We start from the raw sequence: 57,671 nt of genomic DNA on the forward strand, positions 1-57,671 counted from the left end.
TCCAACGCGACGCCACTCGACCCTGGGTTATCTCAGCCCCATGGACTTCGAGCGGCAGGCGCAGGTAGCTCCAACGCGACGCCACTCGACCCTGGGTTATCTCAGCCCCATGGACTTCGAGCGGCAGGCGCAGGTAGCTTAACCTCGTGTCTACCAGACCGGCAGCAGCTCAATAACGAGAGTTTCAACGGGTCGTTTCGCGACGAACTGCTCAATGGTGAGATCTTCTACAGCCTCACCGAAGCCAGAGTGCTGATCGAGGCGTGGCGCCGTCACTACAACACCATCCGGCCACACAGCAGCCTGGGCTACCGTCCACCGGCCCCGGAAGCGGTGACACCGCCATTGCCGGCCTCCGGTTCCGCTTCGCTCCACCTACGCCCGGCAATGGCGGCGGAGACAACAATGCACTAACTAACAACCAGGACCACTCGGTGGGGGCTGCTCACTACGTCGAACGCCGGTCAATGCGTCGCATTGGTCTCGAATTAAGATTGCAGGTTTCACAACTTGGTTCTGACACCGACCCGTCGGTCTTGTGAGCGGAGAAGCCGTGCTCGGCATGATTGAATGGTCACTCCTCAGGGTCGACACCGTCACCTGTAGCTCCCTCCAGCTTGGCGAGAGGCGGCTCGATCGCGCTCTCCGCAACGCGCGCCATTTCCCCTTCGATCGCCTCGGCCTTGAGCCCTTTAGTTCCCGCCATCGACTGCATGGTCGTCTACTTCCGACGGACGACGGAAGTTTGCGCGTAGAGGTGCGGGCCGATCTAGAAGCCGATCGAACGGGCCTCTAAGTGCGGCAGCGGTACGCAGAACTTTAGCGGCTTCTCCAGATGTCTGATGAGGTTCTCGGGGCGACCTGCTGGACAACACCATTAGTGCCGTGTCTATCTAGCGGAGTGGTGTCGTTTGTATCTGGCGCCTACACTTTACCAGTTCGATAAGAGATATTATGTAAAACTTACCTCCGGCCTACGCACAACTCGCGTGGGAAACCCACCGTACCTGAAAGATCGCATCGTCGCCAACGCCAGCGTAAAATTCCGGCGCTTGCATCCGTGCTACTCCTAGGAAGTGGCTGTTCTAAGCAATGCACCCTTCACCGAAGAGGTACCGATGCAACCCTATGCCGTCCTGACCCGTACAGCGCATCGATGCCGGGAAGCACTACCTGAGCGACGGTGTTGGCCGGTACGGTGAGGTCAAGCAACGCTTGTCGGCCGTCGTGCCGCCACGCCACCACGATCCTGCCGGACGCGCTGTCGAGCGAGGTGGTGGCGGACCTGAAACGCGGGTCGAGGACGGGGGCGACGCGGAACCGCTGGAAACCGGGCTCGATCGGCTCGATCCCGCCGATCCTGCGGTAAAGGAACGAGCAGACCGCCCCGAACGCATAGTGATTGAACGAATTCATTGATACGTCGCCAACGTCGCTGTTCCAGCGTTCCCATGTCGTCGTCGCGCCGCGCGTCACCATATAGCCCCATGACGGATAGCCGGTGCGCAGCAGCAGATCGAACGCCAGCGGCGCGTGCCCCGCATCGACCAGCGCATCGAGCGCCAGCGGCGTGCCAAGGAAGCCGGTCGTCAGGAGCCGACCGCGCCGGATCACTTCGGCGGCAAGGCGTTCCCCCGCGCGAGCGCGTAACGCATCCGGCACGAGTCCAAGCCGCAGCGCGAGGATGTAGCCGGTGTGGCTGCCGTTGCCGACCGTGCTATCTGCGCCAACGAACGCGGCCATGAATGCCGCGCGCGTCCGTGCTGCCTTTTGGTGCCATTGTCGGGCATCGGCGCGTCCGGTCCACATTGCCATCTGCGCCATCTGGTCGAGCGACCGGGCCAGCATCGCGGTCGAGATCAGCGGCTTGGGTGTCGTCTCGTCGCCGGGCCACTTGGCGTCCAGCGCCAGCCAATCCCCCAGATCGGCACCACGCCCCTTGTTCCAGATGCCGTCGGGATTGGTCGCGAGGATACCGTCGCAATAGGCGGCCATCGCCGCCCAATTGTCGTCTACCACCGACCGGTCGCCGGTGTGCAGATAATCGACAAAGGGCAGCATGACGCCGGCATCGGCCCAGCCCGGCGTCGGCGTGTCGGTTCCCCAGCCCAGCCCCTTGGGAGACGGCGACCACATCGGGAACGCACCGTTCGCCGCCTGGTCGTCACGGAGCATCCGGGTGAACGACCGCGTGAAACCCGATACATCCATGTTGAATGCCGCCGTGTCCCAAAAGACCTGCGCATCCCCCGTCCAGCCGAGCCGTTCGTCGCGCTGCGGGCAGTCGGTAGGGTTGCCGCGGAAGTTCGACCGCTGGCTCCATAGCGTATTGAGCCACAGCTTCTGCACCACCGGCTGATCGGTGGCGAAGGTGCCGATCTCGGGCAGATCGCTGGAAACGACCAGCGCGGTGACCATGGCGGCGGTCAGGTCGTCGAGGCCGTCAATCCGGGCGTAGCGAAAGCCCTGGAAGGTGAAAGCGGGCTCCAGCACCTCCCCCGCTTCGCCCGCAAGGACGTAGCGATCCTGGGCACGGGCGACGCGCAGGTTGCGGCGGTCGAGAGCACCCTCCTTCGTCAGGATTTCGGCATGGGTGACGACCACCTCGCGACCGGCCTGCCCCGTCACGGACAGGCGCACGCGGCCAGCGAAATTCTGTCCGAAGTCGACGATGTGCGAGTCCGGACCGATCCGACGAATCGTCGCAGCCGGAACGGTGCGGGTGATGCGGATCGGCGGTCCGAGCGGGGCAGCCAGTGCGGCATCGGGGGTGGGCGCATCCCATACCGGGAGCCATGCGTCGTCATCGAAGCCGGGCGACGCCCAGCCCGCCGGCCAGCGCCGCCGGTCGTGGTCCTCGCCGGCGTAGATCTCCGACATCGTGATCGGCGCTTCGTGGTGCCGCCATTCGCCATCGGTGACGACATGCGCGCCCTCGCGGCTGCCCGCGGTCTCGATCATCAGCCGCAGCCGGCGGGGGGCCGGACCATAGGCGTAGCGGCCATCGGGTGCCTGATAGCTGGCATAGAAGCCGTCGCCGACCATCACGCCGACCACATTCTCGCCGGCCCGCAACAGGCGCGACACGTCATAGGTGCGATAGGGGATGTGCCGACGATACTCCGCCGGCTCGGACTGGAGCTCATCGTCGCCGACCCGGATGCCGTTGATCCAGATGCGGTAGCTGCCCAGCGCCGCGACGTGGAGACGCACGGCACGCGGCACGGTGGCCAGATCGAACTGCCGGCGCATCAGCCGCGCCGGTGTGGGCGGCCAAGCGAAATGCGGCTGTTGCGGGTCGATCGGCGCAGCCTGCCATCCTCCGGCAGCGTCCGCCACTTCCCAGCCATCGACGATGCGACGGACCTCACCGGCCGTCGCGGGCAGCCGCAACTGCGCCGCGATCGATGCGATCGCCCCGCCATCGCCCTTCCCCGCCGCCACCTCGGCGATCAGTTCGTGCCGACCGGCCGGCAGCGGCAGGACGAAGCGCGCCGCCGGCGGCCCGCCATAGGCGTCGGGATGCCAGCCCGGAACGGCGATGGGCACCCCGTCGAGCCGCAGGCCGGTCAGCCGGCTGCGCGTATCGACCACCAGCACGGCATCACCCGCCGTGCTGGCGAAGCCGAGACGGAACCGCGCCGGCCGCTTGTCGTCGGGCAGGCGCGCGCTCGTCCAGGGCGGCGGCGCGAGGCGATCGTCCCGCTCCTCCGCCCCCTCGGCGGCCAGCCATCGTCCCTGCCAGTCCGCCTCGGCCAACAGCCCGGTCTCCCAGGCGGCCGGCGCGCTCCAGGGAGAGGCGGCGCCGGCCTCGTTCCAGATTCGGACCTGCCAGAAGCAGCGCCTGCGGGCGGCGAGCGGCGCGCCGGCGTAGCGGATGCCCGTTGAGGTCGCATCCGCCACCCGTCCGCTGTCCCACAGATCGCCCCGGCCCGAGGCCAATATCGCGGGATCGCCGGCCACCCGGACGTGGAACGCCGTCTGGCGCGTACCGGCGGGGCCCTCGACACGCCATGACAGCATGGGCCGCACATCGCCCACGGCCAGCGGGTCCTGCAGACTCGCGGTCCGCAGTCCAACCGCCCGCAGGCGTCCGTTGCCCGCGCCGCCTGCCGGACCCGCCAGCATCGCAGCGCCAGCACTGGCACCCGTCGTCATCAGCATCCTGCGACGGTTCATCGACGCCATTGCGCCATCCTCCCTATGTTCGACCCGATTCTCGTTTCGACCGGATCGTCGATGCTACAGGCCGTTCTCGCACTATAGCAGGTCGGGTGGCATCGGCATTCTCGGAATCCCTCGCGCTGGTCGAGCAGGAACAGCCGTCCGTAGAGGATGCCGTTGGCCTTTATGCTGCGGCGGTGAGTACGTCCGCGGCGAAGGTTGCCGGGCTTTCCACCGAACTCGGCAGCACCGGACAAATGCTCTAACGTCACGTCAGGCGAGGTCAGGCCGAACGCTGAAAAAATATCGGCACGACGCAATCGAGGAGAGGAATATCCATGATGAAGGCCATCGGACGATCATTGTCGATTGCTGTTGCCATGGCGGCCGCCGGCCCGGCGCGGGCGCAGATGCCAGACACGATCCTGTACGGCGTCGCCTATTACGATGAATATACGCCGGTCGACCGTGTCGACGACGATGCGCGGATGATGAAGGCGGCCGGGATCAGCGTCGTCCGCATTGCGGAATCGACGTGGGGCACGCTGGAACCGCAGCCCGGGGTGTTCGACTTCCGTCATGTCGACCGGATGCTGGCCGCGATGCACCGGCAGAGCATCAAGGTAATCGTGGGAACGCCGACCTATGCCGTGCCGACCTGGCTCGCGCGCCAGCACCCGAACGTGCTGGTCGTTCGCCCCGATGGCATCCGTGCGCAGTACGGCCCGCGGCAGAACATGGACATCACCGATCCCGATTATCGTGCGGCGGCCGAGCGGGTGATCGTCGCGCTGGTCAATCACGTGAAAGACCATCCGGCGGTAATCGGCTACCAGCTCGACAACGAGACCAAGGCCTACAACACCAGCGGCCCTGCGGTGCAGGCCGCCTTTGCGCGCGCGATCCGGCTGAAGTGGCCGGACCTCAATGCTTTGAACAAGGCATGGGGCCTTGATTACTGGTCGAACCGGATCAACCGGTGGGAGGATTTCCCGTCGACCAACGGGTCGATCAACGCCAGCATGTCGGGTGCCTTCGCCGCCTATCAGCGCAGCCTCGTCACCGATTTCCTGACGTGGCAGGCCCAATTGGTGCGCGCCCATGCCCGCCCCGGGCAGTTCCTGACGCAGAATTTCGACTTGGGCTGGCGCGGTCATTCTTACGGAATCCAGCCAGAGGTCGATCACTGGAAGGCCGCACGACCGCTCGATATTGCAGGCATCGACATCTATCATCCGAGCCAGGACAAGCTGACCGGCGTCGAGATCGCCTTCGGCGGCGACGTGACTCGCTCGATGCGGAACGGGCAGAATTATCTGGTGCTGGAGACGCAGGCGCAGGGGTTTCCGCACTGGACACCGTATCCCGGCCAGCTGCGGTTGCAGGCGTTCAGCCATCTCGCCTCCGGCGCGCAGATGGTCGAATACTGGCATTGGGCGACTACTGCGAACGCGATCGAGACCTATTGGCGTGGGCTGCTGTCGCAGGACTACAAGCCCAACGCGGCATACGCCGAAGCGAAGGGAATCGGTGCCGATTTCGCCCGGCTCGGGCCGAAGCTTGCCGGGATGACCAAGCGCAACCGGGTGGCGGTCTATGTCAGCAACGCCGCCCAGACCGCCTTCGACGCGTTCAAACCCGACGGCGCGGACTATAATCAGGTCGTTCGCCCCTTCTACGACGCGCTCTACCGGATGAACGTCGAGGCCGACATCCTGTCGCCCGACAGCACCGCCAGCCTCGACGATTACAAGCTCATCCTCGTGCCCGCGCTCTACGCGGCCAGTGATGCCGAGATTGCCCGGCTCAACGACTACGCCCGGCGCGGCGGTCATCTGCTCTACACCTTCAAGAGCGGTTTTTCGGACGAGAACACCAAGGTCCGCTATGCCACGCAGCCAGGCGCGATCGCGGAGGCGGCCGGCGTCACCTACCAGGAATTCACCATCCCCGTCGGTGTCAAGCTGGCGGACAATCCGTTCGAGGTCGCAGACGTGGACAATGCGCCGCGATGGTGGATGGAAATGCTGAAACCCACGACCGCACAGGTGGTCGCACGGTATAAACATCCGTCATGGCCGGCGGCAGCGGCGATGACCCGCAACAACTGGGGCAAGGGCGAGGTCAGCTATGTCGGCTTCATGCCGAGCGATGCGCTGGCGGAAAAGATCGTGGCAGCCGAGGTCGCGCGGGCAGGTGTCATGCCGTCGGTTCCGGGGGCACGCTTTCCAGTGATCGTTCGTGGTGGTAGGCTTACGAACGGCCATATGGTCCGCTATGTCCTCAACTATTCGTCCAATCCGCAAACCATGACTGCTCCTCGCGCAGGCATTGAACTGCTGCACGGACAAAAGGTAGTGAGCGGCGCAAGCCTAAACTTGGCACCATGGGGTGTGGCCGTTATTGAGGAAGAGTAACGACTGGATTTAGACCGGGTTGCTTTACATAGAAGCCGAGTTGGCGTCGTTGGAGAAACGCTTACCGTTATCCGGTTCTTACGCATGCGAATTCGATAAGCATCGGCTACCGTCGCTTTGAAAGGCTTAATTCGTCCTTCGTGAGATATCGATCGGACGCGTAGTAGCTTCGAAGTTGTTCGACGGTATTCTGATCGGCGCCCTTCAGCCAGCGAGTATGCCAGGTCAGGAACCATAGCCAGTCCGCCGTAGGCCCCAGCAAGGTGGGATCGGGTATCGGACCGTTTTCGTGAAGGCAGATGGGTACGGTGTCGCGCACGATCTGCTTCACCTGCCCGAACATTGGAGCAAGTGCGCCATGGTCGTTGGCGTAGATGTCGGCACCAGCGATGTCGACATATGCTCGGCCAGGATAATAGGCCGCGTCGACGTTCTGCCCTGCCCAACCCAGCACCCAGATCAGATTGTCGAGCGCCATCGACCGCGTGTACGTGTCGTACATGAGCCGCCAAAGCGCCTTGAATGCGTCCGGGCCGTGCTTGCCCCACCAGAACCAGTCACCGCTGAATTCGTGGAACGGACGCCACAGCACGGGAATGCGCTGGTCCCGCAGCTTGGCCAGCAGCGCTCCGGTCTCCTTCATTTGAGCCATCATCTCCCGGTTCTGCGGCGTACCCGGGATCAGCGCACGAGCGACGTCAAAGTCCTTCTTGCTGTTCTCATACCCCGTGCCGACCTCTGGTGATCCCCAATGCCAGCAGATCGAGGCGATACCGCCGGAGCGATGCCACTCGGCTGCGCGTGCGTTGACACCGGCATTGTCCTGCGGGTGAATATAATCGAGCCCCAGCACGGCAGGCAGCTTGCCCGTCTGCTGCTCGATGTACGGTAACTCGTCACGCTCGCTACCGGGAGACTCCTGCTGCCCGGTGAGCGTCTTGCGACCGTAGATCGACCACAAATACCGGTAGAGCGCTTTTGCCTCGGCCGAGGCGGAAGGATTGCTCAAGGTGCGTTTGGGCACGGCCGCGCCAGCGTGTCCGGCGAACCCAAACGCCGCCACGCCGCCAACCATCAACGCGCGCCGGCTGAAGATCATCCCATTCTCTCCATCGTGATCGGCTATCATCGGCAGGCATCTTCCACAGTTCGCTTCGCGGTAGGTACGGAGCCGCTGGCTGAACCTCAAGAAACGGATGTCAAAAATCGGAAAGCGGGCAGGCGGCTTCAGATGACTGGAAATTGGCCATCATCACGCCGCTAGTGCCCGATCCTGCGTGATGCTAACATAAGCTATGGTTGCTTGCTGCCTTGTCGGGCTTGCCAGCGCGCTTGCGATCAGTGTGCAGGCCTTACCGGAACGTGGGCAATCCTCCTCGCCATATCCTCCGATTACGCTCGGCAACGCGGAGATCGATGATCGTTTGGAAGTTTCCGGCGACGCGATTGAGGGGCAACAGATCGATACACGCATGGTCGTTGGCGTAACGGTCGACGGCTCGGGTCCCTATCGGTTCGTCGTGGACAGTGGAGCCGATCGATCGGTCATCGGAGAAAGGTTGGCCCGCACGCTCGGCCTCCCTGCAGGGTGTTCCGTGACGTTGCATGATGTGGCCGGGGCAAGCAGACGCGAGACGGTACGCATCGCCCGGTTGGGCCTAGGCAGCGGCACGGTCGAGAACATCGTCGCACCGATACTGTCCGAAACGTCGCTTGGCGCGCGCGGTATTATTGGGATCGATGCCCTGCGCGGACAGCGGCTGATGCTCGATTTCGAAGCCGACACCGTCACGGTCGAGGATACGCGCCGCCCGGCAAAGGTGCAGGCCGACGAGATCGTCGTCACCGCCCGCAGTCGCGGCGGACAATTGATCCTGACTGAGGCCCGCGCGAATGGGGTCGACATACGTGCCGTCGTCGACACTGGATCACAGCTGACGATTGGTAATCTAGCGCTTCGTGACGTATTGGTGCGTCGCCGTCGCCCGCCATCTGAACCATCGTCGGCTACGCTGGTCAGCGTAACCGGAGAAACCCTGCTGGTGCCGTTGATGATCGTGCCCGAAATCAGGGTCGGCCGGGTCATCATGCGCGACGTTCTAATCGGGTTCGCCGACCTGCCTCCATTTCGGCTGTTCGGCCTTCGTGAAGCGCCGGCAATGCTGCTGGGAACCGATCTGATGGGAAATTTCCGCCGCGTCTCGCTCGATTTCCGCGCGAAGAAGGTGCGGTTCCAGTTGCGTAGTCATCGACCAGGATCGGCAGGGCGCAGGAGCGCTCGTACGTTGCGGGACGTTGGCGGATCGGATGTTACTGATCCGAGCGACCGGTAGTGGCACGGCGTTCCTTCGGCCATCAGCGAAATGGCGGCTACCGAGGGAGGATGCCCATCTCTACGGCAGGTAGGAAGAGAAGACCCCAAGGTTCACCGCTTGCGATCGTCACCCCGCTGTTTGCTCAACCGGCGCACGACCGATACCAGCTTCGCCATGGCCGGATCGGTGATCGGTTCCGCAACACAGATTTCGCGGCTTCGTTCGCCGATCGTCAGCCCAACCGTATAGGTGCGTGCGTCGGGTTGCGCACGATTCTCGGCCGGTGCGCAGTCGAAAAACCCGGCCTGGTCGGCAAGTTCGGCAAGTTCCGCACGCTGGGGGCTGGTGAGATCGCCGAAGCAGACCGTGTGCTCCTTCGCAAGTCCCGGAAAATGGGCAAGGCCGCCTTCGATCCGTAAGCGGGCCTCGCCCGTTACCGGTTCGCCATCGGCCTTGTCCGTCGTCATCCAATCACTCCAACTGCCTGCCACGCCCCGGCGACTGCGGCCACCTCAGGACTTCCCAACCCGTATAAACGACCTGCAACGTCGATGGTAACGCGGGCGAAGCCGGCAAAGTCCGTGTTGGCTCTCGTATTCGGGTCGAGCAGCGCATTGTACCAGATCCGCCCGGCATGGTCCCACGCGTTTCCGCCGATCGACGTCGCCGCCAGATAGAAGGCGCGGTTGGGAATGCCGGAATTGATATGGACCCCGCCATTATCCTGATTCGTGCGGACGAAATCGTCCATATGCGCGGGCTGCGGATCCTTGCCGAGGACCGGGTCGTCATAGGCACTGCCCGGTGCCGGCATCGAACGAAGCGCTATGCCGTTTACCCTGGCGGTCAACAGACCGGCACCGATCAGCCAGTCCGCCTGATCCGCGGTCTGCCCGAGCAAGCGCTGTTTCACGAGGCTGCCGAACACGTCGGAGATGCTTTCGTTCAGCGCCCCCGACTGGTTGAAATATGCGAGGCCCGCCTCCTTCTCGGTCACGCCGTGGGTCAGTTCGTGGCCGATGACGTCGAGCGAGATCGTGAAGCGATTGAACAATTCGCCGTCACCATCGCCGAACACCATCTGGGTTCCGTCCCAGAAGGCGTTGTCATAATCCTGGTCGTAATGGACCGTCGCGTCGAGCGGCATGCCGGCATCGTCGATCGAGTTGCGCTGATACGCCCCCCAATACAGGGCGAACGTGGCGCCGAGGCCGTCATAGGCTTCGTCGACCGCCACATCACCGGTCGGTCCGTCACCCTCGCGGCGCACCACGGTCGCGCCGGGCGCCTCGGGTTCGCCGGCCGCGTCGCGAATGGTCCGTAGCGGGCTCGGCGTCAGGATATTACCGGCGGCGGCCCGGCGGCGGGCGATATCGCCGACGACCGGGCCAGCAGTGCTGGCGCGTACCATGCGGATGGTTGGATCGATCAACAGACTGCGGATCGCCAACGCACGCATTTCCGGCGAGCCGTTCTCGGCGATCCGCGAAAGAATGTAGGGCGGAAGGATGCAGTGCAGCGAGTGTCGATGAACGGAGGTGCACATGATCGTATCTCCTGTGGATTTGGTCAGCGGCGGGCGCGGCGCACCGTAAAGGGTATCAGCGCGACCCACATGACCGTGATGAAGGCAAAAAACTGCCCCGTCTGTTCGGGGCCGCCCGGCAGATACCCGAAGCCGCCCAGGGAAGCCGCGTACAGGACGAACGAAACGACCGAGACGACGATGGCGAGAATATCGCCGCTGCCCCCTTCCTCGTCCTGTGTCGCGAACCAGCGAAGCGCCATGATGAAGAGTATGATGACGGCGATCAGGATCAGGCGGAGAACCGCGTGACCGGCGGCGATGCCGATCGCGAGCGGGTAGAGCGTCACCGCCTCGACCGGGAACAGCTTTACGAGGCTGGTATAATAGGGTTCGGCGACGGGAGAGGACCGTGTTCCCGCCAATGCCCCCCGCGTCGACGGGGCACGCAGCCGAAGCGCCCCGCGCAGCGCGGGCCTCGCGCTTGTCACGCCCGGTCCGTCCATTGCCGCGATCGCCCGTTGGACCGTCGTGGCATAGCGCGAAACCGCGGCGTCATCGGGGACGAGGACCACGCCCATTTTCGTCGCCTGACCACAGCGGTCGAAAACCGTGGCGAACAGCGGACGATCCCCGTCTTCCGTCCCGTGCGATCCGACGAACCGCTCGCGCGCGCTACCGAGCGCCGTGCGCAGGCCGAAGAAGGTGTCGAAGAAGCGCGGCAGATAGCGTGGATTGGCGGTGAACGCCTGCAATTGGTCGATCAGCGTGTCCGCTGCGTCCCGGGCCTGATGAAAGTTGGTCATGAGTCCTCCTCAGGCGGGGGTTGCGAGCGATGCGATCAGGCCCAGCGCTCGGGTGATACGCTCGATGTTCAGCTGCGCGGCGGCGCGGCGCTGTTGCCGTGTCAGGCGGCCGGCCAGCGCGTCGCGCAGTCCCGCCTGCGCCTTGGCGGCAAGGTCGATCGCGTCCGCGACCCGCGCGGCGCGTACCGGCCCGTCCTTCGCTGCCTCGCGCGCTGCGAAGATGCGGGCGGCCAACTGTTCGCGCTGGTCGGCTGGCAGGGTCGCGCGGTTGCGGATATAGGTTCGGAACAGGGCGTTGCCGTAGAGGTCGTCGGCATTGCGTGCCGCCCCTTTTCCCCATGCGGTGACCTGCACCGACAGCGATGCCAGTGCCCGATCGACGACGGCACCACGTTCGAGGACCAGCGCGCGAACATCGCGTACCTGCCGGGCTTCGCGCGCCAGATCGTCGGCGAAGGCGATCAGCGCGACGAGGCTCTGGCCCTGCTCGCTCGCCACCGCGGCGTTGATGTTCGGCAGGTCGGTGCTGGCGACGAAGTTCGTGAAGCGGGCAAGTCGGTCGGCCTGATCGGCAAAGGCGGTGAGTTCCGCTGATACATCGGTCTTCGGTGCCTCGACGATGGCGGCAAGGGCGTCGGCATAGTCGCTGATCGCAGCGATCAGGGCAATGCGCGGTTCCAGCACGGCGCGTGGGTTGCTGCCGATATCGATGTCGAAGGCGGCATAGCCTTGCATCGGAGCCTCGGCCGACAGGCATAACGGCGCGGGCGGTGCGTCGGGCACGATGGGCACCTGTATACGCAGTGGCGTCACCGGCAGGCAGCTAGAATCGCTCGCGACGAGTGCTGCTGCAGCTTCGCGTCGACGCTGCTCGATGGCATCGAAATAGCTGGCCGTTGCCGTCACCGCCTCGCGGCTTTGTGCCTGCACCGTTCCTGCTGCGTCCAGCCGAATGGCATTGGTGGCACAGCCGCAGACGAGCGACGCTAGGGTCAGTATCGGCAGAACGGCATTGATGCGGCGGCCCATGGCGATCTCCTTGCGATCAGCGGACATCATGCCTGTAAACCGCGATTTTGCCTTTCGTTTCTTCGTCGGGGCAAGCGGCGCGATCGCGGCCGATCCGGCGGTGGGTCGCGGCGCCGCAGGGCGGCGATGATATTGGCGATACTGGTGATAAGCGCCGCGATGCCGACCAGCATCGGACCGTCGATCATGTCGGGCATTTTTCCGACTCCATAGTTGATCCGCGAGCCAGTGTTCCAGCTATGTTCTTTGTAGGACAATGTTTTTTCGCGGATCAGGCCAAAATGTCTCCCGGGCCGGTGATAAGCCGTCGGACGCTCTCACCGGTCGCCGCTTCTTCGTTCGAAAAGCCGTCGAAGGTGTGCAGCATGCCGAAATCAAGATCGGTCAAACCCTCGATCGCGCGTACCGACCGCTGATATGTTTTGAAGGCGCCGAACAGCAGCGTGTGCTCGGTCAGGTCGACGTCATGATCGATCAGGTAGGCGGTTGACGATGGGCGCCCATCGTCATGGACGAAGGCGACGACTTTCCAATAGGCCAAGGGGATCGCAACGCCGCGGTAGAGGGGGTCGGTCGCACGGAACACCGGGCCGGTGAACACGCTCGCCCGCTCGCCGACGCGGCGGGTGTTATCGAGGATATAGTCCTCAAGGCTGAGCCAGGTCCGCTGGTTGAAGGCGGAGAGTTGCGGTGCGCAATTGGTGAAGTGGAAAGTATCCCGGTTGGCGATACCGGCGGTCGTTCCCCAGTTCGGGTCTTCCCGGCGAACCAGATGTCCCCGGTCGAAATCGTTATTGGCGTACAGCGCCTCGCCGACTTGCGCATCCTCGGGGATGCGGCCGTCAAATGCCCAGGGATCACCGCCGCGTGGTACCGATACGCTTGCGCTTCCATCGATATTGACGCCAGTGAATAGCGCCAAACGACGACTCCGAGACATGACGATCGAGAAATGCTCGTAGTCGAGGCGTGCGTCGGGGTTGTTCACAATGGGCAGGACATCATCCGCGATTGCGGAAGCGCTGGGTAGCGGTACGACAAATTCGCCCAGATGATCGGCACGATACCCTTGTCTGCCCTGAAAATATGCGTTGGGCGACGTTCGAACCGTTGCTGCGTCAAACGGGAGCAGGGTTTCGCTCGCTGGAACCACTGGACGCAGATCGTTCAGGCGCGGCCGGTACAACAGATCGATCTTCATCGCGTTTCTCCGTAACTTTCCCAGGGTCAGGACTCGTTGATCACAGCCAGAGGATGACGGCGGCTGCGACGGTGATGGCAGAGAAGAAGCCGGTTGGGCAGCGGTCGTATCGGGTAGCGACGCTCCGCCAGTCCTTGAGACGTCCGATCAAGATTTCGATGCGGCTGCGGCGGCGATAGCGGCGCTTGTCGTAACTGACGGGCTCGTTGCGCGATTTGCGGCTCGGGATGCAGGGCTGAATGCTCTTGACCTGCAGCGCCTTCCTCAACGAGTCGGTGTCGTAGCCGCGGTCGTTAGGTCGCCATTGTGCCTTGGGCAGGCCACCCAGCATTGCTGCCGCCGGTGTAGTCGCTGACCTGACCGGCAGTCATCAATCGGACCCTGCTTGCAGTGTAGCGACTTGTTTGCGATCTCCCACTGCCTTGCTTTGCAGGCCAGCAACCAAAGGATCAAAACGCGCGAACCACACCGAGTTTCACGGTCGTGCGTCGATAGTCATACAGGCCAACCGTCGACCAGTTTCGCTCGGCACCCACCTGCACCAGCGGCGCAAAGCCCCGGACGGTCAGTTGCCGCAGCGTGACGCCGAGTGAGGTCGAAAGCAGCCATTCTCGCCGACGATCGGTAAACAGGATCAGCCGCGCATCCCCTTCCAGTCGGTTGAGACCGACATCGGCGGTCAGGTCGACCCGCTTCATCTGGAACCACGACGTCGCCCCGACCCCGGCGGAAGCCGCAGCATAGCCGGGATCGGCAGCCGTCTGCCGATAGCCGCTGAGGCGCAGGCCATATCCCGTCCTCGGGCTGACGGCACGATCGAACCCGATCGATGCATCGTAGAGACCGCCATTCTGCAGGTCGTTGGCCCGATACGATGCCCGTTCGGCACCGCCATGGGCGACCATCTGGTTCTGCCGCCCGATGGGGTGGATCCAGTCGAAGGACAGGCTGTCGGTCTGGGCGTAAGGATGCCCTCCGTACCAACGCCAGGTCTTGCCGATCGACGGACTGAGTCTATCCTGCTTTCGCTGCCATTCCAGCCCGAGCAGCATTGAAGCGGCTACATCGTTGAACTGCGACCGGCGATACAGATTTCCGAGCGTCGAAAAGCGCGGCAGCACCGTTAGGCCGGGAGAGACGGCGATCCGTCCATACCCCTGTCCGGCAAGGCGCAATCCGACGCCGGACTGGGCGCGGGCGTCGCGCGACAGGGTGAGCGGCGCGATGACGGTGTCCAGCGTCCGCGCCTGTGTCGCGCGGTTGATATTGCTGTCGGGTGCAACGGCGATCTGAACCGCACCGCCCAGCGCGCGTGACGATCGCAGCGCGAGGGCGAACTGGTCCACCGTTACCGCGACCGCGTCAGGCAGGCCGATCGACTGCGCCTGCCGCACCGCGCGTCGGGCTCCGGCATCGTCCCCCAGTGCCGCCAGCACACGCGCCAGTTCGAGGCGAACCCGCGCTGCATCAGGCTTCTCGTCAAGCAGAGCGCGGAATGCCAAGGCCGCCTCGCGGTACCGCTGTTTACCGGACAGCATCATTCCCTTGCGGAACCGTGCTTCGGCGCGCACCTCGGGATCGGGATCATGTTCCAGCGCGGCAAAGAGCTGGACGGCATCGTCGGTCCGGTCTGCCGCCTGCGCTGCGTCGGCTGCGGCGAATATCTGTGCCGCCGACAGGCCCTCACGGACCTGCTCCGTGGAATCGGGTTGTCCCGCCAATGTTACGACACCGGCAAAACCCAGCCAGAGCAGGAGCATCAGCGTCTTTTAGCGACGGTAACGCCGGAGATGGCAGTGCTGCCGATATCCGCAGGGAAATTGCCGTTGTTGAGGATCGTAAAGGTGGCTGCGATTTCCTGGGCGTCGGGACCGTAGAAGCGCGGTGCGATATTGCTGAAATCGATGTTCACGGCGGTCGTCGCGCCCGCACGATTGAGCGCGGCGGCGTTCATCCCACGGGCGGTAATTGCGTCCGAAAACGTCCAGGTGCCAAGTGACGTCGTGGTACCACCGCCGGTCGGAACACCGGTCAGCATCAGCGCCCCTTCGTAACGCTGATTGCTGAAATCCACCGCGAACCGCGATGTGCCGCCGACATCTATCGTCTCCCCAGAGGTCGTCGCCGTTGAACCATAGACGATCCCGTCATAACTGGCGGTGCCCGTCCGGCCAGCCAGCAGTTTGACCGGTGTTTCGAAGCCGTAGGCGGCAAAAAACTTGCGGACCTCCGCAAAGCTGCCGTTACGGAACGGAACGCTCCAGATGCCGAACCCCGCATAGGTCAGCTGGATTTCGCCGCTGCTGGTCATCGCAGGTCGATAGATGTCGACATGCGATGCATTGCCATCGGTCGTGAAATCGTAGCTGGCAAAGTTCGGTCGCTGCGTCGCCGAACGATTCGCCGGCCCGAACAGATACGGCGACACCATGCCGTCATACGGCCGGTACGCGAAGCCGCCATCGGGCGTCAGCTGGAGGTTGCCCGGTGCTGAAAATCCGTTGGGCAGCCCGTTATAGCCAATGGCACCGCGGAACTGGGGCGAGAGGGACGTATTCGTCGCCGTGGTCCACGTTGCCGTAGGGGCGGGAAGCGACGTCGCGGCCACGATGTTGGTCAGGGTCAACGATACGGGAGCCCTAGTGGTATCTCGCTGCCCGGTCAGTGTCCCCGTAACCGCCGCTCCCGAACGATTGGTAGCCGAGAAACTGGCTCCGACCTCTTCTGCCGACGGACCGAAGAAACGCCCGTTCATCGTTCCCGAAACCACGCCGTCGAAGCCGGCATAGTAGACGTTGCCCGACAAACTGTTGCCGCTGCCGACCTGACCGGTAGTAACCAGTTCGATGCCGCCACCGCTGCCGTAGGAGTTGCTGGCGAGGCTATATTCGCCGACCATGTTGATCGACCGGAACGTACCACTGCTCAGGTCGACGTCCAGCGTACCCGCACCCGTGAATGCCTTCGGTTCCTTGCCAGGCGTGGTGATGAAACCGAATGCCGCGGTTTCATACCCGGCATAACCGGTACGCGGCACAGCGGTTGCCGCCGTTTCCAAGCCGAAGACGAAGGCATCGAAAACGGTATTCTGCGTCGTCGAAGACACGGAATTGCGCTGCCAATATCCCAGCGCAACATATGCGTTGGACTTGCTGCCGTTGTAAGGCTGCGTTGCGATCGTGAGATAGTCGCGTTGCGCGCTATCGCTGTTCGTATACCGTGTTTCGCCGGGAAATTCGGTCTTCTGCCCCTGCGCTGCGGTAAAGATGGCGCTGCGTCCGGCGGTCTCGATCGTATAGGATTTGGCGACGGCGTCGTAGCTGACCTTGACGGTCGATGTCGTTGATGCGGCCTTTTCCACCAAACGGTCCGACAGATTTATACTAGTATCAACGCTCGCGCCGTTAGCTGAAAATATCTGGCTCGCCTTCAGATCGGTAATGACAGTGTTGGTCGGGGCGGGGGTCGGCGTTACCGCGATTGGTACAGACCCCGCACTGTTGGTTCCGCCGCCGCCACACGCGCCAAGCAACACGCACGGTGCCAACGCCATGTTCACCGATCGCCGCATCCTGCTCCCCTGCCCCACAATGTCTTGAGTCCCCGCAACAGGGATACACTGCTTGGGTAGTGATACAAGACCGGCATCGCCGACCCGCTCAGGCTATATCCTAGGGTTTTGATATGGTGGCGGTATGGCAGATTGCCGGACGACGGTGATATTTCAGCAAGTAGGCATTGCCGCTTCTAATAATTTTCAAGGCTGACCCGCTGTCTACGCTTCGATTGTTGGATTGGCCCGCAGCTGCTCAGTGCGGTTGAGTTGGAAGGCGCGAACGTTGGTGATGCGGTCGTTATCATTCCGGATCAGCCATTTCATAAATAGAAATGCTTCGACCTATAACCGGCCATTCATGTTTGTATGGGCCTGCCAAATTTTGGGCATTCTTTCATATTGTCAGTGAACTCATCACGACCAAAATTCACGCATTCACAATTTTATGGCACTGTATTGGAAGAATTTTTATAAAAACTACAATCTTCTGATGTGCCCATGGAACTAGGAACCGTGGACAAAGCTTGACGGCGGGATGTGCCACTGATTCAAGGCTGCCATTTGGAGGCAGGCTTGGGCGGGCGGATCGGTTTGCCGGATGAGGAATGGTCGCTGATCGGGCCGCTGCTACCGGCCGAGGGTGGACGAGGCTGTCGTCCCGCTGGTGACAACCGGCCCTTCTTCGAAGGTATGATGTGGATTGCGCGGACGGGTGCGCAGTGGCGGCATCTGCCGGAGGAATATGGCAAGTGGAACAGCGTGTTCCGCCGCTATCGTCGCTGGGTGACGACAGGCGTGTTCGAGGCCATGCTGGAGACGCTGGCCGGCGCGGTCGAACGCGATGGCCGGGCCGACATGATCGACAGTACGGTTGTCCGGGCGCATCATTGTGCCGTGGGCATAAAAAAGGGACTGGCGCGGCCGAGGCGCTTGGCCGATCGCGAGGCGGCTTCACCACCAAACTCCATGCCCGCTGCGATGTCAGAGGTCGCCCGCTCGCCTTTGTCCTGACACCGGGCCAAGCACACGACACGCAAGGCTTTGGACCATTGATGCGCATGATCGCCGACCGGATCGACGCTCTGCTTGCAGATAAAGGCTATGACAGCGACGCGGTTCGCGACACCCTGGCCAGCATGAACATTGAGGCCGTGATACCGGCTCGGCGCAACCGTCGTAAACCGGCTGCGCATGATCGGACCAAGTACCGCTGGCGCAATCAGGTCGAGCGTCTGTTCAACAAACTTAAGAATTGGCGACGGATCGCAACCCGCTACGACAAAACGGCAGAGTCCTACATCGGCTTCGTCAACCTCGCATCAGTCCTGCTCTGGCTACCCTTTGTCCACGATGCCTAGGATCATCCGGTCGCTCCGAGCCGTTCCAATTGCCGCCCTTACATCCGTAATTCCCAAACCCAATACTGACGATCGTTAATTTTGTGACTCCAGTGATTCGTATATTATCGGGCTATACACAGTACACCTAGCAATAAACCGGTTTCAAAAATTCGTGGAATGTCTAGCGAATTTTTACACTTTCATTATACGTAGCGCAATATAGGGGCTCCCTGGCAGAACAATACTCGGCCGCGCAGGGTCGTGACTGTCGTATTCGTCGCGCTGGACCATATGGAACACGCCTTCCACCGGTGTGATTGTCATGTTCCATGTGTCGAGGATGTCGATCCGGTAATCGGGGTGCGGATTGGCAGCGCGTGTGGGCAGGACGACGTCCCAGCGCGTCGGGCGGCTGTTGCCGAAATATTTAAGATACCAAGTGAAATCGCGCCCGCCGAGATGATAGTCCCAGAATTGCTGAATCGGATCGATCCCTGGCGACGGTACGCTTGCGAGGATGCGGTTCAGGAACGCCAACCGGGGCGGACTGGTCCCGCGCAGGCTGCCGCCCTGCCCCAGCCACGACTGGTCGGGATTGCCGGTATCGGTGAAAACCTCGCCATGCCCGACATAGGCACCGCCGAGCGTGCCCCACCAAAAACGTTCGACTAGTTGCTCGCCGGTAAGCCGCGCCCAGCGCTTGTCCGAATTCCCCTCGTAGATCACCTCGTCGAAGATCACCGCCTTCTGCGCGAAATTGCGGTGCGGATGGACCCGCCCGTCGTCGAGCACCGCCGCGCCGTGCTGAATGCTAGCATGGGTGATCCATGGCTTGCGGTGATCGTAATAGACGTTGAGCTGGTGGATCGACCGCAGCCGGTCGTGCGGATCGGCGGCAACCAGTACCGCGAACAGATGGTCCCAGTCGGCGATCGTCTTGTCCTCGACGATGTCATATTCGTTGGCCATCGCCCACCAGACATGGCGATACGCACCGAATCGCGCTGCGACGTAGCGGACATAGCGTTCGTCGTCCGACCGCCGCATCGCCGAATAGCCGCGCAGTTTGTCGTAGGGGTGGAACAGGATGACGTCGGCCTCGATCCCCAGTTCGCCCAGCCGGCGGACGCGGTCCTCGAACCGGCGAAAATAGGCGGGATCGAAGCGGGTCGGGTCCCAGTCGCGCGGCCCCCCGCCGGTGCGCACGAACGGATCGGTCGCGACCGATGCGACGTTCGGGAAGACGCACATCCGGATCTTGTTGAACGGTCCGGCCTTCAGCGTCGCCAGCGTCCGGGCGCACTGCGCATCGGATTGCAGCGCCCACGAATAGGCGGTCGTGCCCACCGGACGATAGGGCGTGCCGTTGGCGTGGACGAAATGATAGCCGTCGCGCGTCATCCGCACCGGGCCGTGGTTGCCGGCCGACGGGGGCACGCTCTCCACCGTCCCGCTTCGCCTGTCGAGCGCGGCGACGTTGCTCGCCGTCGTCCACGTCCATCGCCCGAGCGACGGCGGGCTGAAGCGGATGCGATAGATGCCATCGCCATCGTAGAAGCCGGGCACCGCGATCCGTGCCGTTCCCAGCGCGAAGGTCGCGCTCAGCGTCACGTCGTCGAACGGGTTGCCGCCCGCCGGGCCGGCGAGCGCGATCTCGTGGAGTCCCCAGCGCTCGACCCGCTGTGGGTTCCCGGCCGCGGCAGCCGGAGTCAGTGCCGCCGTCGCCACGGCCGCCGCACCGCCCAAAATGGTCCTTCGCGAAACCGTCACCATCGCTCTCCAATTGCGCCGCAACTCATACTATCATATGTCGTCATATGATATAGAATCGAAGGGAGAGGGAATGGAAGGCGCAATCGCGGAAGGAATCGGTTCCGACCGAAACGACTGGAAGAACACGATTCTGGCCGGGCTTGCCAACTATATCGATGCCGGATCCATCGTCGCGGGTTCGGCCGCGCTCGCACTGTGGATGCAGGCCTATGACCTAAGCCCCGGTTTCGTCGGGCTGATTGGCGCGTTCGGGCCGAACGCCATTTCCGCCGGCATCGGCGCGTTCGTCGGCGGGCGGCTGTGCGACCTGTTCGGGCGCAAGAAGATCTACCAATATGACATGCTGTTCTATGCGTTCGGCATGTTGTGGCTGATCTTCGCGATGAATGCATGGATGGTGCTGATCGGCTTCTTCCTCGTCGGGCTGGCGGTCGGCGCGGATATTCCGGCATCATGGTCGCTGATCGCCGAAACCGCACCAAAGGGCGCGCGCGGCAAGCATAGTGGCGTGGCGCAGGTGCTGTGGTATCTGGGCCCGGTCGTCGTGCTGCTGATGTTTCTGGTGCTCGAACCGCTGGGCCTGCTCGGCGCGCGGATCGTGTTCGCGCACCTTGCCATTCTGGCGGTGGCGCTGACCTTCCTGCGATCGCGGATGAAGGAATCGCAACGCTGGCTGGATGCGCAGGCGGACAAGGCACCGGCGGCCGGCCCGACGGCGCAGCCCGCGCGGCTGCGCGACCTGATGACAAGGCAGTGGATCGCGCCGATGGCGTTTTTGATCGGCATGTACGGCATGTGGAACCTGTGGGCGGGCACCAACGGCTTCTTCTTTCCCTATATCCTGCGCACGGTCGGCAACCAGAGCCAGGCGATGGCGGTGGCGGTGCAGTCGTTCAGCTTCCTGCTCGGCGTGCTGTCGATCTGGCTGATCTTCATGCGACTGTCCGACCGGGTTAACCAGCGCACGCTGTTCCTGGTGTCGGCGATCGTCCAGGTGATCGGCATGTCGCTGCTGGCGATCTTTCCGCTGACGCTGCCGATGGCGCTGTTCCATGTGGTGCTGATGAGCATCGGCCAGGGGTTCGGCGCACAATCCTTCTTCCAGCTCTGGAGCGCCGAGATGTTCCCCACGTTGCTGCGATCGACGGCGCAGGGGCTGATGTTCGGGATCGTGCGGATCACGCTGGGTATCTTCAGCTTCTTCGTGCCGCTGCTGACGGCGACCGGATTCCAGACGCTGGCCTGGATCCTGACCGGGTTCCTGGTTCTGAGCGGGTTGATCGGCTACCTCGGCGCACCGCGCAACGAGGGCAAGTCGCTCGACGAACTCGAGGCGGAGATGGAGGGGCAGGCGGCGTAGGACGGCAGGCCGGGCCGGGGGGATCCCCGGCCCGGCACCGCGTCACCCCGCGTGTTTGATCGCGCTTGCCCAATGGGCGCGCATCGCCGCCCGGGCCGGCGCGTCGATCGCGGGCACGAACACCGCCTCGGGCGTCAGTCGCAGGTCGGCACCGTCCAGTCCCATCGCCTCGGCCGCCAACCGTGCCGCGCCCAGCGCGCTGGCTTCGGCAGCATGCGGGCGAAGGATCGACCGGCCGGTCAGGTCGGCGAGAAGCTGCGCCAGCAACGGGTTCTTCGCCGCGCCGCCGTCGATCGACACGGTGGCGCAGCTGCGGCAGAGATCGGCCTCCATCGCGACCAGCACGTCGGCGATCTGGAGGGCGATCGCGTCCAGCGTCGCGCGCGCGACGTGCGCCGGGCGGGTCGACAGGGTCATGCCGCCGATCTGCCCGCGCGCCTGCGGTCGCCAGTGCGGCGCGCCCAGCCCGGCCAGCGCGGGGACGAACGTCACTCCGCCGGCATCGGCGACGGTGGCCGCCAGCGCCGTCAGCCCCGCTTCGTCGGTCAGCCCGAGCAGCGTCGTGACGAATGCCGCCGCCTGCCCCGACACCGAGATATTCCCTTCGAGCGCATGGCGGACGACGCCGCCACGGCTCCACGCGATTGTGCCGGACAGGCCGTGCGCCGAGCGCACCCGCCCGTCGGTCGGCGTCATCAGCGAGCTGCCGGTGCCGATCGTCGCCTTCACCCCGCTGCCCGGGGTCTCGATCCCGTGCGCGAACAGCGCGGCATGGCTGTCCCCGACCATGGCATGGATCGGGGTGCCCGGCGGCAACGCGGTGATGCCGGGCGCGACGGTGCCGAACGCGGCATCCGACGACAGTATCTGCGGCAGCATGGCGAGCGGCACGTCGAAGATCGCGGCAAGATCCTCGTCCCAGCGCAGCCGATCGAGATCGAACAACTGAGTGCGCGACGCATTGCTATGATCGGTCGCATGTACCGCGCCATCGGTCAGGTTCCACAACAGCCAACTGTCGATCGTGCCGCAGCGCAGTTCACCGCGCGCCGCGCGGTCGCGCGCGCCGGGCATGGCGTCGAGCAGGCCGGCGATCTTGGCGGCGGGAAATAGCGGGTCGAGGCTAAGCCCGGTGCGCGCGAGCACCAGCGGTTCGTGCCCCTGCCCGCGCAGCGCGGCCAGCCGCCCGGCCGATCGCTGGCATTGCCACAGCACTGCCGGAGTCAGTGCCCGACCCGTAGCCGCGTCCCAGATCACCACGGTTTCGCGCTGGTTGGCGATGGCCACCCCCATGACCCGCACATCGGGGGCGGAGGCGACCAGTTCGCCGATCAGCGCGGCGACCGCTTCCCAGATGTCGGACGCCGATTGTTCGGCCCAGCCGGGCCGCGGATAGGCGACGCGCATCGCGCGCGACCGCGACCGGACGACCGTGCCGTCGGTGGCGACCAGCAACGCCTTGGTATTGGTCGTCCCCTGATCGATCGCGAGGATGACCGGGCGGCTCATCACGCCGCCCGCTGTCCGAGCACGTCGCGCACCGCCGCCGCGATACCGGTGGCGGTCAGGTCGAAGCGCTCCATCAGCCAGTCGGCCGATCCGGTCGGCAGGAAGCCGGGAAAGCCCAGCATCCGCATCGGCACCGGCGCATGGCGCGCGCACCATTCGGCGACCGCGCCGCCCAACCCGCCGTGCGCCAGCCCTTCCTCGGCGGTCACGATCGCGCCGGTCGCCGCCGCCGCGGCCAGCGCGGCGGCATCGATCGGCGACACAGTGGCCATGTTGACGACGCGCGCCGCCACCCCCTCACCCACAAGGATGTCGGCGGCGGCGATCGCGCGGTGGACCAGCGTCCCGCTGGCGACGATCGCCACGTCGCCGCCCTCGCGCAGCGTCTCGGCCCGGCCGATCGCGAAGGGGGTGTCGTCCCGGTCGAGCGCGGGCACCGGCATCCGGCTGATGCGGACATAGACCGGGCCGTCGTGCGCGGCGGCGGCGCGGATCGCGGCATCGGTCTGCCATGGATCGGCGGGGACGATCACCGTCAGCTTGTCGATCGCGCGCAACCACGCGACATCCTCGATACTGTGATGCGTCGCGCCCAGTTCGCCATAGGCGACGCCGCTGGAGATGCCGCACAGCTTGACGTTGGCCTGGCTGTAGCCGCAGTCGACCTTGATCTGCTCCATCGCCCGCGCGGTCAGGAAACATCCCGCGCCGCTGACGAACGGCACCTTGCCACCGTTGGCCAGCCCCGCGGCGACGCTGACCATATTCTGTTCGGCGATGCCGACGTTGACGAGCCGGTCGGGAAAACGGTCGCGGAACCTGCCGAGCTTCGACGATCCGACCGAGTCGTTGACTACCGCGACGATGCGGTCGTCGGTGGTCGCCATGTCCTCCAGCGCGGCGACATAGGCGTCACGGCAGTCGAACAGACCGTGCGGGTTGGACGCGGCGACGCTCACGACGCCATCTCCGCTTCCAGCTCGCGGATCGCCTGGACATATTGCGCCGCATTCGGCACGCCATGATGCCAGCCCGCCTGATCGCGCATGAAGCTGACGCCCTGACCCTTGGCGGTATCGGCGATGATGCACAGCGGCCGGTCGCGTGGGGCCGCCGCCGCGTCGAACGCCGCCAGCAGCGCGCCCGCGTCATGCCCGTCGACGCCGACGACTTCCCAGCCGAACGCGCGCCATTTGTCGGCCAGCGGTTCGAGCGCGTTCGTATCCTCCGTCCTCGCACCCTGTTGCAGGCGGTTGCGATCGACCACGACGGTCAGCTTGCCCAGCCGCCGATGCCCGGCGAGCATCGCTGCCTCCCACATGCTGCCTTCCTGCAATTCGCCGTCGCCGGTGAGCGCGAAGACGCGGTAGTCGGCCCGGTCGATCTGTCCGGCGATGGCGATGCCCACCGCGACCGGAAACCCGTGGCCGAGGGGTCCGGTGTTGGTTTCGACGCCCGGCAGATACATCCGGTTGGGATGGCCGTTCAGCCGCGATTCCGGCTGGAGATAGGTGTCGAGTTCGGCTTCGGGAAAGAAGCCTCGCGCCGCCAGCGCCGAATAGAGCGCGCCGGTGCAATGTCCCTTGCTCATCACGAACCGGTCGCGGTTCGGATCGTCGGGCCGGGCGGGATCGATCCGCAGAACGTCGAAATACAGCGTGGCGAGGATATCGGTCGCCGACAGGTCGCCGCCGGGATGCCCCTGCCCCGCCCCGACGATCATCGCCAGGAGCCGCCGACGCATCCAGTTGGCCCTGGCACGCACCCGATCGGCGCGCGCGGCGAAATCGTCATTGCCTGTGGCGAACATATTATTCATATGACGTCTTATATGTGATTATTGCCGGAACGCAATTGCGTTGCTTGGCTAAAATTTCGCGGGAGGATCGATAGATGGGCAAGCAACGCTATGGTGCCGGGATTTGGCATTTCGCAACCTATGTCGATCGCTACGCCACCGATGGCTATGGCGAGACCCGTTCGCTGATCGACATGATCGATCTGGCGGGGCGGGTCGACGACCTGTCGGTAGTGGACATCAACTATCCCTTCGTCGATCCCAGCCTGTCGCTGTCTCAGGTCGACGCGGCGCTGGCGCGCAACGCGCTGTCGGTGATCGGGATTACGCCCGAAATCTATACGCGGCAGTTCGCGCGCGGCGCCTTCACCAATCCCGATCCGGGCATCCGCCGCCTCGCCAATGAGATGTGCAACGACGCCGCCCGCGTCGTCCGCCATTTCGGCGCGGACTATGTGAAGCTGTGGCCGGGGCAGGACGGGTGGGACTATCCGTTCCAGGTCGACCACCGCGACCTGTGGCGGATGAGCGTCGAAGGCGTGGCCGAATTGGCGGGACAGAACCCCGACTTGAAATTCGTCATCGAATACAAGCCGCGTGAACCGCGCGTCCACATGAGCTACGACAGTGTCGCGCGCACCCTGCTGGGCATCGAGCGGATGGGGCTGCCCAATGTCGGTATCCTGCTCGATTTCGGCCATTCGCTGTACGGCGGCGAAAGCCCGGCCGACGCCGCGCAACTGGCGATCGATCACGGCCGGCTGTTCGGGATGGACGTGAACGACAATTTTCGCGGGTGGGACGACGATCTGATCGCCGGCTCGGTCCATCCGATCGAGCTGTTCGAGTTCTTCTATACCCTACGCAAGAACGGGTGGGAGGGCGTGTGGCAGCTCGATCAGTTCCCGTTCCGCGAGGACAGCGTCGCCGCCGCCAATTCGGCGATCGGCTTCCTGAAGGCGGTGGAGCGCGCGCTGGACAAGCTGGACTTCGCCGCGATGCAGGCAGCACAGGACCGGCAGGATGCGGTGGCCGCGCTCAATCTGGCGCGGCAGGCGCTGTTCAGCTCCTACTGATGATTATTTCCTCCGCCAGCGATTTCCGCGAGGCCGCACGACGGCGCGTGCCGCGATTCCTGTTCGATTATGCCGATGGCGGCGCCAATGGCGAGGAGACGCTGCGCTGCAACGTGTCCGACCTAGCCGGCATCGGCCTGCGCCAGCGGGTGTTGCGCGACGTGGCCGCCATCGACCTGACGACCAATTTGTTCGGCCGCCAGATCGCCCTGCCGCTCGCACTGGGTCCGGTCGGCATCGGCGGCATGTACGCCCGGCGCGGCGAGGTGCAGGCCGCCCGCGCGGCGGCGGCGGCCGGGGTTCCCGCCTGCCTGTCGACGGTGTCGATCTGTTCGATCGATGAGGTCGCGGCGGTCGCCGACCCGTTCTGGTTCCAACTGTACGTGTTGCGCGACCGGGCGTTCATGCGCGACCTGATCGCGCAGGCGAAGGCGGCGGGCGCCGGCGTGCTGGTGTTCACCGTCGACATGCCGGTGCCCGGCGCACGCTACCGCGACGCCCATGCCGGCATGTCCGGCCCGCGCGCGCCGCTGCGACGGGTGATGCAGACGCTGGGGCGGCCGCACTGGGCATGGAATGTGGGGCTGCGCGGCCGGCCGCACATGCTGGGCAATCTGCTGCCGGTGCTGGGCAGCGACAGCGGGCTGAACGATTATATGGGCTGGCTGGCGAAGAATTTCGATCCGTCGATCCGGTGGAGTGACCTCGACTGGATCCGCGCGGCATGGGACGGCCCGCTGGTCATCAAGGGCATCCTCGATCCCGAGGACGCGCGGGAGGCGGTGCGCATCGGCGCAGACGGCATCGTCGTGTCGAACCACGGCGGCCGGCAACTGGACGGCGTGCTTTCGACCGCGCGCGCGCTGCCCGCGATCGCCGACGCGGTGGGGGATGCGCTGAGCGTGCTGGCGGACGGCGGGATACGCTCCGGGCTGGACGTCGTGCGCATGCTGGCATTGGGCGCGAAGGGCGTCCTGCTCGGTCGCGCGTGGATCTATGCGCTGGCGGCGCAGGGCGAGGCGGGCGTCGCCCGGCTCGTCGACCTGATCGCGCGCGAGATGACCGTGGCGATGACGCTGACCGGCGTGAACCGGATCGCCGCGATCGACCGGTCGATCCTTGCCGACCCTGCACTTCGCCTTACCGCCGGAGCCACCGCATGACCCTGCGCGTCGTCGACCTTCGTGCCGAGGCCATCGTCGATCCGATCGGCATCCACGTCCCCGCCCCGCGCCTGTCGTGGCGGATCGAGAGCGACGGCCACGGCGTCGTCCAGTCGCGCTACCGCATCCGCGCCGAAGCGGACGGGGCCGTCGTCTGGGACAGCGGCGAGGTGGCCTCCGATGCCAGTTTCGCCGTCCCCTATGGCGGGCCGCCGCCACGCCCCCGGCAACGGGTGTCATGGTCGGTCGAGATCGCCACCGCCGACGGACGGCAGGCCGGTTCCCGTCCGGCATGGTTCGAGGCGGGACTGTTAGACACATGGGGCGCCGACTGGATTGAGGCGGAGGACGACCTTGCCGCTGCCGACCGGATGGCGGGCATGGCATGGGTATGGAGCGACACCGCGCTCGACCCGCGCCTGCACGGCTTCCGCCTCGACCTGCTCGTCCCGCCCGACGTGGTGCATGCCGAGATCGCGGTGGCGGGCAAGGATCATCTACGCGGCGTGTGGATCGACGGGCTGCCCGCGCCGCTCGACCAGCCATGGGGCTATGATAGTCCGCTGCCGTTCTGGGGATCGCTCGCCCCGGTCGTGGCGACGCTGCGGCCCGGCCGCGCCAGCGTCTGCGTCGCGGTCGACGCCGATGTCACCGGCTTCTTTCCGGTCGATGGCGGCGCGTTCGCCAGCCTGATCCGGCTGCACCACGCCGACGGGCGGATCGACCGGATCGTCAGCGGACCGGCGTGGCGGGTGCTGCCCGATCCGCCGGCAGGATGGCAGGATGCGGGCTTCGACGCCGGCGACTGGCCCTGCGCGGTTCCGAGCGGATCGAACGCCGGCAACGACCCGCGCCCGGCCGAACCGGCGATGCTGCTGCGCCACGACTTCGTCGCGCGCGGCGGGATCGTCGCCGCCCGCCTCTATGCGACGGCGCTCGGCAGTCATATCGCGACGATCAACGGGCAACGGGTGTCGGACGCGATCCTCTCGCCCGAGATCAGCGTCGCCGATGCCCATGTCTTTTACGAAAGCGTCGACGTTACCGGGCTGATTGTGCCGGGCGCCAACGCCATCGGACTGACGGTCGGCGACGGATGGTATGCCAGCGCGTTCGGCTGGCGGATCGAACGTTATGCGTTCGGCCCCGCACCGCGCCGGGTGCGCGCCGAACTGCACATCGACCATGCCGATGGCAGCCGGCAGCGGATCGCGACCGGTCCCGGCTGGCGCATCGCCCCCTCCCCGATCATGCGGTCCGAAATCTACGATGGCGAGACGGTCGACGCGCGGTGGACGATCGCGGCGTGGGACCATGCCGGGTTCGACGATTCGGGCTGGTCGACCGCCGCCATCGGCACCGCGCCCGACGTTGCGCTGCTGCCGCTCGTCTCGCCGCCGCTGCGTGCCGTGGACGAACGCCGCGCGGTGACAGTCGCCGAGCCGGTGCCGGGCCGGTTCGTGTTCGATTTCGGGCAGAATTTCGCGGGTTGGGCACGGATCGCCGCGCGGGGCGACGCGGGCACGACGATCACCGCGCGCTTCGCCGAACTGCTCGGCGACGACGGCACGGTCGACATGGCCAACCTGCGCCTCGCCCGCGCGACCGACCGGTTCATTCTGGCGGGAACCGGCGCGCGCGAGACGTTCGAGCCGTCGTTCACCTATCACGGCTTCCGCTATGTCGAGATCGAGGGCTATCCGGGGGTGCCGGAGGTCGAGGATGTCGTCGGCATCGTCGTCCATAGCGATTGCCGCATCACCGGCGCGATGCGCTTCGTCGATGCCCCGTTGTTGCAGACGATCTGGCGCAACGCACTGTGGAGCCAGCGGTCGAACTTCTTCGCCGTCCCGACCGATTGCCCGCAGCGCGACGAACGCATGGGGTGGATGGGCGACATCCAGGTGTTCCTCGATGCGGCGGCGTTCAACATGGAGGTCGCCCCCTTCCTGCGCCGGTTCCTGATCGACGTCCGCGCCGCTCAGCGCGCCGACGGCGGCTATCCGATCGTCGTGCCCCAACCGCAATCCTATCCGCCCGTCGTCACCGCCGGGTGGAGCGAGGCGGGGGTGATCCTGCCGTATCAACTGTGGCAGCGCTACGGCGACACGGCGGTCATCGACGAGAACTGGACAGCGATGACGCGGTGGATGGCGCATGTCGCCGCCGCCAATCCCGATGGCGTGTGGCGTCACGATCGCGGACTCGATCTGGGCGACTGGTTGTCGGTCGATGCGGTGAAGCCCGATGACGAAACAACGCCGCGCGGACTGTGCGCCACCGCCTATTGGGCATGGACGGCCGAGCTGATGGCGGCGATGGCCGATGCGACCGGACGGCGCGACGAGGCGGCGGACTATCGCGCGCTGCGCCTGCGGATCGGCGCTGCCTTCGCCGCCGAATATGGCGGCCAAGGCGGCAGGGTCGGCAACGGCAGCCAGACCGGGCAGGTGCTGGCGCTGCACATGGGACTGGTACCGGCGGAGTGGCGCGCCACCGCCGCACGTGTGCTGGCCGACGATATCCGCGCACGAGGCATGACGCTGTCGACCGGGTTTCTCGGCACGCCCTATCTGCTCGACGTGCTGGCCGACGCGGGGTTGCTGGCCGAGGTCGAGGCGCTGCTGCTTCAGACCCACTATCCGGGTTGGGGCTATATGGCGGGGCAAGGTGCGACCAGCGTGTGGGAGCGGTGGAACGGCGATACCGGCGATATCGCGATGAACAGCTACAATCATTATGCCTTCGGCGCGGTGGTCGGGTTCTTCTATCGCCGGCTCGCCGGGATCGCGCCGGGTGCGCCGGGGTTCGGGCGAATCGCGGTGCGGCCGCTGTGGCTGCCCGGGGTCGGGCGGGTCGAGGCGTCCTATGATTCCTGTGTCGGGCGGATCGCGACGCGAACGCATGGTGACGGCGACGGGCTGACCGGACTGGCGCTGTCGGTTCCGGCCAATACCACCGCCGACGTCGAACTGCCGATGTGCCGTGCGTGGCGCGAGGGCGGCCGGGCGCTGCGCGTCCACCCTGCCATCCACGACCTGCGCGACGCGGACGGCATGGTCCGGTTCAGCATCGGATCGGGCGACTGGACTTTCGCGATGGACGATTGACGTTACCCGACACCAAAGCTAAACATCATACGTCTTACGATAGAGGGGAGAGGCAGGGTGGTCACGCTGTTCGGCGAGACGATGTCGCGGCGGACGCTGGCGACCCGGACCGGGGCATTGTCGCAGTTCGCCGGCGTGCGGCTGTCGACGCTGGGCGACGGGGTGGAGCGTGGTATCCGCCAGCTCGAATTCCGCACCGGCACCGGGCTGCGCTTCACGGTGTTGATCGACCGGGCGATGGATATTGCCGAATGCGAGCATGCCGGGCGCGCGGTCGGATGGCATTCGCCCTCTGGCTTCCGGCACCCCGGACTGCACGATTATGAGGGCGAAGGCGGGCTGGGCTGGTTCCGGTCGATGTCGGGGCTGAACATCACCTGCGGCCTCGACCACACGCTGTTCATGCACGACGATCCGGCCGGGCACTATCATTACGGCCCGCGCGCCAAGGTGGCGTCGTCGCTCCACGGCCGCATCGGCACGATCCCCGCGCGCCTGACCGGCTATGGCGAGCATTGGGACGGCGACTACTGCGTATTGTGGGCCGAAGGTGTGGTGCAGCAATCGACGGTGTTCGGCGAGGACCTCCACCTGATCCGCCGGATCGAAGCCGATGTCGGCGGGGACGAGATCCGGCTGCACGACCGCGTGGTCAACCACGGTTTCTACCGCACGCCGCATATGTATTGCTACCATATCAACGTCGGCCATCCAGTGCTGGCACCGGGCGCACGCTATGTCGCGCCCATCCGCGACGTCGTCTGGGCGGCGCATGTCGACAGCTATCAGGCGCAGGGCGTCGGCTATCGCACCGCCCCCGCGCCGATCGCCAATTTCCACGAACAGGTGTGGCAGCACGACATGGCCGCCGATCCCCACGGCCGGGTCAACGTCGCGTTGGTCAACGAAGCGATCGGCTTCGGCTTCGAGGTGGAGACGCTGAAGACCCAGTTTCCGGCGATGTACCAGTGGCAGAACTTCCACGCCGGCCATTACGCGCTGGGCATCGAACCATCGACCAACCACGTAATGGGCAAGGACTTCGCGCGTAATCGCGGCGAGCTGATCGAACTGGAGCATGGGCAAGAACGCCGGTACGACACCGTGCTTCGCCTGCTGCCCGATGCGGCGGCGGTGGCGGATGCCGTCGCCCGCATCGAAGCGGTCGCCCACCAGCCGCAGGCGGACTATCCGCAACCCAGCGGCATCTTCCCGCCGATCCGGGGCCGGTCATGATCGGTCGCAGGATCCTCTATACCGGCGCGGCGGGCGGACTGGGGCTTGACACCACGCTGCTGCTGATGCGGCGCGGGGCGACCGTGATCGCTCTCGACAATGACCCGGCGAAGGTCGCGAAGCTGCGGGATGCGGCAAGCGCCCTCGATACCGGGCGGCTGGTGGTATCTACCGTCGACCTGTCCGATCTCACCGGCTTGCGCGCCGAGCTCGACCGGTTGATCGTCGAGTTGGGCGGTATCGACGTGGTGGTCAACAACGCCGCCATCTATCCGTCGAAACCGTTCGAGGACTATTCGATTGAGGAGCATCAGTTCGTCCAGCGGGTGAACGTCGATGCCGGGATCGTCGCGGTGCAGGCCGCATTGCCGGGGATGCGCGCGCGTGGCTTCGGTCGGATCGTCAACATCGCCAGCATCACCATTTCCGGCGGGTGGGCGCATCTTTCGCCCTATGTCGCGTCAAAGGGCGCGCTGATCGGGCTGACGCGGGCATGGGCGCGCGAGTTCGGCCCGTATGGCGTGACCGTCAACGCGATCGCGCCGGGAGCCTTCCCGACCGATGCCGAGGCGATCCACCCCGATCCGGAAGGGTACAACCGCATGGTGCTGGACGCGCAGGCGATCAAGCGGCGCGGGACCGCCGCCGACATCGCCGCGGCCATCGCCTTTTTCGCCGCCGACGAGGCGAGTTTCATCACCGGCCAGACGCTGCACGTCAACGGCGGCTGGGTCATGGCCTGAAGGACCGACCATATGACTATCCTGAAGGGCATCCGCGTCCTCGACTGTTCGATCGCGATGGCCGGGCCGTTCGCGGCGCAGCGGCTGGGCGATCTGGGCGCCGATGTGGTGAAGGTCGAACCGACCTCGGGCGAATGGCAGCGCCATGCCTCGGCCGGCGGGGCAACCGGCAACCTCATCAACGTGTCGTTCCTGTCGCTCAACCGCAACAAGCGATCGTTCGCGGTCGACCTGAAGGCGGCGGAGGGTAAGGCGCTGCTGCTGGAGATGGTGAAGACTGCCGACGTGTTCCTCCAGAACTATCGCCCCGGCGTCGCCGAACGGCTGGGCGTGGACTATGCGACGCTGTCGGCGATCAACCCGCGGCTGATCTATGTCTCGATGTCGGGCTATGGCGAGGACGGGCCGTATCGCAGCTATCCAGGGCAGGACCTGTTGTTGCAGGGAATGTCGGGCGCGATGCTGTCGGCCGGGGCGGACGGCGAGCCGCCCACGCCCGCCGGACAATATCTGGTCGATGCCGTCACCGCCTATTCGGCGTTCGAGGGCGCGCTGGCCGCGCTGTTCCACCGCGAACGCACCGGCGATGGCCAGTTGGTGCAGATCAATATGCTCGACGCGATCACTACCATCCAGATGCAGGAACTGTCGGTTTTCACCATCGGCAACAAGCCGCAGACCCGCTCGGCCGAAGCGCATGCCCACAGCTATATCCGCGCACCGTACGGCGTGTTCGCGACCAGCGACGGCTATGTGACGCTGGCGATGGCACCGCTGAAAAAACTGGGCGAATTGCTCGGCGATCCGTTCTTCGCCGAACTGGACGACGAATGCGATAGCTGGACGCACCGCGACGCGATCTTCGCGCGGGTGAAGGCGGCGCTGCCGTCGGCGACCAGTGCGCAATGGCTCGAACGGTTTCGTGCGGTCGATATCTGGGCGGGGCCGGTCTATGGCTATGCCGATCTGGTCGACGATCCGCAGATCCGCCACAACGGCACCTTCGTCGAATATGACCATCCGACCGAAGGCCGGGTCAAGACACCGGGCTTCCCGATCCGCTTTTCGAAAACACCCTCCGCCATCGCGCGCGGCGCACCGCTGGTGGGCGAGCACAGCCGCGAGGTGCTGGGCGAGTTGGGGCTGGATCGGGAGGCGATCGACCGGCTGATCGAATCCGGCGTCGTGCGGCAGCACGCATGAGCTTTCGTGGCCTGACCTGGGACCATCCGCGCGGTTACAATGCACTGGCGGCGGCGGGCGGCACGCTCGTCGTGTGGGACCGGCATCCGCTGGAGGGGTTCGAGTCGCGGCCGATCGCCGAGCAATGCGCGCTGTACGATCTGGTGGTGCTCGACCATCCGCACGTCGGCGAGGCGGTGGCGACGGATTGCCTGATCCCGCTGGAAAAGCTGTTCGCCGCCGATGAACTGGCCACATGGGCGATGGCGGCGATCGGGCCGTCGCTGGCGAGCTATCTTTATGCGGACCAGCACTGGGCGCTACCGCTCGATGCCGCGACGCAGGTGATGGCGATCCGTCGCGACTGGAACGACGCGGCGCCGACGACCTGGGCGGACGTAGTGGCGCTGGCCGAGCGGGTTCCGATCGCCCTGTCGCTGGCCGGGCCGCATGCCGCGCTGACCTTCCAGTCGATCTGCGGCGCGCTGGCCGCCGTGCCGACGCGGCCGGGCGATCGGTTCGTCGACCGCCCGCTCGCCCGCGAGGCATGGGCTCTTATGGCGCGGCTGACCGGCGATGCGACGCGCGCCGCGGCAGCTATGAACCCGATCGCGCTGCTGGAAGCGATGGCGGCCGGCACCGGTCCGGTGCTGTGTCCGCTGATCTATGGCTATGTAAACTATGCCGCCAACGGACAGGTCCGCTATGCCGATGCACCCAGCGGCAACCGCATCGGATCGGCGCTGGGCGGCACCGGCATTGCGGTGTCGCGCCGTGCGAAGGTGACGCCCGAGCTGCTCGACCATCTGCGCTGGCTGTTGTCCGACGAAGCGCAACGTGGCTTCATTCCGGCGCATGACGGGCAGCCGTCGTTCCGGTCGGCATGGACCAATCCGGCGGTCGATGCCGCCGCCGGCGGATTCTATGGCGCGACCCGCGCGACGATCGAGGCGGCGCTGATCCGTCCGCGCCACGACCATGCCATCGCGTTCCAGACGGCGGCATCGGCGGCGATCCGCGACGGGTTGCTGCGCGGACTGCCGGCGGACGTGGTGCTCGACGCCGTCGACGCGGCCTATTCCCAGCATCACCTGCCCGGAGCGGAAACATGATCGACGAGCTGCGCTTCACCATCGCCGATCGCATCGCGACGATCGTGATCGACCGGCCGCACAAGCTGAACGCAATGACCCCGGCGATGGCCGATGCGCTGGTCGCGGCGGTCGGCGAGTGCAACCGGTCGGACGCGGTGCGCGCGGTGGTGGTGACGGGAGCAGGAGAAAAGGCGTTCAGCGCGGGATCGGACATCACCACGCTGGACGGCTATGCGACGCCATGGGATTTCCGCAATCGCGCCGATTACTGCGATGCGCTACGCGCGTGCCGCAAGCCGGTGATCGCGGCGGTGAACGGCTATGCGCTGGGCGGCGGGCTGGAAACCGCGATGGCGTGCGACATCCGCATCGCATCGACCAACGCCCGCTTCGCCGCGCCCGAGATCAAGCTCGGCTGGATCGGCGGCGGCGGCATGGCGGCCGGGCTGGCCTATGCCGCCGGGCCGTCGAACGCGGCGATGCTGCTGCTGACCGGCGACATGATCGATGCCGATCGCGCCCTGGCATGGGGGTTGGTGAGCGAGGTCGTCGCTCCCGAGCGTCTAACGGCGCGAGCGCACGAGATGGCCGCCGTCATCGCGTCGCGCGCGCCGATCGCCGCCGAAACCGCCAAGCTGAACCTGCGGGCGGGCTTCACCATGCCGTGGGACAAGGCGATCGAGTACGAGCGTGACCTGCAGGCGATCTGCTTCGCGACCGACGACGCGCGCGAGGGCCGGGCGGCGTTCGCCGAACGGCGCGCACCTGATTTCCGGAGGCGCTGAGCCATGCCCGCCACCCGCCCCCGCATCTTGCTGACGCGCCGCTGGCCGGCACCGGTCGAGGACCGGCTGGCCGAACGCTACGACGTCACCCGCAACGCGTCAGACGTTCCGCTCGACGCGCCGGCGCTAGCCGCGGCGATGCGGGATCACGATGCGGTGTGTCCCACGGTCACCGACCGGCTGCCCGCCGCCATCCTCACAACGGACGGCCGGCGGGCGGGCATCGTCGCCAACTATGGCGCGGGGTTCGACCATATCGATCTGGACGCGGCGAGGCGTGCCGGGGTGGTCGTCACCAACACGCCCGACGTGCTGACCGATGCCACCGCCGATATCGCGATGCTGCTGATCCTGATGGCCAGCCGCCGCGCGTCGGAGGGCGAACGCGAGCTGCGCGCCGGTCGATGGACCGGCTGGCGTCCGACGCACCTGCTGGGCCATGGCCTGTCGGGCAAGACGCTCGGCCTGATCGGCTATGGCCGGATCGCCCGCGCGACGGCGGCGCGCGCGCGGGCGTTCGGGATGACGGTGGTGTACCACAGCCGCCACCGGGCCGGGGACATGCCCGACGATACCTATCGCGCGACCCCGGCGGCGCTGGCGACGGATGCCGATGTCGTGTCGCTGCATGCGCCGGGCGGCGACGCGACGCGGCACATGGTCGATGCCGCGTTCCTCGCGACGATGCGGCCGCACGGCGTGCTGGTGAACACCGCGCGGGGCACGCTGGTCGACGAGGCCGCGCTGGCGCGGGCGTTGCGCGACGGCACGATCGCGGCGGCGGGACTGGACGTCTATGCCGCCGAACCGGTGGTGTCGCAGGCGTTGCTCGACGCGCCCAACGTCGTGCTGCTGCCGCATCTCGGCAGCGCCACGCACGAAACGCGGGTCGCGATGGGCATGCGCGTCGCCGACAATCTTGACGCCTTCTTCGACGGACGCGCCCCCGATGACCGGATCACCTGAACGTTTGGCGGCACGGGTGCGCGACTGGCGCGGGCGGGGCCCGCTGATCCTCGGCCTGTGCGGTGCGCAGGGTTCGGGCAAGTCGACGCTGGCCGCCGCGCTAGCCGATCGGCTGTCGGCAGAGGGCTGGCGCGTCGCCATCCTGTCGCTCGACGACCTGTATCTGGGCGGGGCGGCACGCGATGCCTTGGCCCGCACCGTCCATCCGCTGCTGCGCACGCGCGGCGTGCCGCTGACGCACGACGTCGCGCACGGCATCGCGGTGATCGATGCGATCCGCACGGGCGATAGCGTGGCGCTGCCCCGGTTCGACAAGGCGCGCGACGAACCGGAACCGGCGGCATGCTGGCTGATCGCGCCGGCGAACCTCGACCTGCTGATCTTCGAGGGGTGGTGCGTCGGCGCACGGCCGCAGGGATCCGCCGCCCTCGCCGAACCGGTCAACACGCTCGAGCGCGACGAGGACCCGCGGGGTCGCTGGCGCCGCGCGGTCGATGCGGCGCTGGCGGGGGACTATGCCGCGTTGTTCGCGCGGATCGACCGGCTGGTGCTGCTCGCCGCGCCAGGGTTCGAGGTCGTGGCGGACTGGCGCGCCGAACAGGAGGACACGCTACGCCGCCGGCTGATCGCGCAGGGACGCCCGACCGACGGGCTGATGGATCGCGTGGCGATCGGGCGGTTCGTCGCGCATTACGAACGACTCACGCGCTGGATCCTGCACGAGATGCCGGCGCGGGCCGACCTTGTCCTGCCACTCGATCGGCGGCGTGGCCTATTGGGATAAAAAACAGCCGCCGGGCCGGTCGGGCACGCGGCGGCCGAAGGGAAACCGGGGGGAACCGGTTGCGTCGGAACGATCATCGCCGCACGCCGGCACGCGCGATCACCGCCTGCGCCTCGACCGGCCAGTCGCTGTCGGGCACTAGGATGTTGTCGCGCGCGACGTTGCCGATCTCGCTCAGCCAGCGGCCGCCGGTCGTGCTGGAATTATGCCAGTTGCCGGTCGCGAGATTGTCGGTCGAGATGCGCCGCCGGAACATCTTGCCGGCGGTATTGATGTTCAGCCATTTGCCGCGCGTCTCTACGACGTTGCCGGTCACGGTGAAATGCTTGCTGCCTTCGTCGAGGTAGATCGCGATCTTGCCGTCGATGTCGAAGATGTGGTTGCCGCGCACGATCGCGTTCGGGTTGGCCGACAGATTGTAGATCGCGCCGCCGTCCATGAACCATGTCTTCACGCCATGGATGCGGTTGTTCTCGACCAGCGTGTCGCGCAGCGTCGTCGGCGTCGCATAGCGGACGTTGTGGACATAGCCCTTCTGGTTCTCGTCGTAGTTCGGGTTGCCGCCGACGTCATTATAGCCCCAGCCCCACCCGACCGCGATGCCGTCGTATGGTGCGTCGCTGACGTCGTTGTGGGCGATGCGCGCGCCGCTGACATAGGTCGTCAGGATCGCGGCATTGTCCTTATAATCTTGGCTGACCGAGGCGACGACATTGTCCTCGATCACCAGATCGCGGTTGATGAGCGCGGGATCGCCGGGATGATGCGCGTCGACCCGCACCCCGCCCGCCATGACCGCGCTGCCCGATACGACCGCGAAATGGTTGCGCGCCACCCGGATACGCGCGGTGGCGAGGCCGATGCCGCTTAGGTTCGCGGTGGCGTCGTTGCCGATGCCCAGCGCGACCTGTCCGATCTGGGTAAAGCGATTGCCCTCGAAACTCACGTCGCGCGCGGCGGCGACCTGGACGGCGGCGGGCATCTGGTGCCATTTCTGGCGCATCGATTCGAATTCGACGCAGCCCCAGCCGCAGCTCTGCCACGCATCCTTCGGCCGGATCGGCGATACGTCGGACAGGAACGCCCCGCTCTGCTGATTGGCATAGCCGTTGGGACGCGACGGCCCCATCCAGCTCGTGTACGAAAAGCGCAGACCTTTGAACGCCAGCCGCTCGACCGGCGCGGCGGGCGTGCCGGCGATCGACACCAGCGCTTCGAGCCGGGGCAGCACCACGTTCAGCCGCGTAATATCGTCGTCCTGCGCGATCCGCAGGTAAAGCTTGCCCTCCTGCGGATCTAGGAACCATTGATAGGGTTTGGCATGCCAGTCGTTGGCCTTGCCGATGAACTCGAGCGCGTTGACGAGGAACAGGCGTGAATCCGCCGGAAAGATCGGCTGGGTGATCGTGTCGTAGCCCCAGCTATTATTGTCCCACGCCGGCTGGTGCATCGTCACGCGGCGGCCGGCGATCGACTGCACCGGCGAATAGCGGTCGGTGAAGAAGCCGGTCGCTTCCACCTCCATCCGGTCGGGGCGCTTCACCATGGCGACATAGGCCAGATCGGGGCTGACGATATCGAAGCCGGTCGCCGAGAACGCCACGTCGCGGGCCTTGATCTCGACCCACGGCCGTTCGGCGAGCTGGTCGTTGACCCATAGCTGGCGCGCGTCCAGCCCCTTGGGCACGTCGGCGACCCAGATGTGGCGATCGGCATCGTGCAGGCGAAAGCCGCGCACCGCCATGCCGCCCGACAGCACGGGCCGCGTGCCATCCGCCGCGCGCCATTCGACCCGGTGCCCCGCCCGCCCGCCATCGGCGGCAGCGAAGCGCAGCGGCCGGTCGAGCGCATAGGTCCCGTCGGCCAGCACGACCGTCACGTCGCCACCGGCGCTGGCCGCCCGGACCAGCGCCTGCGCGCGTTCGAGCGACCGCACCGGGCGGGTCGCGCTGCCGGTCGCGCGGTCGTTGCCGTCGGGCGCGACATGGATCACTGCCTGCGCCAGCGCGCTGCCGCTCGCCAGCAATCCCGCCAGGGCCAGCGTGACGCACGCCGTCGCACGGCAGCGCGGTCGGGGGGCACCAGCGTTCATTGTTCCTGCTCCTCGGCGCGGTTTCCTCCCGCTTCTATATACATATGATGTCTTATGTTTAAGGGGGTTGCAAGACTGTGTTTTACGCGGAGAAGTTTGGTGATTCCAATGCCCGTTGCCGTTGACCGCCGGTTCGTGCTGTCCGCCGCCTGTGCGACGCTGGTCGCCGCCGGCCTTGCCGATCGGGCGCAGGCGGTGGCCGCCGGCGTGTTCGAGGATATCCGCCGCTACGGCGCGCGCGGCAACGGCACCACGATCGACAGCCCGGCGATCAATCGCGCGATCGCGGCGGCAGCACGGCGCGGCGGCGGGACCGTCGTGGTGCCCCCCGGGCGGTATCTGTGCTTCACGCTGCGGCTGCGCGACAATATTGCGCTTGTGCTGTCGGCGGGCGCGACGATCGTCGCCGCCGATCCTGCCGTACATGGCGCGCACTACGACCCGCCCGAAAACTATCTGGAGGAACAGTTTCAGGATTTCGGCATCACCCATGTCCACAACAGCCTGATCCGGGGCGACGGGCTGACGAACATCGCGATTCTCGGCCCCGGCCGGATCCACGGACCGGGGCTGGACCGGGAAGGCCCCGGCGACCGCTGGCACGGCCGCGCCGGGTTCCGCTCGGCCGCCGCGCTCGGCGTGTTGCCGCGCGACCTGGCGCTGCGCGACCCGGCGGAACGCCTGGCGGTGGGTCGCGCGAACAAGGCGATCGGCCTGATGCGTTGCCACGGCGTCCGCCTCGACGGGTTCACCATCCTTCAGGGCGGGCATTTTGCGGTCATCGCCCATGGCTGCGCCGGCATGCAGATTACCGGGTTGGTGATCGATACCGACCGCGACGGCATCGACATCGATGCCTGCCGCGACGTCCGCATCCTGAACTGCACGGTCAACGCGCCCAAGGACGACGCGATCGTCCTGAAGAGCAGCTATGCGCTGGGCCGCGCGGTGCCGTGCGAGGATATTCTCGTCTCGGGCTGCAAGACCAGCGGCTATGCGATGGGGTCGCTGCTCGACGGCAGCTATCGCCGCTCGGACTATCGCTCGCCCGATGGCCTTGGCGTGCTGGGGCGGATCAAGCTGGGCACCGAGAGCAACGGCGGTTTTCGCGGCGTGCGGATCAGCGACTGCCTTTGCACCAACAGTCGCGGCATCCTGATGGGCATCGTCGATGGCGGCACGCTGGAGGATGTGACAATATCGGGCACCGTGCTGCGCGATCCGGTCAACCACCCGTTGTTCGTCCATCACGCGGCAAGGATGCGCGCGCCGCGCGGCACCCCGGTCGGCCGCGTCCGCCGCATCCGGTTCGAGGATATCACGATATCGGGCGCGAACCCGCGCTTCGCCTGCGGCGTGGAGGGGATCGCCGATGCCCCGGTCGAGGACGTGACGTTTCGCGGACTGGACATCACGACGCGCGGCGGCGGCACCGTGGAGGACGCCCGACGAACCCCGCCCTATCGTCGCGAAACCAGCCTGGAGGTGAGCTACCTCGGCACGTTGCCCGCCGCCGGCCTCTATGCCCGCCATGCCCGGCGCCTGACGATCCGCGACATCACGCTGCGCACCGAACGGCCCGACGAGCGGCCGGTGATCGCGTTGCGGGACGTGGTCGGCGCCAACCTCGACGGCATCGCCTCGCCGATGCGACGCGATGCCGTGGTAGGTGCGCTCGACAGCCGGAACGTCGCGCTGGGCGACACGGTGACGCTCGACGATCGATCCTGAGTACCCCCCTGCCCCGGCACCCGCCGGGACAGGGCATGCGGATCAGAAGCGGACCCGCACGCCGGCCGAGACGCGGCGGCCGGTCTGGCGATATTCCTTGGTGCGGTTCTCGCTCACAGAATAGATGAACTCCTTCGCGCTGTTCAGGTTGATCGCATCGGCGAACACCGTGAAGTGCGATCCGAGGTCGTAGGACAGACTGACGTCGAGCTGGCCATAGGCGTCGAAATATTCCGGCTCGCCGTTACGGCCCGAGGCGACCTGCAGGAAATTGTCGCGATAGGTATAGGCCGCGCGCGCCGACAGGCCGTATTTCTCGTAGAAGCCGACGAGGCTGTACGAATATTTGGACAGCCCCTCCAACCCGAACGACACGTTGGCGACGGTGTTGGTATAGTTCGCGTCGGACTCGGTATAGTTCAAGCTGGTCTGGACGCCGAACCCGTCGAACGGTGCCGGCAGCCAGTTGTCGAACGACTGGCGATAGCCAACCTCGAACCCCTTGACCTTGGCACCGTTGCCGTTCCCCGGCACCGTCACCTGGAACGATACCTGGTCGACCACCTGCGCCGTCGTCACCAACGTCACGAAGGATTCGATATCCTTGTAGAACACGGCGGCGTTCAGCAGCGAATTAGGGGCAAAATACCATTCCACGCCCAGTTCGGCCTGCTTGGCACGGAACGGTTGCAGGTCGGGGTTGCCGCGACGGATCGTCTCGTTGCCCGGGTTCGTCTGGATCGTCTGGCGCGGCGACAGGTCGGACAGGGTCGGGCGGGTGATGACCTTGGACGCCGCGAAGCGCAGCAGCAGCCGTTCGGTGAGCGACAGGCGGACGTTGATCGACGGCAACCAGTCGTCGTACTTGCCACGGAAGCCGACCGGGACGACCGGTGACACGGTGATGATGTTCTGCCCCGCGCCGTTGGGCCGCGCGCTCAGCACGGTGCGCGACGCACCGGACGAGGTATAGTCGGTATTTTCGTAGCGCAACCCGACGTTGATCGCGAGCGGCATGTCGCCGATCCGGGTGTCGAGCGCCCCCATGACATAGCCGATCTTCACCTTCTCATCGACCACCGACGACGCGGCGGGGGAGAATACCGCCGGGTTGAACGTCTTGCCGTCCTGCGCCGCGAACTGGTCGATCGTCTGCACCAGCTCACGCGGGTTGTAGATCAGCCAGTCGCGGATGATGTCGCCGCCTTCGCCCTTGAAGAAATTGCGGTTCGTCGGCTGGAACAGCGATTGCGGTAACACGCGGTTGGAGTCGCAATAGGCGCATTGTTCGGCGAACGAGGTTTCGTCGGCGGTGATCGTCTTGATCCGGCTCTGCGCCAGTGCGCCGACCGACAGGGTGAACGGCCCGTTGCCCGGCTTCCAGTCGACGTCGGCGCGATATTCCTCGATCTCGTCGTCGATGTCGGACCCGCCGCCCCAGATATAGTAATGCGCGGTGATCCCCTGCGGATTGGTCGCAGCATTGGCGTAGGTCGGGCTGCTGAACGCATATTGATAGATCGGGCTGCCGCCGCGCCGGTCGAACGACAGGTTGACGTTCTTGCGCCGGATGGTGGTGAACAGGTTGTTCTCCTTGCCCCGGCGGCGCGCATCGGACAGGGACCCGTCGAGCCGGACGCGCAAGGCGTCGGTCGGCTTCCAGTCGACGTTGATGCCGAACTGGTCGGTGGTTACGTCGCGGTCGTCATACTGGATGATCTGGTCGACGAAGCCGCCGGTATAGCGCTGGAACACCGCCTCGCCGCCTTCGACCACCTGTTCGGCAAGGATGCCGCCGGCGAAGTCGTAGGCGAGGCCGGTCTGTTGTTCGACGAAGCGCGCCTTGGAATACAGGCCGTCGATCGTGACGGTGAACTTGTCGCTCGGCCGCATCTGAACCGAGGCGTTGACGCCCCAGCGGGTCAGTTCGCGTTCGAAGAAGAACGGCGACAGGTTCGAGGGCATCGAGATGCCGGTGAATGGTGCCACGCCCGCGCCGATCCGGCCGCTGCGCACCCCGTTCAGGTTATAATAGGAGTCGGTGCTGGAGCGGCGGACATGGCCCGCGCCGATCGTGAATTCGTCGATCCGGTTTTCCTGTTTGGAATAGACGCCGGCCAGCGCCACGCCGAAGGTGCCGGCATCGTTCTTCCAACTGCCGACCGCCGATACTTCGGGATTATAGGTGTCAGCCAGTTCGGAATACATGCCGCCGGCCGATCCGGCGAACTTGACGCCGCGCTTGCCGTCCAGCGGGCGCAGCGTGCGCACGTCGACCGTCGCGCCGATCGACGCGCCGTTGATGTTGGCCTGCGGCGATTTGTAGACGTCGGCGCCGGAGATGATTTCGGACGGCAGCACGTCGAACGAGAATTCGCGGCCGTTGTTGTCGGTGGCGAGCGTGCGGCCGTTGACGGTGACGGCGTTGAACTTCGGCCCAAAGCCGCGGACGGTGACGAACCGCCCCTCGCCGCGATTGCGCTCGATCGTGACGCCGCTGACGCGCTGGAGCGATTCGGCGACGTTGTTGTCGGGCAGCTTGCCCAGATCCTCGGCAACGATCGAATCGACCACGCCCACCGAATTGCGCTTGATGTCGATGGCGGCACGTTCGGCGGCGCGAATGCCGGTGACGACAATGTCCTCGGGCTGGCTGGTCTCGCCCTCGCCGGCGGGGCTGGCGACCGGCACCGGATCGACGGTCTGCGCGGCAGCGGCGCTGCCCAGAACGAGCGCGCTGAGCGCTGGAGCCGCCAACAGGCAGGTACGCAAACGACGGGCCGATAACGCCATGATAACCCTCTCCCTTTTTATCTTTGCCCGCTTTGACCACGAAATACCATCAGTGTCAAATGATGATAATACGTATTACCTTTAGCGAACCGACCTGATGGGAAGGATGCACAACGCCGATCCGAACACGAACAAGATCGCGGCGACGAAGATGGTGCGATAGTCGCCGCCGGTCAGCCCGAGCAGTGTCGCGGCCATCACCGGGCTGATGATCTGCGGAATGTTGACGGCGGTGGTCAGCACGCCGAGATCGCGCCCCTCGTCGCCCAGCGCGCTTTGCGGCAGCACCTGCGTCATCAGCGCGATGTCGATCGACATGAACATGCCGTAGCCGACCCCGATGACGGCGGCGTAGATCCACATGCCCGTCATCGACGGCAGCGCCAGCGGGGCGACCATCGCGCATCCCATGATGAGGCTGCCGAGGATCACGAACGGCTTGCGCCGCTGCATCCGGTCCGACAGCCATCCCGACAGCAGCGACGACGCGACCAGACAGACCAGGGTGACGATCGCCATGTTGGCGATCGCGACGTTCGATTCGCCGTCGCCCAGCCGGATATAGTCGCGCAGGATATACAGCAGATAGGCCGCGACCGCCTGATACCCCATGTAGATCGTGAAGCGGCTAAGGAACGCCCACGCGAAGTCGGGGTGTTTGACGGGGCTGATCCAGAAGCCGCGCACGAATTCGCCCCACCGGATCGGACGATGCGGCGCGCGCGCGCTCGACGGTTCGCGGTTGAGCAGAACGAACGCTAGCCCGGATACCGCGACGGCGGCGGCGAACAGGCCGTACGCCAGCACCGCCTGCCCTGCGAGATAGCCCGCGACGACGGTGCCGGCGGTCAGTCCTGCGGTCATGCCCGCGCCGACGATGCCCGACACGTTGCCGCGCACTTCGGAGGCGAAGCGGTCGGCGATCAGCGTCGTCATCGCCGGCTGCATCGAATTATAGGCGACGGCGGCCATCACCCACAGCACGATCAGCGACCAGAAGCTGGTCATCAGCGACACGCCGAACAGCGCGAGCGATCCGAACAGCGATCCGATCGCGATCCATGGCGCGCGCCGCCCCCAGCGACTGCGCGTCCGGTCGGACAGCGCGCCCGCGATCGGCGTCGCCAGTGTCGAGAAGATCGAGGTGATGGCGAATAGCAGCGCGAGGTTGTTCGCCTTGTTCCCCACGTCCAGTTCCGCGATCTGGTTGGGCAGCAGGACGCCGAGGACGCCACTGTACAACGCCATCAACAGGAAGAAATTGACCATCAGTGAAAGCTGCAACCGCCGCCGCGCGCTGCCGGCGACATAGGGCGACGGGGCCGATGTAGGATTCGGCAGGGTCAACGGACCACCTCCGTATCGGGAACCAGCCGCAACCCGGCCTCGCGCGGGCGGCGGTGCGGGCCGCCGTTGGTGTTCCAGCTCCCGTCGGCCCGGTCGCGCGCGATCCGCGCCTCGTCCACGACGATGCCCAGCCCCGGCCGGTCGCCCAACACGATGCCGCCGTCGGCAATGTCCTGATCGATATCGAGGCCGGCGGGCCATTGCAGGTCCTGAACCTCGATCCCGATCATGTTCGGCACCGCCGCCGCCGCATGCGCGATGGGATTGCCGTCATAGCCGACCGGCGACACCGGCAGGTCGCGGACATGCGCGGCGATGGCGACGCGCTGGAAATGGGTGATGCCCCACACGCTGCCCGCCTGCACCACATCGACCGCGCGGGCATCGAGCAGCGGCGCGAACTGTTCCAGCCCAGTCAGATTCTCGCCGGTCGCCACCGCGCAGCGCGCAGCGCGCGACACCGCCGCCAGCCCGTGCGTGTCCCAGCGGCGGACCGGTTCCTCTATCCACGTCAGGTCGATGCCGGCCGCCTCGATCTCGGCCAGATGGCGGACCGCCTGCTTGCAGTTCCAGCTCTCGTTGACGTCGAGCATCAGCGCGGGCGCGACGCTGTTGCCGGCCATGATCGTGCGGACCTGCTTCAGCCGGCGGATATCGCGCGCGAGGTCGCGACCGCCCTTGATTTTGGCGGCGCTGAACCCGCGCTCGGCGAAGCGCGCGTACAGCGCGGCGAAGCCGTCGTCGTCCAGCCCGTAGCACAGTCCCGAGGCATAGCCGCGCACGAACCGGTCGGCGGCACCCAGCGTGCGCCACAGCGGTTCGTCCGCCATCTTCGCCTTCAGGTCCCACAACGCCATGTCGATCGCGGCGACCGCGCCATAGGTCAGCCCGGCATGGCCGCTCTTGAACACGTGCGAGAGCATGCTGTCGTACAGTGCGGGCGCGGCGCGCGGGTCCTGCCCCTCCACCGCGCCGAACACGCGGGCGATATCGGCATGCTGGCCCAGCCCCACGCCCTCCAGCCCGGCATCGGTTTCGAGAATCAGGATCGGCACGTCAGTGACGCCGGATGCGATCACGCCGTTCACGTCGCCGACCGGGCGTCCCCAATCATGCGAAGTGACAAGGCTGCGATAGCCGGTTACTTTCATCCAAGCCCTCCCCCAAGCCGACAGACCGACCTGTGGCAGACAAACATATTACGTATTATCTTTCAGCTTGGCAAGGCGTTGACGAAGCCGTGCCGACCGGGCCACCTGTGCGACCATGTCCATCCCATTGTGCAACGAGACGCGACACCCATGACCGATATCCTGCCTGCGGAATCGCTTCGTATCCGCCGTCGCCCCCGCCTTGCCGAAGCGGTGGTCGAGGATCTGGTGAAGGCGATCGTGACCGAAACCTATCCGGCTGGCACCGCGCTGCCGCCCGAGGGGATGCTGGGCGAGATGTACGGGGTCAGCCGCACGGTGATCCGCGAGGCGACGATGGCGCTGACCGAAAAGGGGCTGGTGGTATCGCAGCAGGGCCGTGGCACGATCGTGCGCGATTCCGGCGCATGGGGCATGCTCGACCCGATGATCCTCGGCGCGCTGTTCCAGCGGGAGGACGGGCTGGCCTATCTCGACAACCTGTCGGAGATACGCTCGCTGCTCGAAGGGGCGATGGCCGCGAAGGCCGCCGAACGCCGCACGCCCGAGGCGGTCGAGGAACTGACCGGACAGATGGCGAAGCTGGAACGGCTGATCCCGCACCCGGCCGCCTATGTGCATGAGGATGTGGCGTTCCATGACATCGTGATGCGGATTTCGGGCGACAAGCTGAGCAAGGCGGTGATCGACGGCGTGCAGGCCGAGGCGCTGCGCAATCATGGCTATAGCGGCAAGCTGAACGTCGAGCATGTCCGCGAAACCCATGCCGCGCACGAAGCGATCTACGAAGCGATCGTGCGCGGCGATCCCGAGGGGGCCTCGCGGGCGATGCGCGACCATATCGAAACGTCGTGGGCACGCCGCCGCGCTGCCCGCAAGCCGCGCCGCTGACCGTCACGATGCGCATCTTCGATTCGCATGTCCATTTCTGGCAAATTGGTGGTCCGGGACAGTCCTGGCCCGATGCCGAATGGCCTGCGCTGTACCGCGATTTCCTGCCCCCCGACCTGCAAGCAGAAACAAGCGGGCTGAACCTGACCGGTTGCGTGCTGGTCCAGTCGCAGCCCGACGACCGCGATACCGACTGGATGCTGACCCTCGACGACCCATCGATCCGGGGCATCGTGGGTTGGGTCGAGCTGTCGGCGGCGGATGCGCCGGAGCGTATCGCCACCCTCGCCCGCGACCCCCGGCTGCGCGGATTGCGCCCGATGTTACAGGGGATCGCCGATTCCGAATGGATGCTGCGCGCGGACCTTTCCCCGGCGATCGAGGCGATGATCGCCCACGACCTGCGCTTCGACGCGCTGGTCGAACCACGGCACCTGCCCCTCCTCCACCGCTTCGCGACGCGCTGGCCTGCGCTGTCGATTGTCATCGACCATGGCGCGAAACCGCACGCGGCGCGGGGCGAACTCGATCCGTGGCGCGCCGACATCGCCGCGCTGGCGCTGCTGCCAAACCTGTGGTGCAAGCTGTCGGGGCTGCGCACCGAACAGGCGGTAGGGCAGACCTCTGCCTCGCTACGCCCCTATGTCGCGCATCTCGTGGCGTGTTTCGGCGACCGGTTGATGTGGGGTAGCGACTGGCCGGTACTGCGCCATGCTGGCGACAGCTATGCCGACTGGATCGCGGCGACGATCGATCTGATCGGCGCAACCACGTCCGATGGGGTCGCGCGGCTGTTCGAAGGTGCCGCCCGCGAGTTTTACGCCATTGACGTATGACGTATGATGTTATTTAGCCGACGGAACGTCTGTTGGAGCGCGTCATGGTCGATTTCGGTACGATGGGGCCTTTGGGGTTCGGCGCGGCATCGATCGGCAACCTGTATCGTTCGGTCCCCGATCGCGACGCCGCCGCGACGCTGCGCACCGCATGGGATGCCGGGCTGTGCTACATCGACACGGCGCCGCATTACGGCTTCGGCCTGAGCGAGAAGCGCGTCGGCCACGCGCTGGCCGAACTCGATCCGGGCGGGGAGGCGATCGTTTCGACCAAGGTCGGGCGACGGCTAGATCGCGTCGCGCCGGGGACCGATTTGTCGGTAGTGCGGCAGGCGTTCGTGACGCCCGAACCGTTCGAGAGCGTGTTCGATTACAGCTATGACGCGGTGATGCGATCCTATGACGCCAGTCGGATACGGCTGCGGCGCGACCGGATCGATATCCTCTATGTCCATGATCTGGGCGCGATGGCGCATGGCAGTGATCATCCCCGCCGCTTCGCAGAATTCATGGAAGGCGGATATCGCGCGCTGCGCGAACTGCGCGACGGCGGCGCAGTGGACGCGATCGGTCTGGGCGTCAACGAGACACGGGTGTGCGAGGAGGTGCTGGCGGTCGGCGAGATTGACGTCGTACTGCTCGCCGGGCGCTACACGCTGCTCGAACAGGATGCGCTCGAAACCTTCCTGCCGCTGTGCGAGGCGCGCGACGTCAGGATCGTGCTGGGTGGTCCTTATAATTCCGGCATTCTCGCCAAGGGCGTGCGCCATGGCGGCGAGGTGCAGTATGACTACCAGCCGGCCCCGCCCGCGATCGTCGCGCGGGTCGGCGCGATCGAGGATCTGTGCGTGGCGCATGGCGTGCCGCTGGCCGCCGCCGCGCTGCAACTGCCGCTGGCGCACCGCCAGGTCGTGTCGGTCATCCCCGGCATGGCCAGCCCGCACCAGGTGACACAAGCGACCGCGCTGATCGACACCGCGATCCCCCAGGCGCTGTGGCGCGACCTAAAGGACCATGGCCTGATCCGGGCCGACACCCCCGTTCCTCTATAACGAAAGACCACCTCCAATGCGCCTTGCAGGCAAGACCGCCGTCATCACCGCCGCCGCCCAAGGCATCGGCCGCGCCGCCGCCGAATTGTTCGTCGCCGAAGGCGCGCGGGTGATCGCCGCCGACATCAACGCCGAAGCGCTCGCCACGCTGACGGGATGCGAGACGGTGGCGCTCGACCTGCGCGACGCGGCGGCGATCGCCGCGTTCGGCGAGCGGGTGGGCGCAATCGACATCCTGTTCAACTGCGCCGGGTTCGTCCATGCCGGCACGATCCTCACGACCGACGAGGCGGATTTCGACTTCTCGTTCGATCTGAACATCCGCTCAGCCTATCGCATGATTCGGGCCTTCCTGCCGGCGATGATCGCGCAGGGGCACGGGTCGATCGTCAACATGGCGTCAGTGGCGGGATCGATCATCGCCGTGCCCAACCGCTTCGCCTATGGCGCGTCGAAGGCGGCGGTCATCGGCCTCACCAAATCGGTCGCGCAGGATTTCGTCGGACAGGGCATCCGCTGCAACGCGATCTGCCCCGGCACGGTGCAGTCGCCCTCGCTCGACGAGCGGCTGGCCGCCACCGGCGACGCCGACAAGGCCCGCGACGAATTCGTCGCGCGGCAACCAATGGGCCGCATCGGCGCCGCGCGCGAGATCGCTGAGCTGGCGCTGTATCTCGCCAGCGACGCATCGTCCTACACCACCGGCACCGCGCAGGTGATCGACGGCGGCTGGACCAACGCATGACGACGCGCATCTGCCTCGCGCTCGACCTTGTCGACGATGCCGCGCTGATCGCCGAATATGAACACTGGCACCGGGTCGGCAACACCGACCCGGCAGTGACCCGGTCGATCCGCGATGCCGGAATCGCCGACATGCAGATCTGGCGCGCGGGCAACCGGTTGTTCATGGTGATCGAGGCGGAAGAACACTACGACCCGGCGGCAAAGGCCGCCGCAGATGCCGCCAATCCGGCGGTCGTCGCCTGGGTCGCCAAGATGCTGCGCTTCCAGCAACCGATCCCGGCCGCCGGCCCCGATGGCTCCTGGTATCCGATGGACCGCATCTTCACGCTCGGTGACCACCCGGCGGCTTGATGGGGAGGGGCCCGCCCCCTCCCCCGGTCCTTACTGCGCAACGACGTCGATCGCCGAGACAATCGCCTCACCCACCACACCGTCGAACGACAGCGACAATCGCCCGTCGATTGACGTGGCGGGCAGCGTCACCGTCGTCGCGCGCAGCCCGCCGCGGGCGCGGGCCACCACGTCGATCCGTTGCGCCGCGCCATTCCCGTCCCGGACCGTGAACACCCGCTTGCCCGGTGCCGTCTCGGTCGGGTCGAACAGGTGCAACGTCACGCGGTAGCGCCCATCGGGCAGCGGCAGCGCGTAGCGAAACGCCTTGCCCGCGCGCCAACTGGCGTACAACCGGGGGTCGGCCGCGCCGGCGACGACCTTCGGTGCTTTGCGAGTCTGGTCGGCGGCATAGAGTTCGCGCTGATAGGGGTTGAGCGTATGGCCCAGCCCGCCATCGAAGAAATCGTCCGATCCGTAGCGGGTGCCATCGGCCAGCGTCACGCCCTCCAGCGTGCCGGTTCGGACGTGGATCGCGCGCTCCGGCCCGCCGTAGCGCAGGGTCATGGCGTCGCGCTGTGCGCCTGCGGTCACGACCACCATGTTCTCGCCCGACGACAGCCGCACGTCGGGCCACCCGCACACGCCGTCGCTGCACGTCGCGCTGCCGATCGACCGGCCGTTGACGGTCAGGTCGGCGCGCGCGGCGTTGGAATAGGCGCGGATATCGACCACCGGATAGGCGCGGTCGACATAGCGCCGCCCCGCCAGATACAGCACCGGCGTCTTGCTCCATGCCGCCTTGTAGAACCAAAAGGCGTCCTTCTTCACCGCCCGGTCGAACGTCACCAGCCCCTTGGTATTGATGTCGGTGCTGTCGCCTTCCTCGCGCAGGTCGCTGGTGGCGTCGAACATCTGCCAGACCCAGGTGCCCCACAGGAAATCGAGCGGTTTCAGCTCCTTCCACGACAGTTCGTGGACGGCCGCCTGCACTTCCTCGGCCTGCGGGCGGTAGATGCTCTCGATCTTGCCGCCATCGACATTGTCGGTGTGCTGTGTGATCGCGCCGCCCGCGCCATATTCACCGACACCGACCGGCAGCGCCGGATTTTCGCGGTGATAACCGCGCATCACCGCGCCCAGCCGCGTCGCATCTGCCACCCGGCCCGATACGTACCAGCCGTAATAGAGGTTGTAGGCCACCGTATCGGCGGTGCCGGCGGTGCGATCGCGCCCGTCGTCCGTCTCGCCCGGCAGCACCTCGCAACAGGCGGCGATGGTGGTCGGCCGCGACGGGTCCTCGCGCTTGGCCACCGCGTCCAGCGCGCGCATCAACGGTCGCGCATTCGACGGGGTCAGGCCCTTCGACGCCCAGTTCGTAATCTCGTTGCCGATCGACCAGACCCCGACCGAGGGGTGGTTGTAGTTCTGGCGGATCAGCTCGACCATCTGCGCCTCGGCATTGGCCTTCATCGCGGGGGGCGTATCGGCCATGCCGGGGATCGAGGCGAGGTTCACCAGCCCCAGTTCGGCCCACAGCACCATGCCGTTGCGATCCGCCAGTTCGTAGAACGGCGCGGCATGGTTGTAATGCGCCAGCCGCACCGAATTGGCCCCCAGCTCCTCGATCAGCGCCATGTCCTGCGCATGGTCGGCTGCGCTCAATGCCCAGCCCTTCTCCTGCCGGTCCTGATGCCGGTTGACGCCGCGCATCCGCAGCGGCGTACCGTTCAGGAGGAACCCCCGGTTCGGATCGACCGCGACGGTGCGCAGCCCGAGCGGCTGTTCCACCCGGTCGAGCACGCCGCGCCCGACGAGTTCGACGATCATGCGATAGAGATAGGGGTCGGCCATGCCGTTCCAGCGGCGTGGCCGTGCGATGGTCAGTGTCGCGCGCTCCTCGCTGTCCGCGCCACGCGCCAGCCCTACCCTGCGTTCGTCGCGCGCCACCGTCCGCCCGGCGGCATCGACGATACGGGTCCGCAGCGTCATCGCGCCCGACGCGCCATCGTTGCGCAACCGGGTCCGCACCGCCACCCGCGCCACGCCATCGTCCAGCGCCACGACGCTGCCATAGACGCCCGGCCCACCGTGATCGAGCAGGTCGACATGCGCCCGATCGGTCACGATCATCGATACCGGGCGATACAGCCCGCCGTACATGAAGAAGTCGCCTGAAATAGGGACGACGAACTCGGTCGTGCTGCCCCGCTCCGGCTTCGCATTGTCGACCTTCACCGCCAGGACGTTCTCGCCCGGCAGCAGCGCGTCGGTGGCATCGAGGCGGAAGCGGCTGAACGCGCCCTCGTGCCGCCCCAGCTTGCGGCCGTTCAGCCAGACGTCGGCGATGATGCTGGCGGCATCGAACTGGAGATAGACGCGCTTGCCCGCCGCTGCGGCCGGGGGCGTGAAGCGCAGGCGATACCAGCCGATTCCGCGCGTGGTGTTCGCATCGGCGCGGCGGGTGACGGCATAGTTGCCGACGCGGTTCCACGTATGCGGCACCGCCACCCGCTCCCAACCCGCATCGTCATGATCGCGCGCGGTCGCATCGCCCGGCACGTCGCCCAGGTGGAACCGCCACCCCTCACTCAGCACCGTTTCGGTCCGGGCGGACGCTGCGGTGGGCAGCCCCGCCATCAGCAGCACCAGCATCGCGACTACCAACCACCGCCCCGGCATCCTCATCTCCAGCCTTCACCGCCATTTGACGTATGACGTATTATGACTTAATCGTCTAAAGCTACCGGGATGGCAAGTAAACGGCGCATGGCCGCCACATCGCAAAAAAGGGGAACGTCCACATGAAGCTGTGTCGCTACGGCAGCCCGAATGCCGAAAAGCCCGGTGTCGTCGATGCCGACGGCCAGATCCGCGACCTGTCGGGCGTCGTCGCCGACCTTGCCGGCGACGTGCTGTCCCCCGCCTCGCTGGCACGGCTTGCCGCGATCGATCCGGCCACGCTGCCGCTGGCGACCGGCGATCTGCGCTATGGCGCTCCGGTCGCGGGCACCCGCAAGTTCGTGGCGATCGGGCTGAACTATGCCGATCATGCTGCCGAATCGAACCTGCCCATTCCCGACGAACCCGTCGTGTTCAGCAAGTGGGTGAATTGCATCCAGGGGCCGAACGACCCGGTCGTCATCCCCAAGGATTCGCGCAAGACCGACTGGGAAGTCGAACTGGGCGTCGTGATCGGCAGCCACGCCAGCCATGTGTCCGAGGCCAACGCGCTGGCCCATGTCGCGGGATATTGCGTCGTCAACGACGTGTCCGAACGGCACTGGCAGGCCGAACGCGGGCCGACGTGGGACAAGGGCAAGGGCTTCCCAACGTTCGGCCCGGTCGGCCCGTGGCTGGTGACGCCCGACGAAGCGGGCGATCCGCAGAGCCTGTCGATGTGGCTGTCGGTCAATGGCCGGTCGATGCAGGACGGGTCGAGCGCGACGATGATCTTCACCGTGTCGCAGATCATCGCCTATCTGTCGCAGTTCATGACGCTGGAACCCGGCGACATCATTACCACCGGCACGCCGCCGGGCGTTGGCTTGGGCCAGAAGCCCGAGCCCTGGTATCTGAAGCCGGGCGACGTCGTGACGCTCGGCATCGAACGGCTGGGTGGGCAGCGGCAGGATTTCGTCGCATGGCAGGCCCCCGCCCCCCGGCTTCCCTGACGCTCCCGTCGATCCCGATCGGAGACGCTGCCATGCTCCCACGCCGCCACTTGTTGCGAACGATGGCGGGTGCCATGCCGCTGGTCGTCTTGCCCGGCACGGCGCTGGGGCAGCGGCGGCGGACGATCGACATCCGCGATCACGGGGCGGTCGGCGACGGCAGGACGCTCAACACCGCCGCGATCCAGCGTGCGATCGATGCCTGCGCCCGCGCCGGCGGCGGCATGATCGCGATACCCCAGGGGGTCTTCGTCAGCGGATCGATCGTTCTGCGCCCTGGCGTCGGCATGGAATTGCGGCGCGGCGCGGTGCTGAAGGGGTCGGCGTCGCTCGCCGATTATCCGCTGGTAATGCGCCGCTTCGTCGAAGTCTGGCCCGAACCGTTGCGCATGGCGCTCGTCAACGCCACGGGCAACCACGGCCTGCGCATCGTCGGCCCCGGCACGCTCGACGGACAAGGCGACCCCTTCTGGCGGAGGTTCTTCACCCTGCCCGATGAATATGTCGGCAAGGCCAAGGTGCAATATCATCTCCCGCAGCTCTGTTCGATCGAGGATTGCGACGACGTACTGGTCAGCGGCGTGACGTTCCGGGACCCCGCCTTCTGGAACCTCCACCTCTATCGCTGCCGCCGGGCGGTGGTCGAGGATTGCGGGTTCGAGGTGCCCCATGTCATCCGTGCGCCGAGTAGCGACGGCGTCGACATCGATAGCTGCCAGGACGTGATCGTTCGCCGTTGCCGCTTCTCGGTCGACGACGATTGCATCGCGCTCAAAGGAACCCAGGGCGCCGGGGCCGCCGCCTACCGCGAAGCGCCACCGGTCGAACGCATCCATATCCACGACTGCGTCTTCGAACATGGTCTGGGCTGCATCACCTATGGCAGCAACGCGACGGTGGTGCGCGACGTTCGCGTCGAACGGATCACCAATGTCGGCGACATTCCGACGATCCGGTTCAAAGTCCGTCCCGACACGCCCGGACAGGTATATGAGAAGCTGCGCGTCAAGGGCGTGCGGCTGGCCGAGGCACCGACCCCGATCAGCCGCTGGCACAACGGCGAGGTCTTCTACGGCACCGACATTCCCAATTTCAGCGTCAATGATCCCGCGATCGGCCTGATCGTCAACGCCCGCCTTACCCATGGATCGAAGGTCGCACCCCGGCAGCCGGGTGCGATCATCCGCGACATCATGATCGAGGATGTTCGCGGGACCACGCGCGGTTTCGGCACGATCTCGGGCAACCCGACGACTGCGATCAGCGACGTCCTGTTGCGAGACATCGACGTCCGGCTGACCGATCCTGTTCGAATGAAGCTGATCGCGCGCGATACCCGGAACGTCCGCATGGAAAACGTGCGGGTGAACGACGAACCGGGTAGGATCGTGCGGGATGACGACGGTTAACGGCGATCGCGTTCCGGACACGCGACGCCGCCATTAGAATTACAAAAACATGACGATCGCGACACATTCTGGCGGATAATTCGCAATCTCTACTTCGTAAGTCACAAGTAAAACTACTCTGAATTTACAGGAGCACAGCCGATCACTCCACATTTTTATTCAAAGTAAATCTTAGAACATTTGCAGTAGAGAGAGATGGATCGTTCGTTTTGCCCCCCGGACGTTCGTTGGGCCAGGGTTTCTAACCATACAAAGTTCATGCCGGGTTGAACGACCCACATCCGGTCATTCGCGGCCGTTTTTCAGCTCCCTACCTTCTGCCATTCATTCATGTTGTCAGCATGGAAGGTGGTGAGCCTAGACCCTGCCCGCTTTCCCGCAAGGATGGCGTTTTGGGAAAGCGCTCAACCTCTGCCGTGATGGCAATTGCTGGCTACGTGACCTCGAGCCGGGACGATGTGGCGGAAACATCGTCCCGATCCGCAATCATCTACCTACCGCTCATTTCGCGCGCGATTGGATAGCGCAAGGGGTAGGGATGTCCCGGACCTGCCTGTGCGTAGAGCCATGCAAGTCGAGCGTCGGGATCGGCGGCAAAGCCCGGTTCATCACGCAACTTCGCATCAAAACGGCGCTTGACCACCGGGTTGGTCGCGAGGAGCCGATCGCCGAGTGCCGCAAGTACGAAGGCGTCCGTGCTTGAAGCAGGTCCCAGCATTTCGGGGAAAAAGCCCCATGCAAGGAACGAGTCCTGGCTTTCGGGTTCCAGCAGCGAGGCGGCCAACAACCCGAGCGGCTGATCGGCAAGCACACGCACACTGCCTGTCGGCATTGCCTCATCAGTCTCGTAATGTTCAAGGCCAGCGGTAATTGGGTAACGCCCCTCAATCGGCTGAGACAGCTTAGGTTCGATCAGCCTAACAGGGGTCGGTTCCGGCTGAGGGCGAAATGACGCCCTAAGCGGACTGACTGGGTTGGGGGTAGGCGGCATTCGCGACGCCCGTGAAACTGGCTATGCAGCCTGGGGTCGGTTCCGGCTGAGGGCGAAATGACGCCCTAAGCGGACTGACTGGGTTGGGGGTAGGCGGCATTCGCGACGCCCGTGAAACTGGCTATGCAGCCCTGACAGGCCGTGTGATGTATGAGCATGATCCGATCTGCCTACATCGCCGCTGCGCTCGTCCTCGGCCAAGTCGCGCCCTTGGCAGCACAGGACGCTCCGCGGGCATACGATTTCCAGGAACGCACTCGCGCACTTGCATTCGACCCGGCCCGCTTCTTTCCCGAACGGTCCGAACCGGCGATGGCGGTCCGCTATCTAGGAGACGATTACGGCTTTCCGGTTTACGCAATCGCAGTCCGCAGGGGCTGCACCGATGCCGACGTAGGCGAGGCACGCCGGACATGCGGAGATCGCCTGATAGCCCGGATGGTCCGTTCACCCTATGAAGGCAAACCGCCAAGGGCGCGAGCCCGCGGGCAGCGACTATTCGCCATGATCGCAAAGTCACCGCCGCAAGGCGATGATGCCCTGCTCCGTTCGCTCGATAAGGCGGGACTGGAGTGGCTCGAGGCTGACATTCGCAAATGTCCCGCCGCAATGGCGCACCTAGCGACTGGAGAAGACCTCAGGTTCTCGTCCGTGTTAAATCAGACCCGCCAGATGCCCGAGATTGTGCTGCACGCCGACAAGATATCGTTTGAGATTGGCGAGTACCTGATGCGATCACGCTACGAAGGATGGCTGAAGCCGGGTAGTCCCGGTGCGTGGGCGAACGACTTCGCAGCGAGCCTGGAAACTTGCTGGAAACCTTCTACGGCGCTCGTGCCTTGGCGGGTGGTCAAACGATAATTCAGCGTCTTTACGACAGGATCATATGCCGAGAATTCTTATTCCGCAATTTTGATATCGGGAGCCGTCTCCACCCGCGCGCGCCCAACGATCGCGGCGACGGTGTTCTTGCTGAGGCCGAGGTCGCGCGCGATCCAGCGATAGCTGCGCCCCTCGGCGACCAGCTCCAGCACCTTGGGCGCGTGCCGGTCGGATTTGGGGCGGTCACCGGTCTGCCGGCCAAGCTTGCGTCCCCGTGCCCGCGCTGCGGCGAGACCGGACCGAACCCGCTCGCTGAGCATGTCGCGCTCGAACTGTGCAATGCCAGCGAGCATCGTCGCCATCATCCGCCCATGCGGCGTGTCGACCTCGAAGGTCATGCCGCTCATCGCGACGACCGACACGCGCCAGCCCGACAGCCGGTTCAGCGTATCGAGCAGGTCCTGCGTTGATCGCCCCCAACGGCTGAGTTCGGTGACGAGGATCGCATCGATGTGGCGCGCCTGCGCAAGCTTCATCACTTCGCTGCGTGCCGAGCGGTTGGTCTTCATGCCCGAGGCGGTTTCGCGGAAGACCTCGATCACCTCATAGCCGCCCCGCTCTGCGAAACCGGCAAGGTCGCGCAGCTGCCGCTCGCACGACTGGTCGGCGGTCGAGACACGGGCGTAGATGGCGGCGCGTTGTCCCAATTGAACCTTCCCGAAAACCGACCCCGAAAAGCCTTGATCTGCGCGGGGTCAGTGTTGTCCAAAACAGACTTCTGTTCAACAGGGACACCTGACCATGCCGCGCCGCCATATCCTGAGCGCCCGGCAGCGGTCGGCGCTGCTCGACTTGCCGAGCGACGAGGCGTCG

General features: G+C 65.8%; 47 protein-coding genes and 2 pseudogenes (1 of these 49 running past the window's edge). 26 read left to right on the forward strand and 23 right to left on the reverse strand.

Going from position 1 to position 57,671, the window contains the following annotated elements; all coding sequences use genetic code 11:
• Window positions 1–414, forward strand: a 414-nt coding sequence (locus tag ASE70_RS20645) for an integrase core domain-containing protein (RefSeq protein WP_235519717.1), incomplete at its 5' end; no start/stop codon positions are given.
• Between the two features lie 160 nt (window positions 415–574).
• On the opposite strand, the gene ASE70_RS19790 is transcribed toward ASE70_RS20645, so the two are convergent.
• On the reverse strand, window positions 575–715 hold the full coding sequence (locus tag ASE70_RS19790) for a hypothetical protein (RefSeq protein WP_156356113.1): 141 nt from the start codon (window positions 713–715) through the stop codon (window positions 575–577).
• Window positions 716–1,101: 386 nt separating this feature from the next.
• Window positions 1,102–4,188 (reverse strand): alpha-L-rhamnosidase, encoded by a 3,087-nt coding sequence (locus ASE70_RS09135; RefSeq protein ID WP_056503822.1) that lies wholly within the window; start codon window positions 4,186–4,188, stop codon window positions 1,102–1,104.
• Window positions 4,189–4,274: 86 nt separating this feature from the next.
• Between ASE70_RS09135 and ASE70_RS19795 the strand changes: the two genes are divergently transcribed.
• Together ASE70_RS19795 and ASE70_RS09140 are read left to right on the forward strand one after the other, a co-directional pair.
• Window positions 4,275–4,430, forward strand: coding sequence for a hypothetical protein (locus ASE70_RS19795; RefSeq protein ID WP_156356115.1), 156 nt, complete (start codon window positions 4,275–4,277; stop codon window positions 4,428–4,430).
• 114 nt (window positions 4,431–4,544) lie between these two features.
• Window positions 4,545–6,581: a beta-galactosidase gene (locus ASE70_RS09140; RefSeq protein ID WP_235519718.1), complete on the forward strand. Its 2,037-nt coding sequence runs from the start codon at window positions 4,545–4,547 to the stop codon at window positions 6,579–6,581.
• 106 nt (window positions 6,582–6,687) lie between these two features.
• Here the strand turns inward: ASE70_RS09140 and ASE70_RS09145 are convergent, their stop codons facing one another.
• Window positions 6,688–7,680 carry a glycosyl hydrolase gene (locus ASE70_RS09145; protein ID WP_235519719.1) on the reverse strand — a complete coding sequence of 331 codons (993 nt, stop codon included), beginning with the start codon at window positions 7,678–7,680 and terminating at the stop codon, window positions 6,688–6,690.
• A gap of 325 nt (window positions 7,681–8,005) precedes the next feature.
• On the opposite strand from ASE70_RS09145, the gene ASE70_RS09150 reads away from it, so the two are divergent.
• Complete coding sequence (locus ASE70_RS09150) at window positions 8,006–8,914, forward strand: retropepsin-like aspartic protease (protein WP_235519722.1); 909 nt, start codon at window positions 8,006–8,008, stop codon at window positions 8,912–8,914.
• Between the two features lie 92 nt (window positions 8,915–9,006).
• Here ASE70_RS09150 and ASE70_RS09155 read toward each other — a convergent pair whose 3' ends face one another.
• From ASE70_RS09155 to ASE70_RS09190, 9 genes and pseudogenes are all read right to left on the reverse strand, one after another.
• A complete protein-coding gene (locus ASE70_RS09155; RefSeq protein WP_056503828.1) occupies window positions 9,007–9,363 on the reverse strand; it encodes a protealysin inhibitor emfourin in 357 nt (118 codons plus the stop codon).
• Window positions 9,360–10,328, reverse strand: coding sequence for a M4 family metallopeptidase (locus tag ASE70_RS09160; RefSeq protein ID WP_235519724.1), 969 nt, complete (start codon window positions 10,326–10,328; stop codon window positions 9,360–9,362). The genes ASE70_RS09155 and ASE70_RS09160 overlap by 4 nt, the downstream gene beginning before the upstream one ends.
• Before the next feature lie 137 nt (window positions 10,329–10,465).
• Window positions 10,466–11,227, reverse strand: coding sequence for a hypothetical protein (locus ASE70_RS09165; RefSeq protein WP_056503834.1), 762 nt, complete (start codon window positions 11,225–11,227; stop codon window positions 10,466–10,468).
• A 9-nt stretch (window positions 11,228–11,236) separates the two neighbouring features.
• Entirely contained in the window at window positions 11,237–12,256 is a 1,020-nt protein-coding gene (locus tag ASE70_RS09170) for a hypothetical protein (RefSeq protein ID WP_156356116.1), read from the reverse strand.
• A 26-nt stretch (window positions 12,257–12,282) separates the two neighbouring features.
• Complete coding sequence (locus tag ASE70_RS19800; RefSeq protein WP_156356118.1) at window positions 12,283–12,453, reverse strand: hypothetical protein; 171 nt, start codon at window positions 12,451–12,453, stop codon at window positions 12,283–12,285.
• 74 nt (window positions 12,454–12,527) lie between these two features.
• A complete protein-coding gene (locus ASE70_RS09175; protein WP_056503840.1) occupies window positions 12,528–13,457 on the reverse strand; it encodes a DNA/RNA non-specific endonuclease in 930 nt (309 codons plus the stop codon).
• A 40-nt stretch (window positions 13,458–13,497) separates the two neighbouring features.
• Window positions 13,498–13,828 (reverse strand): annotated as a pseudogene (locus tag ASE70_RS09180) (transposase); the annotation flags it as partial.
• 78 nt (window positions 13,829–13,906) lie between these two features.
• Window positions 13,907–15,217: a porin family protein gene (locus tag ASE70_RS09185; protein ID WP_056503842.1), complete on the reverse strand. Its 1,311-nt coding sequence runs from the start codon at window positions 15,215–15,217 to the stop codon at window positions 13,907–13,909.
• A complete protein-coding gene (locus ASE70_RS09190; protein ID WP_156356119.1) occupies window positions 15,217–17,010 on the reverse strand; it encodes a transferrin-binding protein-like solute binding protein in 1,794 nt (597 codons plus the stop codon). The genes ASE70_RS09185 and ASE70_RS09190 overlap by 1 nt, the downstream gene beginning before the upstream one ends.
• A 540-nt stretch (window positions 17,011–17,550) precedes the next feature.
• Here ASE70_RS09190 and ASE70_RS19805 point away from each other — a divergent pair.
• Window positions 17,551–18,371 (forward strand): annotated as a pseudogene (locus ASE70_RS19805) (IS5 family transposase).
• A gap of 174 nt (window positions 18,372–18,545) precedes the next feature.
• Here ASE70_RS19805 and ASE70_RS09205 read toward each other — a convergent pair.
• A complete protein-coding gene (locus ASE70_RS09205) occupies window positions 18,546–20,126 on the reverse strand; it encodes a DUF5060 domain-containing protein (protein ID WP_056625802.1) in 1,581 nt (526 codons plus the stop codon).
• Window positions 20,127–20,196: 70 nt separating this feature from the next.
• Between ASE70_RS09205 and ASE70_RS09210 the strand changes: the two genes are divergently transcribed.
• Window positions 20,197–21,486, forward strand: coding sequence for an MFS transporter (locus tag ASE70_RS09210; protein WP_055998273.1), 1,290 nt, complete (start codon window positions 20,197–20,199; stop codon window positions 21,484–21,486).
• 42 nt (window positions 21,487–21,528) lie between these two features.
• Here ASE70_RS09210 and ASE70_RS09215 read toward each other — a convergent pair whose 3' ends face one another.
• The 3 genes from ASE70_RS09215 to ASE70_RS09225 are packed head-to-tail and all read right to left on the reverse strand — an operon-like array spanning window position 21,529 to window position 24,814.
• Window positions 21,529–22,995 (reverse strand): FGGY family carbohydrate kinase, encoded by a 1,467-nt coding sequence (locus ASE70_RS09215; protein ID WP_055998276.1) that lies wholly within the window; start codon window positions 22,993–22,995, stop codon window positions 21,529–21,531.
• Window positions 22,995–23,954, reverse strand: a complete 960-nt coding sequence (locus ASE70_RS09220) for a transketolase family protein (protein ID WP_082449640.1) — start codon at window positions 23,952–23,954, stop codon at window positions 22,995–22,997. The genes ASE70_RS09215 and ASE70_RS09220 overlap by 1 nt, the downstream gene beginning before the upstream one ends.
• Window positions 23,951–24,814, reverse strand: coding sequence for a transketolase (locus ASE70_RS09225; protein ID WP_235519726.1), 864 nt, complete (start codon window positions 24,812–24,814; stop codon window positions 23,951–23,953). The genes ASE70_RS09220 and ASE70_RS09225 overlap by 4 nt, the downstream gene beginning before the upstream one ends.
• Before the next feature lie 74 nt (window positions 24,815–24,888).
• Between ASE70_RS09225 and ASE70_RS09230 the strand changes: the two genes are divergently transcribed.
• From ASE70_RS09230 to ASE70_RS09275, 10 genes are read left to right on the forward strand one after another with little or no spacing between them, the layout of a single operon-like run.
• A complete protein-coding gene (locus ASE70_RS09230; RefSeq protein ID WP_056503848.1) occupies window positions 24,889–25,869 on the forward strand; it encodes a sugar phosphate isomerase/epimerase family protein in 981 nt (326 codons plus the stop codon).
• Entirely contained in the window at window positions 25,869–27,032 is a 1,164-nt protein-coding gene (gene lldD / locus ASE70_RS09235) for an FMN-dependent L-lactate dehydrogenase LldD (RefSeq protein ID WP_055998282.1), read from the forward strand. Before ASE70_RS09230 ends, lldD begins: the two co-directional genes overlap by 1 nt.
• Complete coding sequence (locus ASE70_RS09240) at window positions 27,029–30,142, forward strand: alpha-L-rhamnosidase (protein WP_056503850.1); 3,114 nt, start codon at window positions 27,029–27,031, stop codon at window positions 30,140–30,142. Before lldD ends, ASE70_RS09240 begins: the two co-directional genes overlap by 4 nt.
• Before the next feature lie 57 nt (window positions 30,143–30,199).
• Window positions 30,200–31,378, forward strand: a complete 1,179-nt coding sequence (locus ASE70_RS09245; protein WP_055998288.1) for an aldose 1-epimerase family protein — start codon at window positions 30,200–30,202, stop codon at window positions 31,376–31,378.
• A complete protein-coding gene (locus tag ASE70_RS09250; protein WP_056503853.1) occupies window positions 31,375–32,121 on the forward strand; it encodes an SDR family NAD(P)-dependent oxidoreductase in 747 nt (248 codons plus the stop codon). The genes ASE70_RS09245 and ASE70_RS09250 overlap by 4 nt, the downstream gene beginning before the upstream one ends.
• A 12-nt stretch (window positions 32,122–32,133) precedes the next feature.
• Window positions 32,134–33,324 (forward strand): CaiB/BaiF CoA transferase family protein, encoded by a 1,191-nt coding sequence (locus ASE70_RS09255; protein ID WP_056503856.1) that lies wholly within the window; start codon window positions 32,134–32,136, stop codon window positions 33,322–33,324.
• Window positions 33,321–34,415, forward strand: coding sequence for an extracellular solute-binding protein (locus ASE70_RS09260; protein ID WP_055998295.1), 1,095 nt, complete (start codon window positions 33,321–33,323; stop codon window positions 34,413–34,415). Before ASE70_RS09255 ends, ASE70_RS09260 begins: the two co-directional genes overlap by 4 nt.
• A complete protein-coding gene (locus ASE70_RS09265) occupies window positions 34,412–35,182 on the forward strand; it encodes an enoyl-CoA hydratase/isomerase family protein (protein WP_056503858.1) in 771 nt (256 codons plus the stop codon). Before ASE70_RS09260 ends, ASE70_RS09265 begins: the two co-directional genes overlap by 4 nt.
• 3 nt (window positions 35,183–35,185) lie before the next feature.
• A complete protein-coding gene (locus ASE70_RS09270) occupies window positions 35,186–36,148 on the forward strand; it encodes a 2-hydroxyacid dehydrogenase (protein ID WP_056503861.1) in 963 nt (320 codons plus the stop codon).
• Complete coding sequence (locus tag ASE70_RS09275; protein ID WP_056503864.1) at window positions 36,132–36,932, forward strand: kinase; 801 nt, start codon at window positions 36,132–36,134, stop codon at window positions 36,930–36,932. The genes ASE70_RS09270 and ASE70_RS09275 overlap by 17 nt, the downstream gene beginning before the upstream one ends.
• 73 nt (window positions 36,933–37,005) lie before the next feature.
• Here the strand turns inward: ASE70_RS09275 and ASE70_RS09280 are convergent, their stop codons facing one another.
• Complete coding sequence (locus tag ASE70_RS09280; protein WP_056503870.1) at window positions 37,006–39,024, reverse strand: right-handed parallel beta-helix repeat-containing protein; 2,019 nt, start codon at window positions 39,022–39,024, stop codon at window positions 37,006–37,008.
• Window positions 39,025–39,132: 108 nt separating this feature from the next.
• On the opposite strand from ASE70_RS09280, the gene ASE70_RS09285 reads away from it, so the two are divergent.
• Complete coding sequence (locus tag ASE70_RS09285) at window positions 39,133–40,755, forward strand: rhamnogalacturonidase (protein ID WP_162235955.1); 1,623 nt, start codon at window positions 39,133–39,135, stop codon at window positions 40,753–40,755.
• 42 nt (window positions 40,756–40,797) lie between these two features.
• Here ASE70_RS09285 and ASE70_RS09290 read toward each other — a convergent pair whose 3' ends face one another.
• From ASE70_RS09290 to ASE70_RS09300, 3 genes are all read right to left on the reverse strand, one after another.
• Window positions 40,798–43,548, reverse strand: coding sequence for a TonB-dependent receptor (locus ASE70_RS09290; RefSeq protein WP_056503877.1), 2,751 nt, complete (start codon window positions 43,546–43,548; stop codon window positions 40,798–40,800).
• Window positions 43,549–43,629: 81 nt separating this feature from the next.
• A complete protein-coding gene (locus ASE70_RS09295; RefSeq protein WP_235519727.1) occupies window positions 43,630–44,895 on the reverse strand; it encodes an MFS transporter in 1,266 nt (421 codons plus the stop codon).
• Window positions 44,892–46,046 (reverse strand): mandelate racemase/muconate lactonizing enzyme family protein, encoded by a 1,155-nt coding sequence (locus ASE70_RS09300; protein WP_055998315.1) that lies wholly within the window; start codon window positions 46,044–46,046, stop codon window positions 44,892–44,894. Before ASE70_RS09300 ends, ASE70_RS09295 begins: the two co-directional genes overlap by 4 nt.
• 150 nt (window positions 46,047–46,196) lie before the next feature.
• On the opposite strand from ASE70_RS09300, the gene ASE70_RS09305 reads away from it, so the two are divergent.
• Genes ASE70_RS09305 through ASE70_RS09325 form a run of 5 tightly spaced genes read left to right on the forward strand, consistent with a single transcriptional unit; the run spans window position 46,197 to window position 49,923 of the window.
• Window positions 46,197–46,937: a FadR/GntR family transcriptional regulator gene (locus tag ASE70_RS09305; protein WP_055998318.1), complete on the forward strand. Its 741-nt coding sequence runs from the start codon at window positions 46,197–46,199 to the stop codon at window positions 46,935–46,937.
• A complete protein-coding gene (locus ASE70_RS09310; RefSeq protein WP_235519729.1) occupies window positions 46,898–47,773 on the forward strand; it encodes an amidohydrolase family protein in 876 nt (291 codons plus the stop codon). The genes ASE70_RS09305 and ASE70_RS09310 overlap by 40 nt, the downstream gene beginning before the upstream one ends.
• Window positions 47,774–47,817: 44 nt before the next feature.
• On the forward strand, window positions 47,818–48,825 hold the full coding sequence (locus ASE70_RS09315; protein ID WP_056503880.1) for an aldo/keto reductase: 1,008 nt from the start codon (window positions 47,818–47,820) through the stop codon (window positions 48,823–48,825).
• Window positions 48,826–48,841: 16 nt separating this feature from the next.
• Entirely contained in the window at window positions 48,842–49,570 is a 729-nt protein-coding gene (locus tag ASE70_RS09320; protein WP_056503882.1) for an SDR family oxidoreductase, read from the forward strand.
• Window positions 49,567–49,923 (forward strand): L-rhamnose mutarotase, encoded by a 357-nt coding sequence (locus tag ASE70_RS09325; RefSeq protein WP_055998328.1) that lies wholly within the window; start codon window positions 49,567–49,569, stop codon window positions 49,921–49,923. Before ASE70_RS09320 ends, ASE70_RS09325 begins: the two co-directional genes overlap by 4 nt.
• A gap of 30 nt (window positions 49,924–49,953) precedes the next feature.
• Here ASE70_RS09325 and ASE70_RS09330 read toward each other — a convergent pair whose 3' ends face one another.
• The gene (locus ASE70_RS09330; RefSeq protein ID WP_162235956.1) at window positions 49,954–52,584 is read right to left on the reverse strand and encodes a glycoside hydrolase family 2 TIM barrel-domain containing protein; all 2,631 of its coding nucleotides are present in this window, start codon (window positions 52,582–52,584) and stop codon (window positions 49,954–49,956) included.
• 122 nt (window positions 52,585–52,706) lie between these two features.
• Here ASE70_RS09330 and ASE70_RS09335 point away from each other — a divergent pair, with 122 nt between their 5' ends.
• Window positions 52,707–53,576, forward strand: coding sequence for a fumarylacetoacetate hydrolase family protein (locus ASE70_RS09335; protein WP_056503888.1), 870 nt, complete (start codon window positions 52,707–52,709; stop codon window positions 53,574–53,576).
• 74 nt (window positions 53,577–53,650) lie between these two features.
• The gene (locus ASE70_RS09340; RefSeq protein ID WP_056503891.1) at window positions 53,651–54,985 is read left to right on the forward strand and encodes a glycoside hydrolase family 28 protein; all 1,335 of its coding nucleotides are present in this window, start codon (window positions 53,651–53,653) and stop codon (window positions 54,983–54,985) included.
• 490 nt (window positions 54,986–55,475) lie between these two features.
• On the opposite strand, the gene ASE70_RS09345 is transcribed toward ASE70_RS09340, so the two are convergent.
• Window positions 55,476–55,802 (reverse strand): hypothetical protein, encoded by a 327-nt coding sequence (locus ASE70_RS09345; protein ID WP_235519733.1) that lies wholly within the window; start codon window positions 55,800–55,802, stop codon window positions 55,476–55,478.
• Between the two features lie 324 nt (window positions 55,803–56,126).
• Between ASE70_RS09345 and ASE70_RS09350 the strand changes: the two genes are divergently transcribed.
• Complete coding sequence (locus tag ASE70_RS09350; RefSeq protein WP_056503897.1) at window positions 56,127–56,837, forward strand: hypothetical protein; 711 nt, start codon at window positions 56,127–56,129, stop codon at window positions 56,835–56,837.
• A 38-nt stretch (window positions 56,838–56,875) separates the two neighbouring features.
• On the opposite strand, the gene ASE70_RS09355 is transcribed toward ASE70_RS09350, so the two are convergent.
• Window positions 56,876–57,505: a recombinase family protein gene (locus tag ASE70_RS09355; protein ID WP_056503899.1), complete on the reverse strand. Its 630-nt coding sequence runs from the start codon at window positions 57,503–57,505 to the stop codon at window positions 56,876–56,878.
• 94 nt (window positions 57,506–57,599) lie between these two features.
• Here ASE70_RS09355 and ASE70_RS09360 point away from each other — a divergent pair, with 94 nt between their 5' ends.
• Window positions 57,600–57,671, forward strand: the 5' portion of a protein-coding gene (locus tag ASE70_RS09360) for a Tn3 family transposase (RefSeq protein ID WP_056503901.1). It continues 2,826 nt past the right edge of the window; the window shows 72 of its 2,898 coding nt (coding positions 1–72); the start codon lies at window positions 57,600–57,602; the stop codon falls past the right edge of the window.

The organism is Sphingomonas sp. Leaf22 (genome assembly GCF_001421715.1).
Lineage (GTDB): Bacteria > Pseudomonadota > Alphaproteobacteria > Sphingomonadales > Sphingomonadaceae > Sphingomonas.

Bases quoted from the DNA above. Each gene is read 5' to 3' on its own strand.
- ASE70_RS09255 (WP_056503856.1), top strand. From the start codon at position 32,134: ATGACTATCCTGAAGGGCATCCGCGTCCTCGACTGTTCGATCGCGATG.
- ASE70_RS19790 (WP_156356113.1), bottom strand. From the start codon at position 715: ATGCAGTCGATGGCGGGAACTAAAGGGCTCAAGGCCGAGGCGATCGAA.
- ASE70_RS09285 (WP_162235955.1), top strand. From the start codon at position 39,133: ATGCCCGTTGCCGTTGACCGCCGGTTCGTGCTGTCCGCCGCCTGTGCG.
- ASE70_RS09140 (WP_235519718.1), top strand. From the start codon at position 4,545: ATGGCGGCCGCCGGCCCGGCGCGGGCGCAGATGCCAGACACGATCCTG.
- ASE70_RS09270 (WP_056503861.1), top strand. From the start codon at position 35,186: ATGCCCGCCACCCGCCCCCGCATCTTGCTGACGCGCCGCTGGCCGGCA.
- ASE70_RS09305 (WP_055998318.1), top strand. From the start codon at position 46,197: ATGACCGATATCCTGCCTGCGGAATCGCTTCGTATCCGCCGTCGCCCC.
- ASE70_RS09230 (WP_056503848.1), top strand. From the start codon at position 24,889: ATGGGCAAGCAACGCTATGGTGCCGGGATTTGGCATTTCGCAACCTAT.
- ASE70_RS09155 (WP_056503828.1), bottom strand. From the start codon at position 9,363: ATGACGACGGACAAGGCCGATGGCGAACCGGTAACGGGCGAGGCCCGC.
- ASE70_RS09350 (WP_056503897.1), top strand. From the start codon at position 56,127: ATGAGCATGATCCGATCTGCCTACATCGCCGCTGCGCTCGTCCTCGGC.
- ASE70_RS09330 (WP_162235956.1), bottom strand. From the start codon at position 52,584: ATGCCGGGGCGGTGGTTGGTAGTCGCGATGCTGGTGCTGCTGATGGCG.
- ASE70_RS09280 (WP_056503870.1), bottom strand. From the start codon at position 39,024: ATGAACGCTGGTGCCCCCCGACCGCGCTGCCGTGCGACGGCGTGCGTC.
- ASE70_RS19800 (WP_156356118.1), bottom strand. From the start codon at position 12,453: ATGCCCGACATGATCGACGGTCCGATGCTGGTCGGCATCGCGGCGCTT.
- ASE70_RS09145 (WP_235519719.1), bottom strand. From the start codon at position 7,680: ATGATCTTCAGCCGGCGCGCGTTGATGGTTGGCGGCGTGGCGGCGTTT.
- ASE70_RS09340 (WP_056503891.1), top strand. From the start codon at position 53,651: ATGCCGCTGGTCGTCTTGCCCGGCACGGCGCTGGGGCAGCGGCGGCGG.
- ASE70_RS09210 (WP_055998273.1), top strand. From the start codon at position 20,197: ATGGAAGGCGCAATCGCGGAAGGAATCGGTTCCGACCGAAACGACTGG.
- ASE70_RS09185 (WP_056503842.1), bottom strand. From the start codon at position 15,217: ATGCTCCTGCTCTGGCTGGGTTTTGCCGGTGTCGTAACATTGGCGGGA.
- ASE70_RS09260 (WP_055998295.1), top strand. From the start codon at position 33,321: ATGAGCTTTCGTGGCCTGACCTGGGACCATCCGCGCGGTTACAATGCA.
- ASE70_RS09320 (WP_056503882.1), top strand. From the start codon at position 48,842: ATGCGCCTTGCAGGCAAGACCGCCGTCATCACCGCCGCCGCCCAAGGC.
- ASE70_RS09205 (WP_056625802.1), bottom strand. From the start codon at position 20,126: ATGGTGACGGTTTCGCGAAGGACCATTTTGGGCGGTGCGGCGGCCGTG.
- lldD (WP_055998282.1), top strand. From the start codon at position 25,869: ATGATTATTTCCTCCGCCAGCGATTTCCGCGAGGCCGCACGACGGCGC.
- ASE70_RS09135 (WP_056503822.1), bottom strand. From the start codon at position 4,188: ATGGCGTCGATGAACCGTCGCAGGATGCTGATGACGACGGGTGCCAGT.
- ASE70_RS09190 (WP_156356119.1), bottom strand. From the start codon at position 17,010: ATGGCGTTGGCACCGTGCGTGTTGCTTGGCGCGTGTGGCGGCGGCGGA.
- ASE70_RS09265 (WP_056503858.1), top strand. From the start codon at position 34,412: ATGATCGACGAGCTGCGCTTCACCATCGCCGATCGCATCGCGACGATC.
- ASE70_RS09335 (WP_056503888.1), top strand. From the start codon at position 52,707: ATGAAGCTGTGTCGCTACGGCAGCCCGAATGCCGAAAAGCCCGGTGTC.
- ASE70_RS09250 (WP_056503853.1), top strand. From the start codon at position 31,375: ATGATCGGTCGCAGGATCCTCTATACCGGCGCGGCGGGCGGACTGGGG.
- ASE70_RS09215 (WP_055998276.1), bottom strand. From the start codon at position 22,995: ATGAGCCGCCCGGTCATCCTCGCGATCGATCAGGGGACGACCAATACC.
- ASE70_RS09175 (WP_056503840.1), bottom strand. From the start codon at position 13,457: ATGAAGATCGATCTGTTGTACCGGCCGCGCCTGAACGATCTGCGTCCA.
- ASE70_RS09225 (WP_235519726.1), bottom strand. From the start codon at position 24,814: ATGAATAATATGTTCGCCACAGGCAATGACGATTTCGCCGCGCGCGCC.
- ASE70_RS09275 (WP_056503864.1), top strand. From the start codon at position 36,132: ATGACCGGATCACCTGAACGTTTGGCGGCACGGGTGCGCGACTGGCGC.
- ASE70_RS09170 (WP_156356116.1), bottom strand. From the start codon at position 12,256: ATGGGCCGCCGCATCAATGCCGTTCTGCCGATACTGACCCTAGCGTCG.
- ASE70_RS09290 (WP_056503877.1), bottom strand. From the start codon at position 43,548: ATGGCGTTATCGGCCCGTCGTTTGCGTACCTGCCTGTTGGCGGCTCCA.
- ASE70_RS09315 (WP_056503880.1), top strand. From the start codon at position 47,818: ATGGTCGATTTCGGTACGATGGGGCCTTTGGGGTTCGGCGCGGCATCG.
- ASE70_RS09325 (WP_055998328.1), top strand. From the start codon at position 49,567: ATGACGACGCGCATCTGCCTCGCGCTCGACCTTGTCGACGATGCCGCG.
- ASE70_RS09165 (WP_056503834.1), bottom strand. From the start codon at position 11,227: ATGACCAACTTTCATCAGGCCCGGGACGCAGCGGACACGCTGATCGAC.
- ASE70_RS09240 (WP_056503850.1), top strand. From the start codon at position 27,029: ATGACCCTGCGCGTCGTCGACCTTCGTGCCGAGGCCATCGTCGATCCG.
- ASE70_RS09300 (WP_055998315.1), bottom strand. From the start codon at position 46,046: ATGAAAGTAACCGGCTATCGCAGCCTTGTCACTTCGCATGATTGGGGA.